The organism is Pigmentiphaga litoralis, assembly GCF_014651835.1.
Lineage (GTDB): Bacteria > Pseudomonadota > Gammaproteobacteria > Burkholderiales > Burkholderiaceae_B > Pigmentiphaga > Pigmentiphaga litoralis.
In genome coordinates this window covers 1,768,733-1,826,403 of sequence record NZ_BMXQ01000001.1, presented here as the reverse complement: position 1 = coordinate 1,826,403, position 57,671 = coordinate 1,768,733, and the positions used below count along the sequence as shown (strand labels likewise).

Below are 57,671 nucleotides of genomic sequence, written 5' to 3'. Positions count from 1 at the left end.
AGGTTGCCCACGACAGGCAGCAGTCCCGCCACGAAGGTCACCAACACCAATGTCTTGCTCAGTGGCAGCTTGACACCGAACAGCGGCAGCGCGACCAGCAGGAACAAGGCCGTGAAGGCCGTATTGAGCAGCGAGATGCGCACCTGCGCGAACACCACGCGCTGGAAGGCGTTGCTCAGAAGTTCGGCGCGGCCGCCCAGTTCCAGCGCCAGGGGCTTGCGCACGTGGCCCGGCTGCGTCTGCTGCAAGGCGATCATCGCGCCCAGCACCATGCCGATCAACAGATGGACGAAGGCGGTGATGGCGCCCTTGCCGGCCACCTGGAGTTGCTGGGTGTGCTCGGTGACCCAGTCCGTTACGGTGGCGCGGATTTCGGCCGGATTGTCGGGCAGGTAGTCGACAAGAAAGCCGGGCAACTGCAACCGGGCCTGCGCAATGATCGCGGTCAGCCGGTCGTACAGCATGGGCAGCCGCGCGGCTTCGCTGCGCATGAAGGCCACGCCCGCCAGCACCGCGGCGGTCAGCAGGCCGATGATGACGGCAGCCAGGAAGGCCACCGCAATCAGCCGCGCCCGTTCATCCGAAAACCGGCGCTGCATCAGCGGCGCCAGCGTGTGCACCAATTGATAGACCAGCAGCCCCGCCAGCAGCGCCAGCAGCAGGTGCAAGTGCAGAATGCCGATCAGGCCGATGGCCATGATCGCCCAACTGGCGAACAGACACAGCTGTGGGGTGTCGAAACGGCGCGCCTGCGGGCTGGGGATCATGACATGGGTGATGCGTGGATCAGTGCTTGGTGCCGAAGAGGCGGTCGCCGGCATCGCCCAGGCCCGGCACGATGTAGGCGTTTTCGTCCAGGTGGTCGTCCAGCGCGGCGATGTAGATCGGCACGTCGGGGTGCAGGTCGCAAAAGACCTTCATGCCCTCGGGCGACGCCACCAGCGCCAGGAACAGGATGTCGGCGGCAGGCACGCCGCGCGTTTTCAGCACGTCGACGGCATGGGCTGCCGAGTAGCCGGTGCCTATCATCGGGTCGCACAGGATGAAGGTGCGGCCTTCCAGTTCGGGCAGGCGCACCAGGTATTCGACCGGGCGCAGGTCGGCGTCGCGATACAGCCCGATGTGGCCGATGCGGGCCGACGGCACCAGGTCCAGCAGGCCGTCCGCCATGCCGATGCCTGCGCGCAGCACCGGCACCACGGCCAGTTTCTTGCCGGCAATGACGGGTGCGTCCATGGTCGTCATGGGCGTTTCGACCTGGCGGGTGGTGAGCGGCAGATTGCGCGTCACGTCATAGCCCATCAACAGGGTCAGCTCGCGCAGCAACTGGCGAAACGTGCGGGTGGACGTCTCTTTGTCACGCATCAAGGTGAGTTTGTGCTGGATCAACGGGTGATCGAGGATGAACATGTTCGGGAAGCGGGGATCTGTCTTCATAACGTACCTTGCAATACACGCTGGGCGGCCCGGTTCTGGTCGATGCCGGGCCGGCATTCACGGCGATTGTATGCGTGCGATTAGAATCGCAGGTATCCAATTCAAGGAGTGACTCATGCCCAAGGCAATTCGTATCGACGCATACGGTGGCCCCGAAGTACTGAAGCTGGTCGAGGTCGATGTTCCCAAGCCCGAGGCGGGCGAGGTCCGTATCCGTCAACATGCCGTGGGCCTGAACTTCATCGACATCTATTACCGTACGGGCTTGTACAAGGGCTCGCTGCCGTCCGGCCTGGGGTTCGAGGGCGCCGGCGTGGTGGATGCGGTGGGTCCACGCGTCAAGCACTTGAAGGTGGGCGATCGGGTCGCCTACGGCCAGAGCCCGCTGGGCGCCTATGCCGAAGTGCGCAATGTGCCGGCGGCGCAGGTCGTCAGGCTGCCGGATGGCATCAGCTTCGAAGAAGGCGCGGCCATCATGCTCAAGGGCCTGACCGCGCAGTACCTGTTCCGCCAGACGTATCGCCTGCAGGGCAACGAGACGATCCTGTTCCATGCGGCGGCGGGCGGCGTGGGCCTGATCGCGTGCCAGTGGGCCAAGGCACTGGGCGTCAAGCTGATCGGCACCGCATCCACGCCAGAAAAAGCCGCGCTGGCCAAGGCCAACGGCGCATGGGCCGTGATCGACTACAGCAAGGAAAACGTGGTGGAACGCGTGATCGAATTGACCAAGGGCAAGAAAGTGCCAGTGGTCTATGACGGCGTGGGCAAGGACACATGGGAAACCTCGCTCGACTGCCTGCAGCAGCGAGGTTTGATGGTCAGCTTCGGCAACGCCTCGGGCCCGGTCACCGGCGTGAATCTGGGCATCCTGGCGCAGAAGGGCTCGCTGTTCGTGACCCGGCCCATGGTGGGTCATCACGTCAACACCCTGGAAAAGATGCAGGCAGCGGCCGACGACCTGTTCGCGCTGGTGCTGGCCAAGAAGATCAAGGTCCGCATCGAGCAGCGGTTCCGCCTGGAAAACATCGGCGAGGCGCACGAAGCGCTCGCCACGAGAAAAACGACGGGTTCGACGGTGCTGACGCTGGACTGAGCGCCTTCAGTCCGCCGCCCCCTCGCCCGCAAAGGACGTCACCATGAAATGGGTCATCATTGCGCTCTATCTCGGCTGCATTGCCTACGTGCATTTGCGCGGCCGGGTGCGACTGCCTTTCTTTCGCCAGCTGTTCGACCATTCGTCGATCGTCGCGCCGATCAACGTGTTCATGTATATGTTCTCGCGCGTGCCGGCCATTCCCTACATTCCGGCCGACCGGCTGCCGGCGCTCAAGGCGCTGGATGACAACTGGGAAATCATTCGCGACGAAGCGGTCAACCTGCGCGAGGCGCAGCGCATTCGCGCTGCCGCCAGGAACAATGACGCGGGCTTCAATTCCTTCTTCAAGTCGGGCTGGAAACGGTTTTATCTGAAGTGGTATGAAGCCGAGCACCCGTCGGCGGGCGAGTTCTGCCCCCGTACCGTGGAAATCCTGCGCGGGATCCCCGAGGTCAAGGCGGCGATGTTTGCGGAACTGCCCCCTGGCGCGACCTTGAACAGGCATCGCGATCCGTTCGCGGGGTCCTTGCGGTATCACCTGGGGCTGGAGACGCCCAATGACGACCGCTGCTTTATCGAGGTCGATGGCCAGCGTTACAGCTGGCGCGATGGCGAAAGCGTGGTGTTCGACGAGACCTTCATCCACTGGGCGCAGAACGGGTCCGACAAGGACCGCATCATTCTGTTTTGCGACGTGGAGCGTCCGCTCAAGACGCGCTGGGCGCAGGCCTTCAACCACTGGTTCGGCCGCAAGGTCATGACCGCGGCAAGCTCGCCCAATGAAGACGGCGACAAGACCGGTTTGATCAACAAGCTGTTCTACATCGTGTGGGTGGGCGGCCAGTATCGGCGCAAATTGAAGAACTGGAACCGCACCGTGTATCGCCTGACGAAGGCAGCGTTGATCATTGGCGTGGTGGCGTTGATCATCGCCATCTGATCGCCGTCTTCCGATTCCGTCGGAAAGACAAAAAGAGGCCGCCATGCGCGGCCTTTTTTTGCGCCCGGGCATGCACCATCGCGGCTCGCGGATCCTGCACTGCGATGGGGCAGGGCGCGGCAAACGATTTGGCGCGGGGTGGACCCGGTGCGATGCAATGGCGTGTCGCGGCCTGATACTGGATCCAATGCAGACAGCGGCGCGCGATGTTGCAAAATTTAGTTCAGCAAAGATGCGGTGTGTGAATCCGCGAAAACGCTTTGCAGGACAAGCATTTGCGCGGCTTTGAGGTCGCTCCGTTTGCCGCTGTCGCCCTATTGACACCCTACGCATTCTGCCGAATAGTGGATCACAAACACGCTGACTGAATTCAGTTTCTTCAGTTCTGGATCCACTTTGGTGCGACCGTGCCGCCAGGCATGCACGGACTCGCACAAGCACCGGGAATGCCATGCACGTTGTTGTCATCGGGACCGGAATCGTCGGCGTCTGCACAGCCGCATGGCTGCAGCGCGACGGCCATCAGGTCACCTTCCTGGATCCCCGCGACGCAGGCGAGGCCTGTTCGTTCGGCAATGCGGGTTCCCTGTCGCCCAGCGCCTGCCTGCCCGTCGGCATGCCGGGCATGTGGAAGAAGGTGCCGGGCTGGCTGCTCGATCCATTGGGCCCGTTGACCGTTCGCGGCACGTATCTGCCGGCGGCCATGCCGTGGTTGCTGCGCTTTTTGCGTCATTCCCGTCCGGCCGAGGTCGTCCGGATCGCCACCGCCATGCGCAACCTGCTGGCGCCCATCTTCGACAACTATGGTCCCTTGCTGGCCCATGCGAATGCGCAGGCACTGGTGCGCCGGACCGGCTGTCTGTATGTCTATTCCGGACGCGAGATCGCGCGGCAATGGCAGTGGGGCATGGACCTGCGGCGCCGACTGGGCGTCGAGATGCGCGACGTGGCGCAGGACGAACTGGAAACGCTGGAGCCCGATCTGCGCGGCAAGTTTCGCTTCGGCATCCTGGCGCCGGAAAACGGGTCCACGCTGGATCCGTCAGAACTGGTCAAGGCCTTGTATGCGCAGTGCATGCGCGATGGCGCGAGCAAGGTGACCGATCAGGCGACCGGCTTCGTGCGCCGCGGCGACACCGTGACTGGCGTGCGGCTGGCGCAGGGTGAAGTGCTGGCGTGCGATGGCGTGGTCGTGGCGGCCGGGGCATGGTCGGGGTCGCTGACCCGGGCGCTGGGCACGCGGATTCCGCTGGAGACGCAGCGCGGCTATCACGTGACCGTCAACAGTTCGAACCTCCAACTGAAGCACACCGTCATGGCGGTCGAACACAACATGATGGTCAATCCGATGGCCAAGGGCCTGCGGCTGGCTGGGTCGGTCGAATTTGCGGGATTGAAGGCGCCGCCGGACTACCGCCGGTCCGCCGTGCTGCTGTCGCGCGGCAAGGACATGTTCCCGCACCTGGACGCCAGCCGCAGCACCGAGTGGATGGGACATCGGCCCTGCCTGCCCGACAGCATGCCGGTCATCGATCGCGCGCCGGGCGTTGCCAACGTGTGGCTGGGGTTCGGTCATGGTCACGTCGGCATGTGCGGCGGGGCGACGACGGGACGCGAGATTGCCAATCTGGTGGCAGGGCGGCCGACCGGCGTCGATCTGGCACCCTTTTCGGCCGAGCGGTTCTAGATGGCCGACGTGCGTTCAAAGGATGGTGACGCAGGTGGGGCAGATGCGGCTAGGCCTGATGGTGCGGGCGCCCCACGTGCCAACGCATTTGGCTGGGAAGTCGCGGTCGATGTGGGCGGCACCTTTGTCGACGTGATCGCGGTATCTCCCGATGGTGTCGTACACGCGTCCAAACACGCGCGGCGCGGGGCGGCACCGGCCGACGCCGTGCTGGCTGCCGTGGACACGGTCGCCTGCGTGCAAGGCTTTCGTGGCGCCGACGTGACCCGGTGGTTGCACGGCACAACCATCGCCACCAACATGCTGCTTGAACACGACGCCGCGCCGGTCGGCGTGCTGGTGCCGCGCGGCTATGCCGATGTACTGACCCTGGGCCGTCAGAGCCGGCGCGACCTGTATGCAAGCCATGTGGCCGTGCAGACACCGGTCGACCTGATACCTGAAGACCTGCGTGCCGAGATCGATGGCCGGCTCGATGCCGACGGCAATGAGGTCGAGCCATTGACGCGGTCGTCGGTAGCCGATGCCCTGTCCGCGCTGCACGCCGCCGGCGTGCGCAGCGTGGCCATCTGCCTGCTGTTCTCGTACCGCAATCCCGCGCACGAACGCCAGGTCGCGGCATGGTGCGCCGAGGTGTCTCCGGCTTTGCAGGTGTCCTTGTCCAGCACGGTCGATCCGCGTCCGCGCGAGTTCGAACGCTGGCTGACGACCGCCATGGACGCCTACGTCAAGCCGGGGGTGTCGGCCTATCTGCAGGCGTTGAAAGCCGGCCTGGCGGAACGCGGTTACCCGGCACCCTGGGTCATGCGATCGTTGGGCGGCATTGCGCCGGTCGATGACTGCGCAGCCTTGCCGATCGCGCTGGCCATGTCCGGGCCGGCTGCAGCCGTCAATGGCGTGGCCCGCATGCTCGATCCCGCTACCGCTGCGTCGGCCGCGATCAGTATCGACATTGGCGGCACCAGCTCGGACCTGAGCCTGCTCGAACAGGGCGCCGCCCGGTATACGCAGGGCTTGGCCGTCGGCCACCTGGACCTGCGCGTGCGGTCGCTGGACATCGTCTCCATCCCGCTGGGCGGGGGAAGCATCGTGCGGGTCAATGCCGCCGGAGCGCTGCGCATCGGTCCGGATTCGGCGGGTGCGCGGCCCGGCCCGGCGGCGTATGCCCAGGGCGGCATGCTGGCCACCCTCACCGATTGCCTGGTCGTGCTGGGGCTGTTGCCCGAGCGGCTGGCCAGCGGCTTGATGCTCGATCATGGCAAGGCCGAAGCGGCCGTCAACGACGGCGTTGCCATGCCCTTGGGACTGTCGGTCGCGGCGGCCGCGGCGGCGGCGTTGGCAGTGGCCAATGCGTCCCTGGCCGAAGCCATCAAACGCACGGCCTTTGCGGCCGGTGTGAACCCGCGCGATGTGACCCTGATCGCCGCCGGAGGAGGAGGGGGCCTGCACGTGGCCGAGGCCGCTGCCCTGGTGGGCGCGCGGCGCGTGGTCGTGCCACCGTTGCCGGGGGTCGCTGCCGCCTATGGCTTGCTGCGCAGCCCGCGCATCGCAATGAAAGAAGCGGCCATGTCGGGCGTGCTCGATGACGAAGACGTGCTGCCCACGATCGAAGCGCTGCTGCGGGAGCTGACCGTTGCCTTGCCCGAGGGCACACCCACAGGCCACACCGAACGCGTCGTCGACAGCTTTGTGGACCTGGGGTATCTCGGCCAGGAGTTTGCATTGGAAGTCGCGTACACGCCGGGTGTGGACACGGCGGCAACGCTCGCGGCGCGGTTTGATGACGTGCACAAGCGGGTGCGCGGCCAGGCGTTTACCGGCGGGCATCGCGTGCATGCGGTACGTGCGGTGGCACGGTGGGCGCCGTTGGGCAGGTCGTTGACATTGACAACAAAAGCCGAAAGCGATGCGGGGCCAACGCCTCTCCATCACGCTGCCTTGGCGTTGCGATGGCCAGGTGTTCCGTCCTGCACAATGCTTGCGCGCGCAGACCTTGCCGCGCACGACACCGGCACAGGTCCCGCGCGGGTCACCGCACTCGACACAACGATCTGGATTCCGCCACGATGGCACTGGACGGTCGGTGACGATGGCGTGCTGATTCTGGAGGCGCCATGACGACGAGCGACGCCCTGCCGTCCGACCGCGCCGCGGACTTGCGCGCCATGACAGCCTCCATCGACCCGGCCTTCCTCGAAATCCTGCGCATGCAGCTCGAGGGCATCGCCGACCGCATGCAGGATGCGCTCGTGCGATCGGCGATCTCGTCAATCGCGCGCGAAGGCATGGATTGCGCCGCCGCCATCTTCCTGCCTGACGGCCGCGTGATCGCGCAGGCGCGTTCGCTGCCGCTGTTGCTGGGCAGCATGATCCCTGCCGTCGTTGGCATCCTGAAAGCATTCCCCATAGACGACATGCGCGACGGCGATGCCTTGCTGATGAACGACCCGTGGTCGGGCGGCACGCACCTGCCCGACATGGTCATGGTCAGGCCCGTGATGCTCGACGGCGCGCTCGTGGCGCTGACCGCAGCCACCCTGCATCACCAGGACATCGGCGGCAGCACGCCGGGTTCCTTGCCGCCGGATGCCACCGATGTATTCGTGGAAGGCCTGCGCCTGCCGCCGGTGCGGTGGCGCCGGAACGGCCACATCGACCCCGGCCTGCGCACGGTCCTGTCTGCCAACAGCCGCACCCCCGACAACCTGCTGGGCGACCTGGAAGCGCAATGGGCCGCGATCTCATTGGGCGAGCGCCAGGTGCAGGAACTGGCACGCGCGCAGGGCGCTGCGTTTGCACCGGGCTGCGATGCACTGATCCTGCAGGCCGAGCGCATGACGCGAGATGCGCTGGCCGCGCTGCTGGACGGTGTTTTCGCCCACGCCGACCGGCTGGACGCACGCGGGAACACGCCGGGCACCCTGCCTGCCCATGCCGCCGGCAGCGCGCCTGGCGACGCATCCAGCAATGCGCTTGGCCACCCCCTTGGCGTCACGGTCCACGTCACCCTGACCAAGACTGGCGATCGCCTGCACATCGACTTTACCGGGTCGTCCGCGCAGGCCGCCGCGCCCATCAACGCGCCGCCTGCGGCCGTGCTGGCCGCGGTGTTCTTCTTCATGCGCACGCTGGCGCCCGATGCCCCCAGCAACCAGGGTTGCCTGCTGGCGGCCGACTGGTTATTGCCCGACGGGTCGATCGTCAATCCGCGCTTTCCGGCGGCGGTCAATGCGCGCACGGCCACGGTCAAGCTCGCCTGCAATACGCTGCTGGCCGCCTGGGCCAAGGCCGATCCCGTCCATGCATCGGCGCCCCATTCCGGCGTGGCGGTGGTGATGGCGGTGGGCGGCAAGGATGCCGCGGGCCGGCCGTATTTCTTTACCGAGATCATTGCGGGCGGCGCGGGTGCAGGGCCGGCGGGCCCCGGCGCCAGCGGCATATCCACCGACGTGGGCAACGGCAAGAATCTGCCGGTGGAAATGCTGGAAAGCCAGGCGCCGCTGCGGCTTGAAACGTATCGCCGCCGCCGTGGATCGGGTGGCGCGGGTCGCCATGCCGGCGGGGATGGCGTGGTGCGCAGCTACCTGCTGCTGGAAGGCGAAGCGACCGTGTCGTATCGCGGCGAGCGGCACGATGCCGGCGCGCCCGGTGCGCAGGGCGGCGCCGCCGGCGCGCCGTCACGGGCCCAGGTGGTCCGCCGCGACGGAAGCATCGAGCCGCTGGCATCGAAGACCCGATTCATATGGCGCGCCGGCGATCGGCTCACGATCGAAACGGCGGGCGGTGGCGGCTGGGGTGCGCCATGACGGATTTCCGACGAATGCATGTCCTGGGAGGTGGTATGAAAGCCGTGTTGTCCTTGCTCTGTGGTTCGCTTCTGATTGCCGCGTCTGGCACTGCGCACGCGCAGACCCCGGCTGCGGCCGGTACGAGCGCCTTTCCGAACAAGCTGGTGCGCATCGTCGTACCGTTTCCGCCAGGCGGCAGCACCGACGTGCTGGCCCGCAAGCTGGCCGATGCCATGACCCAGGACTTTGGCCAGTCCGTGATCGTGGAAAACCGGCCGGGCGCGGGCGGCACCGTGGGTTCGGCATTTGTCGCCCGCGCGCCGGCCGACGGCTACACCCTGTTGATGGGGGTGACCGGGTCACACGCGGTTAGCTACAGTCTGTACGCCAAGCCCAGCTATGACCCGGTCAAGGACTTTGCGCCCATCTCGATGATCGTCAATTCGCCGTTGATGCTCGTCAAGAACGCCAACGTGCCCGCGCGCACGGTGCCCGAGTACGTAGCGCATGCCAAGAGCCGGCCCGCCCAGGTTACCTACGGGTCGCCGGGCAACGGCACATCCATGCATCTGACCGGCGAGATGTTCGCGCTCGCCACCGGTGTGCAGTTGCTGCACGTGCCTTACAAGGGCAGCGCTCCGGCCCTGAACGACTTGCTGGGCGGACAGCTCGATTCGATGTTTGGCGACCTGCTGGTGGTGCAGCAGTTCGTGAAGTCGGGAAAGATCCAGGCGATCGCCGTGACCTCGCAGCAGCGCCACCCCATGTTCCCGGATGTGCCCACGGTGGCCGAGTCGGGTGTGCCGGGCTTTGAAGCCCTGTCGTGGCAGGGCCTGTTCGCGCCGGCCGGCACGCCCCCCGACGTCGTGGCCGCGTTGAACGCCGAGGTCAACAAGGTGCTGGACCGGCCGGACATGAAGACCTTCTTTTCATCGCAGGGCTTTATCGTGACGCCAAGTTCGCCCGATGCCTTCAAGACCTTCGTGGCCGCCGAGGTCAAGAAGTGGGCCGCGATCGTCAAGGCGGCGGGTGTGCCGGTCGAGTAGGGCAGGGAGGGTGGGCGAAAGCCGCACACCGCGGCGCAAACCGCTGCGCACACCGCGGCGCAAACCGCTGCGCACACCGCCGCGCAGAGACCGCACAGGCCGTCAGTGGTGGCCGAACATCAGCCGCATGGCCGGCAGGAACTGCGCGGCGGTTTCGGGCTGTTCCAGCGCGTGGTCCAGGTTCATCTGCGCCACGCTCACGTGTTCCTGCATCAGCGCCTGCGCCCGCGCGCCTTCGCCTTTTTCCATCACATGCACCAGCGTGTGGTGTTGAAGATGCGCATACACCATCCACTGCTGGCGTTCGTTGTCGGCGTTCTGCATCGGCAGCATGGTGCTGGGCGCCGCAAACGGCAGGCGGTTGTTCATGTCGATGGCGCGGGCCAGCGCCGAATTGCCGGCGGCGTCCACGATCAACTGATGGAAGCGGTCGTTCATCGCGCCATACAAGGCATAGTCGTCGTAGTTCATGCCGGACTTGCTGAGCGCCCGGTCGCCGTCACGCAGGCAGCTGCGCAGGTCCAGCGACAGTTGCCGCGACACGCCATGCTCGGCCACCAGCCGCGCCGCCATGCCTTCCAGATGGCCCCGCACCGCAATCGAATCGGCGATCTCGCGCGGCGTGAAGCGCCGCATCATGTAGCCGTTGGTGGGAGACGGTTCGATCAAGCCTTCCTGCTCCAGCCCGGCCAGCGCCAGGCGCACCGGGGTGCGGGATACGCCAAGCTTCTCCGCCAGCGGCACTTCGGCCAGACGTTCGCCCGGCGCAAATTCGCCCTTCAGGATCAGGTCGCGAAGCTGCACGAGAACGCGGGTCTGTTGTGATTCCACGGAAGTCTCCAGAGGGGCGGGGCGGTGGGTGCAGGCATTGTAGCGCCGTGCACAAAACTGGATCCAGTTTGGTGCGAGGTGCACGAAAATGGGTGATCAGCAGGTTTCGAAGAACGCCGACTTAGCGACCCAAGAATGGCAGCTATAGGCCGATATATCAAGCGTATCGGGCGACCAGAGGGGCTTTGCACATGCATGCATCAGAGCGCGTTCGAAAAACCTGTTTACTTCTCTGGATCCAGCATTTAGGATGCTGCATGCATTCACGGACCGGCGCCGTCTTTCGTGCGCCTTCTCCAGGCAAGGAGCTTTCAACGATGATGACCGCAGCCCAGAACGAACGTCTTACCCGGGTCGGCCCGGGCACTCCCGGTGGCGCCTTGCTGCGTCAATACTGGCAACCCGTCGCCCTGCTTGACGAACTGGAAGGCGACCGCCCCATCAAGCCGGTCAAGCTGCTGGGTCAGGACTTCATCGTGTTCCGCGACGACACCGGCCGCTACGGCATGCTGGACCGGGACTGTCCGCATCGCGGCGCCGACCTGGCGTTTGGCCGTCTGGAAGATGGCGGCGTGCGCTGCCTGTTCCACGGCTGGCTGTTCGATGTAAACGGCAACTGTATCGAAACGCCCGCCGAACCCGACGGCAGCAAGCTCTGTACACGCGTCAAGCAGGCGGCCTACCCGGTGGTGGAAAAGGGCGGCGTGCTGTTCGCGTACATTGGCGGCGGCGAACCACCAGCCTTCCCGGCCTTCGATTGCTTTATTGCTCCCGACGCCTACACCTTTGCATTCAAGGGCTTCCTCGACTGCAACTGGCTGCAGGCGCTGGAAGTCGGCATCGACCCCGCCCACGCGTCCTACCTGCACCGTTTCTTTGAAGACGGCGATACCGACGCCAGCTACGGCAAGCAGTTTCGCGGCGCGTCGGCCGACTCGGCCATGCCCATCACCAAGGTGCTGCGCGAATACGATCGCCCGGAAATCAAGATCGACGCGGTCGACTACGGCCTGCGCCTGACGGCCCTGCGCAAGCTGCCCGACGACCAGACCCACGTACGCGTGACCAACCTGGTGTTCCCGCAGGCCTTCATCATTCCGATGAGTTCCGAGATGACCATCGCGCAGTGGCACGTGCCGCTCGATGACGGCAGCTGCTATTGGTACGCCATCTTCACCAGCTTTGGCGCGCCGGTGAACAAGCAGCAGATGCGCGACCAGCGCCTGGCGCTGTACACCCTGCCCGACTACCTGCCGCGCGTGGGCCGCTTCAACAACTACGGGTACGACAGCGCCGAACAACGCGCGCACACCTATACCGGTATGGGGCACGATATCAACGTGCATGATCAGTGGGCGGTGGAATCGCAAGGCAAGATCCAGGACCGCACGCGTGAACACCTGGGATCCACCGACAAGGGCATCGTCGCGTATCGCCGCCTGCTGGCCGACGCGATCGATGCGGCCGAAGCGGGCCAGACGCCCCTGATGGTGGTCAACGCCGAACAGGCGTCGGCCATGACCGGCCCGCCGTCCATCGATGGCGTGGGCCCCGGCGACACGTGGGGCAATTACTGGAAAGACGCCGACCGCAAGCGCCGCGATGCGTCCGAATGGGCATCGAAAGTCAGGTCGGAGTGAGCCATGGCCTTCGTTGAACAGTTCGGACTCTGGTCGGCGGTGCAGTCGGCCGCGGCCCGCGACGTCGTCAGTGCACTCGAAAGCGGCAGCATCGACACCGTGCGCTTTTCCTTTCCCGACCAGCACGGCATCCTGCGCGGCAAGACCCTGGTCACGCAGGAAGCCATCAAGGCCTTGCGCAGTGGCGTGACCATCACGACCACCATGTTTGCCAAGGACACGTCGCACCGCACCGTGTTCCCGGTCTTCTCGACCGGAGGCGGCTTCAGCCGGCCCGAAATGCAGGGCGCGGCCGACGTGCTGATGGTGGCCGACCCCACCACCTTCAAGGTCCTGCCGTGGGCGCCGGGCACCGGATGGCTGCTGTGCGACACCTACTTCCAGACCGGCGAGCCGGTACCTTTCGATACGCGCCAGCTGTTTCGCCGCACTCTCAAAGGCGTGACCGATGCCGGTTATCGACTGATCACCGGGCTGGAAGTCGAATGCCATGTATTCAAGGTTACGCAGCATCACATGCAGCCGCAAGACGCCGGCCAGCCGGGCCAGCCCGGCGTGCCGCCCGATGTCGAGCTGCTGTCCCACGGCTATCAATACCTGACCGAACTGCGCTATGACAGCATGGACGACGTCATGCAGTTGGTGCGCACCACCGCCCAGCAACTGGGCCTGCCCCTGCGTTCGCTGGAAGTCGAGTTCGGTCCAAGCCAGTTCGAATTCACGTTTGCCCCCGATGACGCGCTGGCCACAGCCGACGCCATGATCCTGTTTCGCAGCGCGGTCAAGCAGGTGTGCCGCCGCCATGGCTACCACGCCACCTTCATGTGCCGCCCCAAGATCCCCAATGTCGTGTCGAGCGGCTGGCATCTGCATCAGTCGCTGGTACGCACGTCGGACGGCGTCAACGCCTTCATGCCAAGCACCGAAGGCGAGCAGCTGTCGGACATCGGCAAGCAGTACCTGGCCGGTCTCCTCGCGCATGCCTGTGGCGCCACCGCATTGTCGACACCGACCTTGAACGGCTACAAACGCTATCGCCCGTATTCGCTCGCGCCCGATCGCGCGATCTGGGGCCGCGACAACCGCGGCGCCATGCTGCGTGTGCTGGGTGGTGTGGGCGACAAGGCCAGTCGCATCGAAAACCGCATCGGTGAACCCGCTGCGAACCCGTATCTGTACTTTGCGTCGCAGGCCATTTCGGGCCTGGACGGACTGCACCGCAAGCTGGACCCGGGCCCGTCGGCCGACATGCCGTATGAAACCGATGCGCCGATCCTGCCGCGGTCGCTGGGCGAGGCGCTCGATTGCCTGCGCGCCGATCAAGGCCTGGTCGACGGCCTGGGTGCGGGATTCGTCGACTACTTCTGCCACATCAAGGAAGCCGAGATCGCGCGCTTCCAGCTGGAAGTCAGTGACTGGGAACAACGCGAGTACTTCGACACCTTCTGAACGATCTATCCCCGATACTCGACACCTTCGCCGGTAGGCGGAACATTTGCAATGGAGCTGATATGGTGATCAAGAGCAAGCTGGCAGCGTGGCTGGCATGTGCATCCGCAGTGGGATTGGCCGCGGCCGGCGTCACGGCGCATGCCGCCGATGACACACTGCGGATTGGCGTCATTGCCTCGTACTCCGGCCCGTATGCGGACTACGGCAAGCAGTTCGACAACGGCATCGCCATCTGGCTGAAGGAACACGGCGGCAAGCTTGCCGGCCGCAAGGTCGAGATCATCAAGAAGGACACGGCGGGCGCCGCGCCCGACCTGGCCAAACGCTTCGCGCAAGAACTGGTGGTGCGCAACAAGGTCAACTTCCTGGCCGGTATCGACTTCAGTCCCAACGCGTACGCCGTGGGCGCCGTGGCTGCAGAAGCCAAGATCCCGACCATCGTCATGAACGCCGCGTCGTCGGCCATCACGACACGGTCACCCTATGCGGCGCGCACGTCGTTCACGGTGCAACAGGTGTCCGCGCCCATGGCGCAGTGGGCCCTCAAGAACGGCATCAAAGAGGTGTACACCGTCGTGGCCGATTACGCGTCGGGGGTCGATGCCGAAAGCGCCTTCAAGAAAGCGTTCACGGCGGGCGGCGGCAAGATCGTGAACTCGGTCCGCACGCCCATGAACAACCCGGACTTTTCGGCCTACGTCCAGCGCATCAAGGACGACAAGCCGCAAGCCGTCTTCATCTTCTTTCCGTCGGGCGTGCAGCCGCCTGCCTTCCTGAAAGCCTTCAAGGAACGCGGCCTGGAAGAAGCCGGCATCAAGCTCATCGCCACCGGCGAAGCAACCGATGACAGCTACCTGGAAGCAACCGGCGACGTGGCCCTGGGCCTGGTCACCAGCCACCACTATTCGTACGCCCATGCGTCCCCCAAGAACCAGAAGTTCGTAAAGGACTTCAGCACGCAATTCGGCGACAAGCTGCGGCCCAGCTACTTTGCCGTGGCCGCCTATGACGGCATGGCCGCGCTCGACGCCGCCCTGGCCAAGACCAAGGGTGACGTGAATGGCGACAAGGTGATGGAAGCGCTCAAGGGCGTGGCGTTTGAAAGCCCGCGCGGCCCGATCGCCATCGACCCGGCCACGCGCGACATCGTGCAGACCGTCTACATCCGCCGTGTCGAGAAGGTCAACGGCAAGCTGGTGAACGTCGAGTTCGATCAGTTCGACAAGGTCAAAGACCCCGAGAAAGAAGCCCCTTGAACCGGTGGATGGCGGAGCGCACACGATGATGTCGGTCGGTTTGGGCATCCTGTTTGACGGACTGGCCTATGGGATGCTGCTGTTTCTGATCAGCATCGGGCTGTCCGTCACCATGGGGTTGATGGGGTTCGTGAATCTGGCCCATGGCGCCTTCGCAATGTTCGGAGGCTACCTGGCCACGGTGCTGATGCAGCAGGCGGGGTGGCCGTTCCTGGCGACGCTGCCGGCGGCCTTTGTGGTCGTCGCGCTGGCCAGCGTGGTGGTCGAACGCGTGCTGTATCGCCGCCTGTACCGGCGCGGGCCGCTGGACCAGGTGCTGTTCACCATCGGCCTGACCTTCATGGCGGTGGCCGGGATCACGTGGATGTTCGGGCCCAGCCAGCAGCCGGTGGTGCTGCCCGACTTCCTGCAAGGGCAGACGCGGCTGATGGGGCTGGACTTCGGCATCTATCGCCTGTTCCTGATCGCCGTGGGCGTGGCGGTGACGGCGGCCGTGGTCCTGGGTATCGAACGCACGCGTTTCGGCGCCATGGTGCGCGCCGCGGTCGACAACCCCGTCATGGCCACCGGCCTGGGCATCAACGTGGGCGGCGTGTTCGCAGTCGCCTTTGCGCTGGGCAGCGGCCTGGCCGGGCTGGGTGGCGCGCTCGGCATCCAGATCCTGGGACTCGATCCGTCCTTTCCGCTCAAGTACCTGGTGTTCTTCCTGATCGTGGTGTCGGTGGGCGGCCTCGGGTCCGTCAGCGGCACTTTGCTGGCCGCCTGTCTGGTTGGTGTCTTCGACGTTTTCGGCAAGTACTACCTGCCGCAGGTCGGAGCCTTCATCATCTACGCCGTGATGGTCGGACTGCTGATGTGGCGGCCGAACGGCTTGCTGGGGAAACGTGCATGACGACGGTGTCCACACCCGGCGCAACACCTGCGGCATCCGCCAAGCCACAGGCCGCGACATTCAGCCCGCTGCCCGGCAGGCCCCACGGATGGCTGCGTCGGCGCGGCTGGGAAATCGTGCTCTGGCTCGCGCTGCCTGCGCTGGTGTTCCTGCTGTTTCCTGACTATCTGGTGCTGGCCAGCCAGGTGTCGGCGGCGGCGCTGTTTGCGCTGTCGCTGGACCTGCTGATCGGTTATGCGGGCCTGCTGTCCCTGGGGCACGCTGCGTTCTTCGGCCTGGGCGCCTATACGGCCGGCTTGCTGTCGACGCATGGCTGGACCGAGCCCTTCAGCGGCCTGGCGGCTGCGGGCCTGGCCGCGGGCTTGCTCGGCTTTCTGACCGGTTTCGTGGTGGTACGCGTGCGGCATCTGGCGCAGCTGATGGTCACCCTGGGGATAGGCCTGTTGATCTTTGAAGGCGCAAGCCGCCTGCGCGAGGTGACTGGCGGCGACGACGGCCTGCAAGGCATGGTCATCGCGCCGCTGTTCGGCCTGTTGCCCTTCGACTTGTATGGACACACCGCGTTCGCCTACGCCTTTGGCGTGCTGCTGGCCTGTTTCATCGTGCTGACGCGCATCATCGATTCGCCCTTTGGACTGGCGTTGCAGGGCCTGCGTGACAACCCGCAGCGCATGGCGGCCATCGGCACGCCCGGCAGCGCGCGGCTGCGCAAGGCCTACACGATCGCCGCGATCTTTGCGGGCATCGCAGGGGGACTGCTGGCCCAGACCACGCAGTTCGTCGCCCTGGAAACGCTCAGCTTCACCCTGTCGGCCGAAGTGCTCATCATGCTGGTGCTGGGCGGCGCCGGTCATCGTTACGGCGGACTGGTGGGCGCGGCCGTCTTCATGATCGCGCGCGACATGCTGTCCGACATCAATCCTGAATATTGGCAGCTGGGTATCGGCGCCGTCATGGTGTTGGTGGTGCTGTTTGCGCCGGGTGGCGTGTTGGGAGGCTTGCGGGGATTGAAGGAGTGGGCCGCATCACGCACCTCGGCTGCCTCCCCGGAGGTCCGGCCATGACCCTCGCGCTTCAAACCACTGGCCTGACCAAGTCCTTTGGTTCTCTGAAGGTCACCCAGTCCGTCGACTTTGCGCTGCCCGCGGGCGCCCGGCACGCCTTGATCGGCCCCAACGGCGCCGGCAAGACGACCTTCATCAATCTGCTGACGGGCGCCTTGCCGCCGTCGGCAGGGCGCATCGAGCTGCTGGGCGAAGACATCACGTCCTTGCGCCCCGACCAGCGCGTCAAGCGGGGCCTGGTCCGGACCTTCCAGATCAACTCGCTGTTCCCGCAACTGACGCCGCACCAGTCGGTCACGCTGGCGATCTGCGAGCGCGACGGCGTGACCGGGCAATGGTGGCGGCGCACGGGCGCCTACACCGCCGCGCTGGATGAGGCGTCGGCCATCCTGGCGCAGCTGCGGCTGGCCGCGGTCGCACATACCCCGACGCGCATGCTGCCGTATGGCCAGCAACGCATTCTGGAAGTTGCCGTGTCGCTGGCCTTGCGGCCGCGCGTGCTGCTGCTGGACGAGCCCGCTGCCGGCATTCCGTCATCCGAAAGCGCCGAGCTGTTCGAGGTCATCGGCAACCTGCCGGCCGACATGGCGCTGCTTTTCATCGAACATGACATGCACCTGGTTTTTCGTTTCGCCACCCGCATCACCGTGCTGGTCGCGGGCGCGGTCATGGCGGAAGGCACCCCCGAAGACATTGCCGCGAACCCCGACGTCAAGACGGTGTACCTGGGCAAAGGAGGGCGGCGATGAGCGCAGCGTTATTGGAGTTGGAACGGGTCAGCGCCGGCTACGACCGCGCCACCGTCCTGGAAGACCTGAGCCTGACCGTGCACGAAGGCGAAAGCCTGGCGCTGCTGGGCCGCAATGGCGTTGGCAAGACCACGCTCATCTCCACCATCATGGGCGCCACGGTCATGCGGGGCGGCACGGTGCGCTGGCGTGGCGCGGACCTGGCCCGTGTCGCACCGCATCGCCGCGCAGGCCTGGGCATTGGCTGGGTCGCGCAGGAACGCTGGATCTTTCCGTCATTGACCGTGAAGGAAAACCTGCTGACTACCGCGCGCGGCGGAGCGTGGACGCTGGACAGGATCCATCGGTTGTTCCCCCGCATCCAGGAGCGTCAGCACAATCTTGGCAACCAGCTGTCGGGCGGCGAACAGCAGATGCTTGCGATTGCCCGCGCGCTCATGCTCGACCCAAGGCTGCTGTTGCTGGACGAGCCCCTGGAAGGCCTGGCGCCCGTGATTGTTGATGAACTGGTGTCCGCCATTACGGCCATGTGCGCCACCGGCGACATGACGGTGGTCCTGGTCGAGCAGCACGCCCACGTTGCGCTAGGGCTGACAAGAAAAGCGGTGGTCATGGACCGCGGCCGCATCGTGTTCGAGGGCGACAACGCAAGCCTGCTGGACGATGACGCGCGGCTGGAACGGTTGATCGGGCTGGGGTGATAAAAAATTATTAAAGTTCTGTCGAGAGCGCTTAACTGGTCTAAACGTTCCAGTTGGAGCTTTTAAAGCGTGGGGTGTGGTTTTCAGGTAGAATCGTGTGCATAGCAAGTGCCGGTTCGCGTGCAAGTTCGCTGCACGCTATTCACCGGCGATCCGTACCCAGGATTCCGCACAATGGAACTACCCCTTCCCACACCCGTTGAACGCGCCCTGCGCAAACTTGGTGGGGATATCTCGCTGGCCCGCCGCCGTCGCCATATTTCGCAAGCCTCCCTGGCCGAACGTATGGGAGCATCGGTCTCTACCGTGCGCCGAATGGAGCAGGGCGATCCCCGCGTGCCAATTCACTTTTTTGCGCGGGCACTTCACGTTTTCGGTGAAATCCGTGCGCTGGAGGATGTGCTGGACACGCCCAACGACGACATTGGTCTGACGCTGATGGACGAGCAGGTACCCAAGCGCGTGCGACGCACGGCAGGTCATCGATCAGGCGCTTTGTGATGAGCACCGCCACGGCTGCCCTCCGTCGCCAAGTGCAGGTCTGCCTCGGCAAGGCCGACGCATCGCTGGGGACCTTGACCTACGTCAGGCAAGGCCGGCGGGAACACTGCGCCTTCGCGTACGACGCTGCCTGGTTGGCGAATACTGCCGGATTCAGCATATCGGCCGATCTTGCGTGGGTAGCGGGTCACCAGGCGCACAAGGCGGCATCGGCCCATGATTCCACCTTCCACGGCGCCTTTGCGGACACCGCGCCCGATGCCTGGGGGCGCCGTGTCATCGCTCGTGATCATGCCAAGCGTCGTCAACACGACGCCAGTCTGCCGGCGTTGACCGAACTCGATTACCTGCTTGCTGTTGACGATTTCAGTCGCGTCGGCGCACTGCGTCTGCATGATGGCGACCACGCTTGGCACCGCTCGGTACCCCAGGGTCGCCGCAACACACCCCCGCTGGTTGATCTTGGATGCATCTTCGAAGCCAGTCGCGCCGTCGAGCGTGGCCAGGAGACCGCTGAAGACCTTCGCTACCTTCAGGGCAAAGGGACGTCGCTGGGCGGGATGCGGCCCAAATGCACCGTCGTGGACGAAGACGGCTTTCTGGCCATCGGCAAATTCCCGAGCGTCAACGACACGCGCAGCGTCACTCGCGGTGAAGTGCTTGCCCTCAAGCTCGCGCATCAGGCCGGTATCGACGCAGCGGCCGCACGCGTCGTGACCTTGGCCGACGTACCGGTGGCCGTCATTCGCCGCTTTGACCGGGACGCCGACGACGCGCGCATTCCTTACCAGTCGGCAGCCTCGATGTTGCAGGCCTCGCGTGAGGACGAACGCAGCTACACCGAGATTGCCGATGCGATTCGCTCGGTGGGTTACGCGCCTGCAGAGGATGTCCGGCAGCTTTGGCGCCGGATGCTGTTCAACCTGTTGATTACCAATGTCGATGACCACCTGCAGAATCATGGCTTCCTGCATCGGGATCGTGGCCTTTGGCGACTGGCACCCGCATTCGATGTGAACCCGTTCCCCGACAAGGAGCGAGAGTCCAAGACCTGGCTGTCCGAACAAGACGGCCCCGTGACCGAAGTTGCCGTCTTGTTGGCCCGCGCGCCTTACTTCGGCCTGGACGACACCCAGGCGTTGAAGGTCATCGCCGACGTGGTCTTGGCGGTGAAGGGCTGGCGACAGATTGCCTGCAGTCGCGACGTAGGCTTGCGTGCGAGCGAACTCGAGGATTTCGCCCCGGCCTTTGAACACCCGCAGAGGGAAGCCGCCGAGGCGCTGCTTCGGCGCTGACCAGTCGGCCATTCCGGACAAAAAGCAAAAAACCCGGCGAAAGCCGGGTTTTTCATTGCACATCAGCGCAGACGACTGGCGATCAGCCCTTCGCTTCCACGTGGTACTTCGTCGCCAGGTCCACTTCAGTCTTGGATCCAAGGATCACGCTGACACGTTCGTGCAGTGCGCTGGGCTGGATGTCCAGGATGCGCTGCGTGCCGTTGGTGGCGGCGCCGCCGGCCTGCTCGACGAGCATGCTCATCGGGTTGGCTTCATACATCAGGCGCAGCTTGCCCGGCTTGCCGGGTTCGCGGGCATCCCACGGGTACAGGAACACGCCACCGCGGCTCAGGATCCGATGCACGTCGGCCACCATCGAGGCCACCCAGCGCATGTTGAAATCCTTGCCGCGCGGCCCGGTCTTGCCGGCCAGGCACTCGTCCACATACTGCTTCACGGGCGGGGCCCAGTGGCGCATGTTGGACATGTTGATCGCGAATTCCTTGGTGTCGGCCGGAATCTGGATGTCCGACTGCGTCAGCACCCATGAACCCAGTTCGCGGTCCAGCGTGAAGCTGTGCACGCCCGAACCCACCGTCAGCACCAGCATGGTCTGCGGACCATAGACGGCATAGCCGGCGGCGACCTGGCGGCTGCCCGCCTGCAGGAAGTCCTGTTCCGTGACCTCGCGGCCGGCGGCTTCGTCTGGCGCGCGCAGCACCGAGAAGATGGTGCCGATCGACACGTTCACGTCGATGTTGCTCGAGCCATCCAGGGGATCGAACAGCAGCAGGTATTCGCCCTTGGGGTAGCGATTCGGAATCAGGTGGATGGTCTCCATCTCTTCCGAGGCCATGGCCGCGAGGTGGCCGCCCCATTCGTTGGCTTCGAGCAGGATTTCGTTCGACAGCACGTCGAGCTTCTTCTGCACTTCGCCTTGCACGTTCTCGCTTTCCAGGCTGCCCAGGACGCCGCCAAGCGCGCCCTTGCCAACGGCATGACCGATCGCCTTGCAGGCGCGGGCGACGATTTCGATAAGGAGGCGGACTTCTGATGGCAGCGCGGCTTTCTCGCGTTGCTGCTCGATCAGGAACTGGGTGAGCGTCTTGCGCTTCATGCGGAAATCTCCAGGGCTTTTGAAACGATTTCAGTGACGTTGCGCGACAGCCCGGGATGATTGCGGACATCCTCGAGCGCCTGCTTCATCTGGGCGCTCAGCGCCGGCACGTAGCGGATCCAGCGATCCATGGCACGGGCCAGCCGCGCGGAAACTTCGGGGTTCAGGCGATCCAGGGCCAGCACCTGTTCGGCCCAGTAGCGGTAGCCGCTGCCGTCCGGACGGTGAAAGCCATAGGGATTGTTCAGGCAGAACTGGAACACCAGCGACCGCGCGCGGTTCGGATTGCGCAGCGTGAAGGCCGGATGCACCATCAGGCCATTGACGGTGTCGACATCGCTGTGGCGGCTCGTGGCCTGCAGCGTGAACCATTTGTCGACCGACAGGGGATCGCTCTGATAGCGCTCAAAGAAGTCCGCCAGGGCCGTATTGGCCGCCTCGCGGGGACCGAAGTTGACGAGCGCCGATAAGGCAGCCATGCGGTCGGTCATGTTCCGTGACGACGCGTATTGCTCGCGCACCTGCGCTTCGGCGTTCGGCGCGGCGCCGGCCAGCAGGAAAGCCAGCGCCAGGTTCTTCATGGCGCGTTTCCCGGCCGAAATTGGATCGGGGGAATATTCACCCGGCGTCTGGTTGGCATCAACGGCAGCCTGCCAGTCGGTGGCCAGGCGGCGGCCCAGTTCGGCGCGCAGATGGTCGCGCGCGGTCGCCAGGGCGATCGGGTCGACCTCGGTCATGCGTTCGGCCAGCGTCTTTTCGGCGGGCAGCGCCAGGGCGCGCGCACGGTAGGCGGCATCCAGGTCGGTTGCGGTCAGCACCGAGCGCCAGGCTTCGACAAAGCTGTCCGACAGGCTGGCAGGCTGGCCGCCGCGGACGGCGTCGGTCGCCGCCAGGATCTGGCGCGTGGCCAGTTGCTGGCCGGCTTCCCAACGGGCGAATGCGTTCGTGTCATGCGCCATCAGCAGGGCCAGTTCGGCATCGCTGAAGTCGTATTCCACGATCACCGGCGCTGAAAAGTCGCGCAGCAAGGACGGCACCGGACGGCTGGGAATGTCTTCGAACACCCACTCGGCGGTCTCGGTCGTCAGTTCCAGCAGGCAGCTGTCGGACGCGGCGGCGTCACTGCCCGCCAGCTTGAGCGGCAGCGCCTTGCCCTCGGCATCCAGCAGGCCCATGGCGAACGGAATGTGCAGCGGCGGCTTGACGGCGATGCCGGCCAGGCGCTCGACACCCACTGGTGCGCACGATTGCGTCAGGCGCAAGGTACACCGGCGCGTGGCGTCGTCGTAGCTCATGTCGACCTTGACGCGTGGCGTGCCGGCCTGGCTGTACCAGCGGCGGAAGACGCCCAGGTCGCGGCCCGGATGGGTCTTCTGGTAGACCGATTCCATGGCGGCCACGAAGTCATCGCAGGTGACGGCCTGGCCGTCATGGCGGCGGAAATATTCAGCCAGGCCTTCATTGAAGCCTTCGAGGCCAAGCAGCGTCTGCTGCATGCGGATGACTTCGGATCCTTTCTCGTACACGGTGGCCGTGTAGAAGTTGCCGATTTCCTGATAGCTTTCCGGGCGGATGGGGTGGGCCATCGGGCCTGCGTCTTCCGGAAACTGCGCGGCGCGCAGGGTCACCACGTCGTCGATCCGCTTGACGGTGCGCGCGCTGGCGGCGGCCGTGTCATCCAGTCCGGTCGCCATCATGTCGGCCGTGAATTCCTGGTCGCGGAACACCGTCAGCCCTTCTTTCAGGCTGAGCTGGAACCAGTCGCGGCAGGTCACGCGATTGCCGGTCCAGTTGTGGAAGTATTCGTGGCCGATCACGGCCTCGATCGCGCCATAGTTGGCGTCGGTGGCGCTGTCCGGGTCCGCCAGCACATAGGCGGCGTTGAACACGTTCAGGCCCTTGTTCTCCATCGCGCCCATATTGAAGTCGCGCGCCGCCACGATCATGAAGCGGTCAAGGTCCAGCTCGAGCGAAAAGCGGGTTTCGTCCCAACGCAGCGCGCGTTCCAGCGATTCCAGCGCAAACTGGGTCTTGTTTTCGTTGCCCGGGTCGCTATAGACCTGCAACAGCACTTCGCGGCCCGATTGCGTCTTGACGCGCGATTCACGCCACGTCAGCTTGCCTGCCACCAGCGCGAACAGGTAGCACGGCTTCATGAAGGGGTCTTCCCACTGCGCTTCGTGGCGGCCATCGGGCAGATCGGTCTGGCCGATCAGGTTGCCGTTGGACAGCAACACCGGAAATTCCGCCTTGGCCGCACGCAGGGTCACGGTAAAGCGCGACATGACGTCCGGACGGTCCGGGAAATAGGTGATGCGGCGAAAGCCTTCCGCCTCGCATTGGGTAAAGAACACGCCGCTCGACACATACAGACCCATCAGCGTCGAATTCGCCTGGGGCGAGCAGCGGTTGGCGATTTCCAGTTCCACCGTCTCGCCCAGCCCGTGGATCGTCAGCCCATGCTCACCGACTTCATAGCGCGACGCGTCCAGCAGTGCGCCATCGACCTTGATCGACACCAGCTCGAGTTCTTCGCCGTCGAGCACCAGGGGTGCGTTGGCTTCCTTGCGATGCAAGGACAGGCGCGACGTGACGAGCGTGCTGGCCGGATCCAGGTCGAAATCCAGATGCACCGCCGTGACCTCGAAGGGGTAGGGGCGGTAACTCTGACGGCTGATCGTGACGGGGGTATCGGTGCGCATAGGAATTCTTGGCCGGAGAAAATGACGGAGTCGGAAGGACAGGAATGCGAGTTGCGACGGTCGGATTGTACGGGCGGTGGACACGTAAACCCAGCCGCCTACGGTATCTGGCCGAGGCAATGAACCCGGGAGGATAATCCGGGTCAGAAGCCTATAGTAGTAAAAAACACGTTCCCGACTTTTCTCCGGAAGCAAATATGTCGATGTTCAAATGTAATTATTCGTCAGACACGGGCGCCGCGTTGCGGTCGTTGCGCCGGGGCGCCGGGTGGGCGGTCAAGCTGGGCGCCGTGCTGGTATTGGCGGGTTGCGCGTCGACGTTGCCAGCGCGGGTCACCACGTTCCAGCAGTGGCCGGCCGACGCGCCCGGGGCCAGCTATAAACTGACCCCCACCACCGATCAGCAGGACAGCCTGGAATACCGTCAATATGCCGATATGCTGCGCACGGCCATCAGCCCGGTCGGCATCGTTGAAGCCAGGCCCGGTGCGCAGGCCCGGTTCCTGATCACCATGACCTACGGCGTTGAACCCGTGCAGGTGCGAGTCGAGCGTCAGTACGACCCCTTCTATTCGCCCTGGGGGCCGTATGGTTACGGCTATGGCGGTTTCGGCGGCCGGCGGGGCGGTGGCTTCGGTTTCGGGGTGCCGTTTGGTGGCGCACCGTATCCCCAGACCTGGTCGTCCACCACGATGGACGCCTCACGCGCGTCGCTCAAGGTGGAAATTCGTGATGCCGCGCAAAACAATGCGAAGGTCTACGAGTCGACGGCGGTAAATACCGGCGCAGGTGGATCCTTGCCTGAAATCATGCCTTACCTGGTGCGGGCGATATTCGATCGTTTCCCGGACACCAACGGGCAGGTGCGGCAGGTCAATTACGAGATGGAAAACCGGCGTTAATCCAGACCATCCCGGGCGATTAATCAAGTGATGACACCCGGGACCCTGGCGCCGCCGTTGGCAGCAGGTAAGTAAAAGGCCCGACAGGATATCCTGCCGGGCCTTGTCTCATTCTGGCCGCGTCGTTTTCAGCCCGGCAATAAAGGTATCGACCATATTGGTGCCGACCACCGTCAGGTCGAACTCTTCAGGCGCCAGCAGCCAGTCCATCAATATGCCGTACAGCATGGCGTGGAATCCAATGGCGGCATGTCGGGGGTCGACTGCCTGCGACAATTGATCACGTGCCATGGCATTGCGGAACGCCGCTTCGTAGTGCGCCAGCGAGTTATTGCGGTCTTCGTGATGGCGACGCTGCAAGTCGATGGTTTCGGCCACATACTCGCATTTGAAAATCAGGATCTCACAGACGCGCCGGGCACTCGGGTCTTCACGGACCAGATTCAGCGTTTCGGTCGCGCTTTGGCGCAGCTGCCCCAGCGGGTCAGAGGTGCTGACGTCGCTACTGCGGCGCAGGCCTTCTTCCATGGGCGTCTTGACCCGCTGCACCATCGCATCGAGCAGGTCGATCTTGTTCTTGAAGTGCCAATAGATCGCGCCGCGCGTGACGTTGGCGGCCACCGCGATGTCCTGCAGCGACGTATGGGCGACGCCCTGCTCGCTGAAGATCTGTTCAGCCGTGGCAAGAATGCGCGCTCGTGTCTCGAGCGCCTCTTCCTTGGTCTTGCGTACCATGCGTTAAGCCTTGCCGCCCGATGCGACGGGGCGGATTCATGTCGTTTCCTGCAAACGGGCGCAGGAAGATAGCGCTGCAGCGGTGCTCCGGATCGGCCCTTGCGGTGTCCCGAAGCTCAAATATACATACGTGTATGTATGTAAATATAGCATGGAAAGCCCTTGTCCGAGTACGGTCTTGTGGGCCCCCGGGGCATTGGCTCTGCACTAAGAAGGCTTCATCCGAAAGCAGTAATTGCTGGCGGCATCTGAAGCCATGGTGAGCCCGGCATTGAATGATCGTCGCGAGGGCCTGGCAGAGGTGCCTATATATACGACGGTGCTGCGAAGGCTTGATGGCATAATCCGCCAGCGCCGCGCCTTTGCTCCAAGCCCTCGCTTCAAGCCCTTGCGTTGGCGGCCTTGCATAACAAAAGGCGCACCAAGGGTGCGCCTTTCGAGATCTGGACGCGTCTGCCGTCGATGGTGCACAGCAGGCGGAACCGGATCAGTCCTTGATCAGGAAGCTGTCGCGTTCGGCGCCCGATGCTTCTGCGGCAACCAGCCAGCGCGGCGGTTTGCCACGGCCCGTCCAGGTTTCACCGGTATCGGGATGACGGTATTTGGGAGCGACCTGGCGCACAGGCTTGGTCGCGCCCTTGGCTGCGGCGGGACGACCCGGGCTTTTGCGGGTAGTAGGGACTCCCTTGGCAATCGCGTTTTTCAGTTCATCGAGCGTGATCGAATAATCGTGCATCGAGCGGACGATGGAAGCGATGACCGGCTGCCGTTGCTTGACGCGGACGGACTCTGCCTTGTCCTGGAGCCTTTTGATCTGGGCCTGCAAGGCGAGGTAGGTTTCTTTGGGCATTTTTATCCGATGTAGTGGACACGCGCGTAACATGCGCCGAATGATGCGCCCGGGCGCAGACAGCAATCATTCAGTGCGGAGCGTGATGGGTATATGACAACGCGCTGACAGGTTCATCGCACGGCTGAAGCTGCATGGACCCGCAGGATGAACAGCAGCACGGAATAGCAGCACAAAACAGCAGTACATGAAACCGGGGCGTAAATGTCTGCATGCCGGTTTCTGCAGAATAGATAGTATTTAAGCCGCAAAGTTCAAGCATTGCAATCGATAAGAAAATATTTTGTCCTGTCGATTACTGCGTGAGTATCGGAAAGTATGTCAACCCTAAGACTTTCGCATCGGCCGAAGGTCCTCTGTGTAATGGATTTATGGCACTAGGTTCGGTGGTATATAAGGCAGCCCTGCAAGTGGCGGACATGGACAGGCACTACTATGCCGATCATGCACTGGTGCTGGCCCAGCATCCTTCCGAAACCTCGGAAAGAATGATGGTGCGGTTGCTGGCGTTCGCCCTTCACGCAAATGAATATCTGATATTCGGACAGGGATTGAGTAATGACGAAGAGCCGGATCTCTGGATTAAAGACCTGACCGGCGCAATACAGCTTTGGATTGAGGTCGGACTGCCTGACGAAAAATGGGTGCGGAAAGCCTGTTCCCGTGCCGATGAAGTCGTGGTCTATGCGTATGGCCGCACGGCTGACGCCTGGTGGGCGAAACATCGGGCCAAACTCGAACGCCTGGATAATCTGACGGTGTATCGCCTGCCGGTGGAGCAGTCACGCGATATCGGCCTGCTCGCAAAACGGTCCATGCAAGTCCAGTGCACGGTGCAGGATCAGGAAGCGTGGCTGACGGATGGTGACGCAGCCGTACGGGTTTTACGCGAGACCTTGACGCCCAGGCGCAAGGCGGGTTGAGGCGTAAAGCGTGGCACGCGGGCCGATGAGCCTTTGCCGTTGAGTTGTGTTTGCCCCTAAGCGCGTCAAGGATTTATACGTATTTGCCAAGGTGTCAGGCTTAAGATAATCGGTAAGTTGTTAGTGAGATTGATCAACGACGCGGCACGAGGACCTCCGGTCCGCCTTTGATCAGGTCGAGTGCCTTCCCCCCTCGGCTCGCTGGAACCCGGCGGCCGAAGCTACTCGGAATCATTGAATGAACGCGCTTTTATCCCATGCCGAGCGCCAGCTCGCCGCATTGCCTGTTCCTGTTCAAATCACTCTTCCCGATGGTGGCCGGCTCGGCCCCGACAGCGCCAAAGTCCGTTTCACTACCAAGACCCTTCGTTCCCTGTCCCACCTGGTTCGCGGCCGTGTCGGCGAACTGGGCGCCGACTATGTGGAAGGACGCATCGACATCGAAGGGACGATGCGTGACGTCATGGCGGCGGCGGCAGGCATGCTGCATGAATCGCCCATCACCGGCGGCAATCGCAACTGGTTTTCCGCGGTCGGCAAGCGTGGGGTGTCGATCATCCGGCATACCCGCGAGCACGATGCCCGTCAGATCGAATTCCATTACGACCTGTCCGAAGCCTTTTACGCGCTATGGCAGGATCCGCGCCGCGTGTATTCCTGCGCCTATTACCGCGAATCCGGCATGACCTTGGCGCAGGCGCAGGAAGCCAAACTGGATCACATCTGCCGCAAGCTTGACCTCAAGCCGGGCGAGCGTTTTCTGGATATCGGTGCAGGTTGGGGCGGTCTGTTGCTGTGGGCGGCGGAGCATTATGGGGTGGATGCCACCGGGATTACGCTTTCCCGCAATCAGTATGCGCACGTGACCCGGCTGATCGAGGAAAAGGGGCTGTCGGGCCGCGTGCGGATGTTGCTGGTCGATTATCGCGACTTGGATGAATCCCGCAGCTTCGACAAAATCGCGTCGGTCGGCATGTTCGAACATGTCGGACAGGTTTATCTCAAGAGCTATTTCGCAAAGATCCGCCGCCTGCTCAGGCCGGGCGGTCTGGTGCTCAATCACGGGATTACTGCCGGTGGTACGACCAATAGCCAGCTGGGCAGCGGCATGGGCGATTTCATCGAGAAGTACATATTTCCAGGTGGCGAATTGGTGCACGCCAGCAGGGTGCTCGAATCGCTGAGCGATGGCGGACTGGAAGCCGTTGATCTGGAAAACCTGCGGCCGCATTATGCGCGGACCTTATGGGCCTGGAGCGACAACCTGGAAGCGCGGCTCGACGACGCCTACCGGATCCTTGAGGGGAGCCGGGGTGCAAAGGCGGTGCGTGCCTACCGGCTATACCTGGCAGGCTGCGCGATGGCGTTCGAGCGCGGGTGGATTTCGTTGCAGCAGGTGCTTTGCCAGGTGCAGGCCAGCGTCAAGGGCGATGAGCTGGACGGCCCGCCGGGGCAGGCCTATCCCTTCCGCCGCGACTACATGTATCGCTGATGCCAAGACTGCCGCGCCGCGTGGCCGGGCGCGGCAAGTCAGGTCAGAGCTGGCGGGCGGCGAAGGTGTCGCACGCCTGCGGTTCGCCGCTTTCGAGACCGCGCTTGAACCAGCGGACACGCTGGGCCGAGCTGCCATGGGTGAACGCATCGGGCACGACCTGACCCTGCGATTTCTTCTGCAGCATGTCGTCGCCGATCGCCGTGGCGGCGTTCAGCGCGGATTCGACGTCGCCGGCTTCCAGGATGTGGCGGGTGCGGTTGGCGTGGTTGGCCCAGATGCCGGCATAGCAGTCGGCCTGCAGCTCCACCCGGACCGACAGGCGGTTGCCTTCGACTTCGCTCAGGCGCTGGCGCTCGCGGCTGACCTTGGCGGACACCCCGGTCAGGTTCTGCACGTGATGGCCAACTTCGTGGGCAATCACGTAGGCACGGGCAAAGTCGCCCGGCGCATTCAATTTGGTCTGCATGTCCTGGAAAAAGCTCATGTCCAGATAGACCTTGCTGTCGGCCGGGCAGTAGAACGGACCCATGGCAGATTGCCCCGTCCCGCAGGCGGTTTGTGTTGCACCGCGAAACAGCACCAGCTTGGGATCGACATAACTGGCATTGGCCGTCTTGAATATCTCTTTCCAGGTGTCTTCGGTATCGGCAAGGACAATGGACACGAAGCGGGCCTGGGCGTCGTCGGCAGGGGGCGCCTGGGCCGGGCCTTGCGGCGACTGGACGGACGTCTGGCCGCCACCGGCCATGTCCAGCACGACCCGGGGGTCGACGCCAAAGTAGGCGGCCACGAGGGCCAGGACAATGGTGCCGATACCGATGGACCCGCGGCCGATGAAGCCGCCTCCGCCGCCGCTGCGGCGATCTTCGACGTTGTTGCTTTCGCGTCCATTATCCAGGCGCATGGTGGGTGTCCTCGGGGCAAAGTCGCGGGGGCGACGATCAAGGCCTGGACTATAGCCCTTACGCGCCACCCTCAGGGCAGCGCGACGGGATTGGTTACCGCCGTCGCAATCGTTACACGAATCGCCCACTGCAACACGAACTTGGTACAGTGCAAAAAGCTCCACGCAGCCCGGTCCGGCCCGCGCCGTGTGCACACATCCCCGGCTGGATTGCAATATTCGGATCGCACTTTGCGTGCAGAATATTTTGCTGCCCAGGCTTACAAACATTCATGTATGTTTGTATACTGCTTCACCTCCCATGCAGGTCGTACGCTGCAACGCCGCAATTATCTAGTGAGGATTACCCTCATGCGCAGCGCGACGATAGCCGCTAGCCCGCCGTGTTCATGGCGTCGGGCCAACCGCGCATGGTGCGCTGCAGCAGGCGCGCTCCACCCCATCAGAGTTCCCTCCGGTCGCCTTCAGGCCCCGGACAGTCAATGCCAGAGGAAGACTATGCAACGCAACGGACGCCCACCCTATCTGTTAGGCGCAGTGTCGCTCGCCGCTGTTTTGGCGCTTGCCGCCTGCGGTAAAGGTAAGGAGGCGCCCGCAGCGGCCGCGCCGCCGCCGATGGAAGTGCCGACGATTACGATCGCGCCATCGCGCGAAGTGCTGACCAGCGAACTGCCAGGCCGCATCGAAGCCACCCGCGTTGCCGAGGTGCGCGCCCGGGTCGCCGGCGTGATCCTGCAGCGTGCGTTTGTCGAAGGCAGCGACGTCAAGGCCGGCCAGCTGCTGTTCCGTATCGACCCGGCGCCCTTCCAGGCCGACTACAACAGCGCCAAGGCCAACGTCGAACGCGACGAGGCCAACCTGTTCCAGACCAAGGCCCAGGCCGAACGGTATGAAACCCTGGTCAAGGCCAACGCGGTCAGCAAGCAGGAATACGACACCGCCGTGGCGGCCTTCAAGCAGGGTCAGGCCGCCGTGTCCGCCAGCAAGGCAGCGCTGGAGCGCGCCCGCCTCAGCCTGGACTACGCCACCGTCAAGGCGCCGATTTCCGGCCGCATCGGCCGGGCGCTGGTGACCGAAGGCGCGCTGGTCGGCCAGAGCGAAGTGACCCCGCTGGCGACCATTCAGCGGCTGGACCCGGTTTACGCCAACATCACGCAGTCGGTGGCCCAGCTGACCGAAATGCGCGCGGCGTTCGCCAGCGGCAAGATCAAGCGCGTCGCCGAAAACCAGGCGCGCGTGAATCTGTCGCTGGACGACGGTTCCAAATATGCGCTGTCCGGCAAGCTGCTGTTTTCCGACGTGACCGTCGATCCGACCACCGGTCAGGTCACGCTGCGCGCCGAATTCCCGAATCCCCAGAACGTGCTGCTGCCTGGCATGTATGTGCGCGTGCGCGTCGAACAGGGCGTGGACGAAGCCGCGATCACGGTGCCGCAGCAGGCGATCCAGCGCGGCACGGCGGGCGAAGCCTCGGTGTTCGTGGTGAATCCGGAAGGCAAGATCGAGCCGCGTCCGGTCAAGACCGGCGCCGCCCTGGGCGATCGCTGGCTGATCAGCTCGGGCCTGCAGGCCAACGACGTGGTCGTGGTGGCGGGCTTCCAGAAGCTGCGCCCCGGCGCCCAGGTCAAGCCGGTGCCGTGGAAGCCTGAAGCCGGCGCTGCGGCGGCCCCAAGCAGCGTTGCGCCCGCCCGTCCGGCAGCAACCCCGGCTGCAAGCCCAGCCGCTGCCCCAGGCACCAAATCTTGATCGGCGCCTGGCGGTTTGCCGGTCCTGAGCTTCTCTAAGAGAGTCACCAGACATGTCGCAATTTTTTATCAACCGGCCGATCTTTGCCTGGGTGGTCGCGTTATTCATCATCCTGGGGGGCATTCTGGCCATCCCCAGCCTGCCGATTTCGCAGTACCCGGCGGTGGCCCCGCCAAGTATCACGGTGTCGGCCATCTATCCGGGCGCATCGGCTGACACGGTCGACAAGAGCATCGTCTCGCTCATCGAAGATGAGCTGAACGGCGCCACCGGCATGCTGTACTTCGAATCGACCAGCACGACCGGTCAGGCCGAAATCAACGTGACCTTCGCCCCGGGCACCAATCCCGACCTGGCGGCCGTGGACGTCCAGAACCGGATCAAGCGGGTTGAATCGCGCCTGCCGCAGTCTGCGCAGCAGCAGGGTATCCGTGTTGAAAAGGCGAGCACCAACTTCCTGATGGTGGTCACGTTGTCGTCCAAAGAAGGCGACGTCGATGTAATCGAGCTCGGCGACTACCTGACGCGTAACGTGCTGAGCGAAATCCGGCGCGTACCCGGCATCGGCCGCGCACAGCTGTTCGCCTCGCAACGCGCGATGCGGGTCTGGATCGACCCGGTCAAGCTGCGCGGGTACAACCTGAGCGCCAGTGACGTGAACGCGGCCATTGCGGCGCAGAACGTCCAGGTGACGGCAGGCGCGATCGGTGATCAGCCCAGCCTGCCCAACCAGCAGATCAGCAGCACCATCATCGTCAAGGGCCAGCTGGTCACCGCCGAGGAATTCAGCGAGATCGTCCTGCGTGCCAACCCGGACGGCTCGACCGTGCGGGTGCGCGATGTGGCCCGTGTCGAGATCGGCGCGGAGTCCTATCAGTTCTCGTCGCGCCTGAATGGCAAGCCGACGGCCGCCATTGCCGTGCAGCTGTCGCCCGGCGCCAACGCGCTGTCGGCGGCAGATGGCGTGCAGGCCAAGCTGAAGGAACTGTCGGCACGCTTCCCGCAGAACTACGTGTACGCCACGCCGTACGACACCTCGCCGTTCGTGCGGGTGTCGATCGAAAAGGTGATCCACACCCTGCTTGAAGCCATGGTGCTGGTGTTCCTGGTGATGTTCCTCTTCCTGCAGAACATCCGCTACACGCTGATCCCGTCGATCGTCGTGCCGATCGCCTTGATGGGCACCTTCGCGGTGATGCTGGTGGCCGGGTTCTCGATCAACGTATTGACGATGTTCGGGATGGTGCTCGCGATCGGTATTCTGGTGGACGATGCGATCGTGGTGGTCGAAAACGTCGAGCGGATCATGGCGTCCGAGGGCCTGTCGCCCAAGGAAGCCACCAAGAAAGCCATGACGCAGATCAGCGGCGCCATTGTCGGTATCACGCTGGTGTTGACGGCCGTGTTCTTGCCGCTGGCCTTCATGGGCGGTTCCGTGGGCGTGATCTATCAGCAATTTTCGCTGTCGATGGCCGCGTCCATCCTGTTCTCGGGTTTCCTGGCGCTGTCGCTCACGCCGGCCTTGTGCGCCACGCTGCTCAAGCCGGTCAAGAAGGGCCATCACGACGAAAAGAAGGGCTTTTTCGGCTGGTTCAACCGCAAGTTCGACCGCACCACCGATGGCTATCAGAACGTGATCGGCCGCATGCTGGGCCGCACGGGCCTGTTCATGATCGTCTATGCCGGGATCGTCGCGATCCTGGTCTGGACCTTCATCAGCCTGCCGTCGTCCTTCCTGCCTGCGGAAGACCAGGGCTATCTGATTACCGACATCCAGACCCCGCCGGGCGCGTCCTTCAACCGGACCCGCGATGCCGTCGAACAGGTCGAGCAGCACTACCTGTCGCGTCCGTCGGTTGCCTCGATCATCACGATTCTGGGCTTCAGCTTCTCGGGACGTGGTCAGAACGCGGCGATCTCGTTCGCCACCTTCAAGGACTGGTCGGAACGCGGACCGGAGGAATCGGCTGCTGCCGAAGCCGGTCGTGGCACGGGCACATTCATGGGCCGCATCAAGGACGCCATGGCCTTCTCGGTGGTGCCGCCCGCGATCACGGAACTGGGTAACGCGACCGGTTTCGCGCTGCGCCTGCAGGATCGCGGTGGCCTGGGCCACGACGGCCTGCTGGCTGCCCGTAACCAGCTGATGGCTGCCGTGCCCAAGAGCCCGGTCCTGGCCTATGCCCGGGTCGAAGGCCTGGAAGACGCACCGCAGCTGCAACTGGTGATCGACCGTGTCAAGGCCAACGCCCTGGGCGTGACCTTCGGCGCGATCACGTCGACGCTGTCGACCACGCTGGGGTCGTCGGTGGTCAACGACTTCACCAACAACGGCCGGGTGCAGCGGGTGGTGGTCCAGGGCGAGCCGTACTCGCGCACGTCCGCCGACGACATCCTGAAGCTGAACGCGCCCAATACATCGGGTGGCGTGGTGCCGCTGTCGGCCTTTGCCAAGGTGGAATGGCAGAGTGGCCCGGTGCAGCTGGTCCGTTACAACGGCTACGGCGCCTACAAGATTTCGGGTGACGCCAAGCCGGGCTATTCCAGCGGTGAAGCCATGGCCGAAATGGAACGGCTGATCGGTGAACTGCCGCCAGGCATCGGCTACGAATGGACCGGCCAGTCGCTGCAGGAACGTGTGTCGGGCTCGCAAGTGCCTATCCTGCTGGGTCTGTCCTTGCTGGTGGTGTTCCTGGTGCTGGCCGCGCTGTATGAAAGCTGGTCGATCCCGGTCTCGGTGATGCTGGTGGTGCCGCTCGGTGTGATCGGCGCGGTGCTGGCCGTGACCTTGCGGGGCATGCCCAACGACGTGTTCTTCAAGGTGGGCCTGATCACCATCATTGGTCTGTCGGCAAAGAACGCGATTCTGATCGTGGAGTTTGCGAAAGACCTGTACGCCGAAGGCAAGGGCTTGGTCGAGTCGACGCTGGAAGCCTCGCGTCTGCGCTTCCGCCCGATTCTGATGACGTCGCTGGCGTTCATCCTGGGCGTGCTGCCGCTGGCGATTGCCACCGGCGCCAGCTCGGGCGCCCAGCGCGCCATCGGTACCGGCGTGATCGGCGGCATGATCTCGGCGACCATCCTTGCGGTGTTCTTCGTGCCGGTGTTCTTCGTGGTGACGCTGCGTCTGTTCAAGACGAAGCAGGGCAGCCTGCACCACGACAACGGCAACATTGACGACACCCCGCCCGCCCACGGCGCCGTCGTCAAGCATGAAGGGAATTGATATGAGCAAGCACGTATTCGCGCTCGCGACCGCGGCGGCCCTGCTGGCAGGGTGCTCGTTCGCGCCCACCTATGAGCGCCCCGCGGCGCCCGTCGAGGCGAGCTTCGCGTCGCACGGCGCTCCGGCGCCGGCGGCCGGGCAGACGTCCGCCGCCGACATCGGGTGGCGCAATTTCTTTGGCGATCCGCGCCTGCAGCGGCTGGTCGAGCTGTCCTTGCAGAACAACCGCGACCTGCGCGTGGCCATCCTCAATATCGAGGCGGCCCGGGCGCAGTACGGCATCACCAATGCCGACCGGTTGCCGACGCTGAACGCGCAGGCTACCGGCACCCGTGCCCGCACGCCGGCCGACCTGTCTATCCTGCGGCAGGCGACCACGGGCGGCCAGTTCACGGTCGGCCTGGGCGTTACCGCCTTCGAACTGGATCTGTTCGGCCGGGTGCGCAACCTGAGCGAAGCGGCCCTGACGCAGTACCTGTCGACCGCCGAAGCGGCCGCGTCCACCCAGATCAGCCTGGTGGCCCAGGTGGCCAATGCCTACCTGAACGAACGCGCCGCCGATGAACAGCTGGTGATCGTCGGGCGCACGCTGGAAGCCCGCCAGCGCTCGCTCGAACTGATCAAGTTGCGTTTCGACAATGGCGCGGCGTCGGAACTGGAGTTTGCACAGTCCAACGCGCTGGTGCAGACGGCGCGCGCCGACCTGGCCATCGCGCTGCGCAATCGCGCGCAGTCGACCAACGCGCTGGTGCTGCTGATCGGACAGCCGTTGCCGGCCGACCTGCCGCCGCCCCAGCCGCTGTATCAGCAGAACATCCTGGCGGACGTGCCCGTCGGGCTGACGTCGGACCTGATCGAACGCCGTCCGGACATCCGGTCGGCCGAGCAGACGCTGCGGGGCAACAACTACAGCATCGGCGCCGCGCGGGCCAACTTCTTCCCGCGCATTTCGTTGACCGGGTCGGCAGGCACGTCCAGCAGCCAGCTGTCCGGGCTGTTCGGCAGCGGGTCGCAGGCATGGAGCTTCGCGCCGCAGATCGTATTGCCGATCTTCGACAACGGCCGTAATCGCGCGAACCTGACGCTGGCCGAAGTGCGCCGCGATATCTCGGTGGCGAACTACGAAAAGACGATCCAGACGGCGTTTCGCGAAGTGGCGGACACGCTGGACGCGAAAGCGACCTACGACGACCAGATCCGGGCCACCGAAGATCTGGTGCGCGCGTCGCAGCGCAACCTGGAACTGTCCGACCTGCGCTACCAGAACGGCATCGAAAGCCTGCTGCAACTGGTGGATGCACAGCGCACGCTGTTCACGGCGGAACAGTCCTTGTTGCAGGCCCGTCTGCAGCGGCTGAACAACCTGGTGCAGCTGTACAAGTCGCTGGGTGGCGGTTGGTCGGAAACGACCGCGGCCCCCGCGCCCGCGCCGGTGTCGCAACTGCGCTGAGCAGCAAGGGCGGGGAAGGTCCCCGCCGGCTCGGGGGAGTGGGCCCCGTCAACGCCCCAAGTCAAGGAGGTCATCCTGGACTTGGGGCGTTGTTGCGTCTGGGGCCCCTGGCTGTGTGGCCTCGGGTCGGTGGCTGCCGGGGGCGGGGCGGTGCCGCGGGCAGGGCTCGGCGTGCGTGGCGGTGCGCGGTGTTGCGCGAGCCCGCGCGGCTTACGGGCTGGACCGCCTGGGATCGTTCCAGAACGCATACGACGCCGTCAGTTCGCGCCGGGCGCCTTCCAGGTCGGTGGGCGCCAGATGCATGGGCATGTCGGCGATCCTGGCCTTGACGGCGTCGTCGGCCAGCACCTTGCGCAGGGCCGCGTTGAAGCGTTCCGCCATGGGCGGAGGCAGTCCCTTGGGTGCAAAGAAGGCGGTGAAGCTGTTGACGTTCACGCCGGAAAAGCCCAGTTCTTCGAAGGTGGGCACGTCGGGCAACAGCGCCGACCGGGACGTGCCCGAGACGGCCAGGATGCGCAGCTTGCCGCCCCGCGCCATGGCGACGCCTTCGGCTTCGCCGGTCACCCCCGCCGCGATCTGGCCGCCGATCAGTTGCGGCATGACGGCGGCCGATCCGCTGAAGGGCACGGGCTGAAGCTGGATGCCCGCCTTGCGGTCGATCGCCATACCGATGATGGCTGGCACGCCGCCCTGCAGCGGCACGCCGTAATTGGCGTCTTGCGGATGCGCGCGCGCGTAGTCCACGAACTCGGTCAACGTTTTGGCCGGGCTGGTGACCGGCACCGCGAACGTCCACTGGAAGCGGGCAACCTGGCCGACCGGGGTGAAGTCCTTCATGGCGTCGTAGCCCGCAGTGGGCGTGATCAGCGGCACGACCACCACGGCGTGGTCGATCGACAGCAAGAAGGTGTTGCCATCCGGCGCCGCCGCCTTGACCGCGGCGGTGCCGATCTGCCCGCTGGCCCCGGCACGGTTTTCCACCACCACGTTCTGCGCCAGTTCCCTGGAAAGCCGGGGGGCCAGCAGGCGCGCCAGCGCGTCGGTGGCGCCGCCTGCGGCATAAGGCACGACGATCCTCAGGGTGGGTTTGCCTTCTTGTGCGTGCGCCCCGCCGGCGAACAGGGCGGCCAGGCTGCTTGCCGTCAACGTAGTCAGCCGGTGTCGTCTCGAAAACATGGTCTTCCTTGCAGTGAAGTGAGCAAAAGGACGTCAACAGTGCGATTCGCCCTCTGATTCTTCAATGCGCGGAAGTCGCAACGGGGCGACTACGTACCCGGCCAGCCCTCATTTTTTTGCTTTGGTGGCTTTTTCCCAGAAGGCCTGTGACGCGGCCAGTTCACGCCGGGCGCCTTCCAGATCGGTCGGGTCCAGCAGCAAGGGCATGTCCTTGATCTTGCGCTTGACCTCGTCGTCTTTCAGGACGTTGCGCAGGGCTGCATTGAATGCCTGGGCCATCGGCTGCGGCAGCCCCTTGGGCGCGTAGAAGGCGTGGAAACTGTTGACATTCACGCCCGGAAAGCCCGCCTCTTCAAAAGTGGGCACGTCGGGAAGGACAGGCGACCGGGCGCCGCCTGACACGGCGATGATGCGCACCTTGCCTTCCCGCGACAGGGTCAGCGCTTCCGGCTCGCCGGTAACCCCCGCGCTGATCTCGCCGGCCACCAGCGGCGGCAACACCGCTGACGAACCGCTGTAGGGCGTGGCCTGAAGGGGAACGCCGGCCTTGCGTTCGATGACCGTGCCTATGATTTCGGGCACGCCGCCTTTCAATGGAATGCCGTAATTGGCGTCCTGCGGCCTGGCGCGCAGCAAGTCGACATAGCCGGCCAGATTCCGGGCGGGGCTGCTTGCCGGGACGCTGAGCGCCCACTGGTAGCGGGCCACCTGGCCGAGCGGGACGAAGTCCTTGATCGCGTCGTAGCCCGCCGTTGGCGAGATGAGCGGGACCACGACCACGGCGTGGTCGGGTGCCAGCAGCAGGGTCGCCCCGTCGGCCGCCGCGGACTTGACCGCGGCGGTGCCGACCTGGCCGCTTGCGCCTGCCCGGTTTTCTACCTGGATGGGGGTGCCCAGCTGTTTGGCGAGGCGGGGTGCAAGGAGGCGGGCCAGCTGGTCGGTTGCCCCGCCGGCCGCGAATGGCACGACGATCTTGACGGGCTGCTTGAAGTCCTGTGCCGACGCACTGGTGGCAATACCTGCGAAGGCGGCGGCGATGACCACGTGGCGCAATGGTGTCATGGAGTTCCCTTTGGACGAATGACGATGGCAATCCGATGGCGAAACAGCCATGCGGGGTGGGTTGCCACAATGCAATTCCTGGTGGCCGCGCTCAATTCGCGGTCGCGCCAAAGGGGGTTCTACGTAGCGCAAGCCGCTAAAGTATGATGGGCTTTGCTTGACACCAGGAAGAGTGAATCACCATGAAGAAACACCTTATTGCCGGTATCGCATTGATGGGCGCCCTTGCGGCGCCTGGTATGGCTTCGGCCGCGGCGTCCTGCTCGGTCGAGGTACAGGGCAATGACGCCATGCAGTTCAATACCAAGACCATTGCAGTCGACAAGAGCTGCAAGCAGTTCACGGTCAACCTGACGCACCCGGGCAAGCTGCCCAAGGCGTCGATGGGCCACAACTGGGTGCTGACCACCCAGGCAGATATGCAGAAGGTTGCGACCGATGGCATGTCGGCCGGGCTGGACAAGGATTACGTCAAGCCGGGCGACGCGCGCGTGATTGCCTTTACCAAGGTGATCGGTGGCGGCGAGAAGACCTCCGTCACGTTCGACACCAGCAAGCTCAAGGCGGGCGAAAAATACGCCTACTTCTGCTCGTTCCCGGGACACTGGGCGATCATGAAGGGCGAGCTGACGCTGAACTGAGCGGCCGTCAGGTGACTGGCCGCTGGCTGGGCGCCGGGTGCCAAAGCCAGCCGCCAGGCATGGGCACCCGGCAAGGCGCCTTGACGCCAGCGCACCGGGGCTCACGAACCGAGCGGGCAAAACAAAGGGCGACACCTTTACAGGTTCGCCCTCTCTTTTTTACAGCTAGCGAAACAGCTTAGCCGTTGGCGTACTGCACGTCTTGCTTGCGCGCGATCGACTTCAAATCAGCCATCGTGGAGATGAATGCCATCGCGACCTTCTTAACCAATGCGAAAGGTTGCGGGGCGGCATATCCGTTGGCCAGTTCGTTGCGGACCAGTTCGCGTTCGAGAGTGTCAGTCAACTTGCTTTCTTGAACGTAGTTCATGGTATTGCTCCGTCTGGGGTTTTCGCCTAGGAGTAATCACCTAGGGAATAACCCTATATTAGGGCAAACCCTAGACGAGAGCAAGCCTTGGTTCAGGCGCCTGTCAAGAATGCGGGGGTTTGTGTCGCTTGCACCACAAACATGCGGCGATTGCGCCACATCGGTGCCGAAGCGGGCTAGCGCGAGCTCGCCAATGCGGGTGCGTGGGCGTACAGCCAGGCCCCGAGGCCTTCGTGAACGATGAGCACACTGTTGGAAAAGGAGTTGGCGTCGGGCAGCAGCCCATGGAATGGCCGGCCGTTGGGCGCGCTGAGGTAGCCCATGGGCGCCGGGATCACCGTAAAGCCCTGCTGGAGGAACAGCCTGCGGGCGCGGGGCATGTGCCACGCCTGGGTGACCAGCACGATGCGGGTCTTGCCTTGCGGTTCGAGCATGGCCCAGCTGCGTTCGGCGTTTTCTTGCGTCGTGCGGCTGTCGCCTTCGCGCCATTGCACCGGCTGCTGATGATCCTGCTCGAACACCTCGGCCATCAAGTCGGCCTCGCTGGGGTGACTGTCGTCTTCCCAGACTTTGCCGCCCGACACCAGCACCGGAAGCTGGCTGGCTTTGGCGATGCGCGCCCCATAACGCACGCGTTCGGTGCTATAGATGCCCGCCACGTCCTTGCCCCAGCCAGGGTCGGACTCGCGCCGGCCGGCGCCCAGCACGACGATGGCATCGGCGCGGCCCGCCAGGACAGGCCACGCCGCCGCCGGCAGGGGCGCATCGGTTTCCAGGCGGCGGCCGCCCCATTCGACAAACCAGGGCGTCGACAGCATCCACAAGGCGGCCACGCTGCCCAGGAACAGAAGCGACGCCAGCCTGGGCAGGCGGCGGCGGAACAGCCAGGCCACCAGCAGCACGAGCAGCAGGCAGCCTGGCGGCAGCGCCAGCATCTTCAACAGATAACGCAGGTCCATGGACTGTCGGGCAACCTAGCGGCGAAAGCCGCCCGCGACCAGCTCGAAGCCGAACAGGCGGCATTCAAGCGCGCCGTTGTACAGCGGCGTGCGGCGCGACGGATTCAGACGCAGCTTTTTCGGCAGGTCCAGGTCGTTCGTGATCATGTGCATCTGCCATCCGCCGAACTCGCGCTTGAGCGTCGACGCCCATTCGGTCCAGAGCTGGGTGTCCGTGTCGATATCCAGCCGCTCGCCGTAGGGCGGATTGGTGATGATCCAGCCCACCTGCTCATCCAGCGGGCAGGTGTCGCGCGCATCGGCGACTTCGAAGTAGACGGCGTCTTCGGTCAGGCCGGCACGTTCAGCGTTGTCGCGCGCGGCGGCAATGGCGCGTTCGTCGATGTCGGCGCCGGCCAGCTGCATGGGCAGCTTGGGCAGGATGTGGGCGCGAGCATCTTCTTTCAGGTCGCGCCACCGCCATTCCTGGTGGCCCCGCAGGCGTTCGAACGCGAAGGGGCGGCTGATGCCCGGCGGCACGTTCAGCGCCTTGAGGGCGGCTTCGATCACGATGGTGCCGCTGCCGCAAAAGGGGTCGAGCAAAGGGCTGTCGATACGCCAGCCCGACAGCGCGAGCAGGCCCGCCGCCAGGTTTTCACGCAGCGGCGCTTCGCCCTTGTCCAGGCGCCAGCCGCGCTTGAACAGGCTTTCACCCGACGTGTCGAGGTACAGCGTGGCGGTGGTTTCGGACAGGAACACGTGAACGCGCGCGTCGGGGCGCACCGTGTCGATGCTGGGGCGCTCGCCCTCGCGATCGCGCAGCCGGTCGCAAATGCCGTCCTTGGCTCGCAGGTTGCAGAACTGCAGGCTTTTCATGGGGCTGCGGACGGCCGACGTATCCACCCGCAAGGTCTGCTCGGCGCCGAACCAGCGTTCCCATGGCGTGGCGCGCGCCAGTTCCAGCAGGTCGTCTTCGGTATGGACCGTGCCGTAGTTCACCTGCACCAGGATGCGGGTCGCCAGACGCGATTGCAGGTTGACCCGCATGACTTCGGTCCAGTCGGCCGTGAAGTGCGCACCGGCGCGGCCGGCCCAGGCGTCGGCAAAGCCGAGGCCTTTCAGTTCGTCCACCAGCACGCCCTCCAGGCCCTGCGGGCAGGGGGCGAACACCGGGAAAATCTCGACACCGGGTTTGGCGCGGGCTGCGACGGCTTCCGCCTGAGCAGTGACTGGCGCGGCAGGCGTGCGCGACGGTGAATTGCGCGGACGAAAGCCGCCGCGCTGCGTGCCGGGCGCGCCCCGGCCGGCGTCCATGGTGGGACGGGACGCGCGCGAGGTCGTGTCGCCGACCGACTGGTCGCCTTCATGCGCCGCCACGCTCAGGTCCTGCTCGGATTCCGTCGAACGGAAGGTCGGACGGCGCTCGCGCGCGTTCGGGTTGGCGGAGCCGGAACGGCCTGCTGCGGAACGGCCCTCGCCGGGGCGGCCGCCTGACGCGCGATCGCCACGGTCGCCACGATCACCGGAGGGACGATCGCTGCCGGGTCGGCCACCTGCGGCCGCCGGACGTGCCGACGGGGATCTTGCGCCGGCACTTGCGGGATCTGAGCGGTCCGACGACCGCTCTGGAAAGCGATCAGGGCGGCCAGCATCGCGGCCGGCAGCGCCTTCACCGCGCTCGCCGCGATCAGGCTCGGCCGCGCGCTCCAGTCGGCGGGCCTTGCCGCTTTCCAGCGCCGCCTGGACCACGCGCCGCGCGCGGGGACCGGAGCGGCTGCGGCCGTCGTCCGGACGCGGCGAGGCGTCGGCCGGTGCGCGGTCGGCCGGGTTCAGGGAAATCTTCTTGCGCGGAGGGGTATCGGACAAAATAAGGCCAATTAGAAAGGTTTGACGACCACGAAGATCACGGCGGCCAGCAGCAACAGCACAGGCACTTCGTTGAACCAGCGGTAGAACACATGCGACCGCGCATTGCGGCCGGCTTCGAATTTGCGGAGCAGGCTGCCACAGGCATGGTGATAGCCGATCGTGAGCACGACCACCGCCAGCTTGGCGTGCATCCAGCCATTGCCGGGACCCTTCCCGATACCATAGCCCAGGTAGAGCCACAGCCCAAGCAGCACGGCAGGCACCGACAGGATCGACGTGAAACGATACAGCTTGCGCGCCATGAGCAGCAGGCGCGACACCACGGCCGGCTGGGTTTCCTGCGCCAGGTTCACAAAGATGCGGGGCAGGTAGAACAGCCCGGCAAACCAGGAAGCGACGAACAGGATGTGAAAGGCTTTGACCCACAACATGACGATTTCCTGATGGGACCTAATGGGACTGATGAGACTAATGAGACGACGTGCCGCGCGTTTGCGCGTCGCCGGACAGCACCCACTTGAGCGTGGTCAGGCCTTCCAGCCCGACCGGTCCCCGTGCGTGCAGCTTGTTGGTCGAAATGCCGATTTCCGCGCCCAGACCATACTCGAATCCGTCGGCAAAGCAGGTCGGCAGGTTGACATAGACCGAACTGGAATCGACTTCGCGCTGGAAGCGGCGCGCCGCGCCGATCTGCTCGGTGACGATGGCGTCGGTGTGGCCCGAGCCGTGGGTGGCAATGTGCTCGATGGCATCGTCCAGCGACGCCACCACGCGCACGGCCAGGATCGGCGCCAGGTACTCCGTATCCCAATCTTCGGCCGTCGCGGCCGCGATGCCGGGCAGGACCGCAAGGGTGCGCTCGCAGCCGCGCAATTGCACGCCGTGGGTGGCAAAGGCCGCCGCCACTTCGGGCAGGAACGCGGGCGCCACGGCTTCGTGCACCAGCAGGGTTTCCATGGCGCCGCAAATGCCGTAGCGGTAGGTCTTGGCATTGATGGCGATGGTGTGCGCCTTGCGCAAGTCGGCATCCCGGTCCACGTACACATGGCAGATGCCGTCCAGGTGCTTGATCATCGGCACCCGGGCTTCTTGCGACAGCCGCTGGATCAGGCCTTTGCCACCGCGCGGAACGATCACGTCCACGTGTTCCGTCATGGTGACCAGGATGCCCACCGCGGCGCGATCGGTCGTCGGCACCATCTGCACGCCGTCCAGGGGCAGGCCGGCGGCGGCCAGGCCGTCCTGCACGATCTTGCCCAGGGCAGTGTTGGAATGGAAGGCTTCCGAGCCGCCCCGCAGAATGGCCGCATTGCCCGACTTGATGCACAGGGCCGCGGCGTCGATCGTCACGTTTGGACGCGATTCGTAGATGATGCCAATCACGCCGATGGGCACGCGCATGCGGGCGATTTGCATGCCGTTGGGGCGGATGCGGGTGTCGGTCAGTTCGCCGACCGGATCCGGCATGGCGGCGATCTGCTCGAGCCCGGTGGCCATCAGGTCCAGCGCGCGGTCCGACAAGGTCAGCCGGTCCAGCAGCGCCGGTTCCAGCTGGTTGGCGCGCGCGGCGTCCAGGTCCTTGCGGTTTTCTTCCTGCAGCCAGGCAGCGTTCGTGCGCAGGCCCTGGGCCATGGCGCGCAGCGCAGCGGCCTTGGCGGCGCCGTCGGCACGCGCCAGGGCGCGGGCGGCACGGCGAGCCTGCTCGCCGACGCGCTGAAGGGTGTCGTTCAAATCGTTCGATTGCATGGTGAAAAACGCCGGGTGTTGGTTTACACGGTTGACGCGGGTGACGCGGTTGAGGCAGCCACCCGCAGGGCCAGCCGTGTGACTTCGTGCCAGGGGTCGGACAGCCGTCCGGGTACCCGCAGGCCCTTGATGATCTTGTCCACGTCGTGCGCATGGCGCACCGCCGCGGGCCAGGCGTGCGCCGGGACCCGGCGCAGCGCCTGATTGGCCAGCTGTTCGTGGCTGCCGTAGAAGCGCAGCGTGCGCATCAGTGCCGGAACGCTCTGGCCTTGCTGGCCGGCCTGGGAAAGGCGCGCCAGCAAGCGGATTTCTTCGCCCACCGCCCACAGCACCAGGGGCAAGGCTTCGCCTTCGGCGCGCAGGCCTTCCAGCATGCGCACCACGCGGCGGGCATCGCCAGCCAGCATGGCGTCGCGCAGCTTGAAGACGTCGTAGCGGGCCACGTTCATCACCGCTTCCTGCACGTTGTCCAGCGTCAGGTCGCCCTCGGGATACAGCAGGGCCAGCTTCAGGATTTCCTGGTGCGCCGCAAGCAGGTTGCCTTCCACGCGGTCGGCCAGCCACTGCAGCACGTCAGGCCGGGCCCGCTGCTTCTGCCGGCCGAGCCGCTCGCCGATCCAGCCGGGCAGGGCGGGGCGCTCGATGGTTGGCACATCGATCACCACGCCGTGCGTGGTCAGCGCTGTGAACCACGCCGAGGCCTTGGTGGTGCGATCGAGCTTGGGCAGCATGACCACGGTGACGCAGTCGCCTTTCTGCGACGGCGCCTGCTTGGCCAGCCGCGCGATCACGTCGCCACCTGTCTTGCCTGGCTTGCCGGTCGGGATCTTCAGTTCCAGCAGCCGGCGGTCGCCGAACAGCGAAATCGACTGGCTGGCGCTGAGCAGGGTATTCCAGTCGCTGCGGGCGTCGGCCACGACCGTGTCGCGCTCGGTATAGCCGGCCGTGCGGGACGCCTGGCGCAGCAGGTCGCCCGCCTCGATCACCAGCAGGGGTTCATCGCCCGTGACGGTGTACAGGGCTTCGAGCGACTGGCCGGCCCGTTCCAGGTGCGCCGGCAGCTGCTCCGGACGCAAGGTCATGCCCATCGCAGCGCCTCCGCAGGCACGGACATCGGCACGACAGGCCCCTGGCGCACGCGCACGCTCAAATGGGCTCGGCCGCAGCCATGCGGCGCAGCAGCTGCTGGATGACTTCCATCTGCATGTCGCGGTAGAGCAGGTTGGCTTCCGACTCTTTGGCGAGCGTGGCCGCATCGTTGAAGGTCAGGTCGCGCTTGAGCATGATGGTGGTGGGCTGGATGAATTCATAGCCCTTGCCATTGTGCAGACGAAAGGTGAACAGATAGCGCAGTTCAAATTCGCGGACACGGCCCGACGCATCGAGCGACAGCACGCTGCGCTCGCGGGTATCGGACAGCACCTGCAACTGCGCTTCGGCCGCCTTGGGGTCTTCGACGATGTCCGTGCTGGTGGTGGTGCGCACGTAGCGGCGCAACTGCGCGCCGAGTTCGGACGTGTTTTCCAGGTTGACGTACAACGTCTTGAACGGCAGGTCGGCCGTGCCACGCAGGGCAAAGCCACAGCCGCCCAAAAAGGCCAGGACGCCGGCGGCGCCCAGGGCCTGCAGCGCACGCCGGCGGCCGGGCGCAGGCACGCCGGGCCTGCCGCCCGAGGCGCTGTTGGCCATGCCTGCGGTCGAAATGCCGGAGTCCTGCAAGGTCGAGCGACTGTCCATCATCCCACCACGTTCACGAGTTTGCCCGGCACGACGATAACCCGCTTTGGCGCGCGGCCTTCCAGGAATCGGGTCACGGCGTCATGCGTCACGGCCAGCGCTTCGATCGCGGCCTTGTCGGCGGCGCTCGGCACGCTCAAAGCGCCGCGCAGCTTGCCATTGACCTGCAGCATCAGTTCGACCTCATCGGTCACCAGCGCCGCGTCGTCCACCTGGGGCCAGGCCGCGTCGAGCAGGTCGCCGCGGGTGTCGGCAAAGCCCAGGTCGCGCCACGCGTGCCAGGTCAGGTGCGGCACGATGGGATACAGCACCGACAGCAGGATCTGCAGGCCTTCGGCCAGCGCGGCGTCGCCGAACTTGCCGTCGACCTTGGCGTCGTCCAGGGTGTTCAGCAGCTTCATGCCGGCCGACACCACGGTGTTGTACTGGATGCGCTGGTAGTCGTAGTCGGCCTGCTTGAGCAGCGCGTGCACGTCGCGGCGCAGCGATTTGACGGCGTTGTCGGCAGGGGTCCAGTCGGTGATGGCGCCGGCGGCCTGCGCTGCGGCCACCCGGCCCGCGTTGGCATGGCAGAACGACCACAGCCGCTTCAGGAAGCGGTGCGAGCCTTCCACGCCCGCGCCCGACCATTCCAGGGTCTGCTCGGGCGGGCTGGCGAACATCACGAACAGGCGCGCGGTGTCGGCGCCCTGGGTGTCGATCAGGGATTGCGGATCGACGCCATTGTTCTTGGATTTGGACATCGTGCCCACGCCGCCGTAGTCGACGGGCGACCCGTCTTTCTTGAGCGTCGCGCCAATGATCGCGCCCTTGGCGTCGTACACGTTCTCGACCTCGTCGGGCCAGAAGTATTCGATGCCGCCCGTGGCGCCCTTGCGCGAGTAGATATGGTTCAGCACCATGCCTTGCGTCAGCAGCTTGACGAAGGGCTCGTCAAACTTGACCAGGCCCAGGTCGCGCATCACCTTGGTCCAGAAGCGCGCATACAGCAGGTGCAGCACGGCATGTTCGATGCCGCCGATGTACTGGTCCATCGGCATCCAGTAATCGTTGCGTGCGTCCACCATCGCGTCGTCGTTGCCCGGCGATGTGTAGCGCATGAAGTACCAGGACGAGTCCACGAAGGTGTCCATCGTGTCGGTCTCGCGGCGCGCCGGCTTGCCGCAGGTGGGACAGTCGACGTTCAGGAATTCTTCGCACTTGGCCAGCGGGTTGCCGCTGCCGTCGGGGATCAGGTGCTCGGGCAAAATGACCGGCAGGTCTTTTTCGGGCACCGGCACGGTGCCGCAGGTCTCGCAGTGGATCATCGGGATCGGCGTGCCCCAATAACGCTGCCGCGACACGCCCCAGTCACGCAGGCGGAAGGTAGTGCGCTTTTCGCCCAGGCCCTTGGCCGCCAGGTCGGCCGCCACGGCGTCGACCGCGTGCACGTAGTCCAGGCCGTTGTACTTGCCCGAGTTGATGGTGCGGATGACGTTCTTGTCGCCATACCATTCCTGCCAGGCGTCGGTCGAATAGTCCTTGCCTTCGGCCGCCACCACCTGCGCGATCGGCAGGTCGTACTTCTTGGCAAACAGGAAATCGCGTTCGTCGTGCGCGGGCACGCCCATCACGGCGCCGTCGCCGTAGCTCATGAGCACGTAGTTGCCGACCCACACGTCGATCGGCTGGCCGGTCAGGGGATGCGTGACGGTCAGCCCGGTGGGCAGGCCTTCCTTTTCGCGCGTGGCCATTTCGGCTTCGGTCACGCCGCCCTGGCGGCAGGCTTCGATGAAAGCCTGCAGCTCGGGGTTGTTGCGCGCGGCGTGGGTCGCAAGCGGATGCTCGGGCGCGACGGCGCAGAAGGTCACGCCCATGATCGTGTCGGCGCGTGTCGTGAAGACGTACAGGCGCCCGTCCTGGATCAGCTGACCGGACGCGTCGCGGATGTCGTGGGTGAAGGCAAAGCGCGTGCCTTCGCTCTTGCCGATCCAGTGTTCCTGCATCAGGCGGACACGTTCGGGCCAGCCGGTCAGGTTGTCACGCACCTGGGACAGCAGTTCTTCGGCGTAGTCGGTAATGCGCAGGTAGTAGCCGGGGATCTCGCGCTTTTCGACCAGCGCGCCCGACCGCCAGCCGCGGCCGTCGATCACCTGTTCGTTGGCCAGCACGGTCTGGTCGACCGGGTCCCAATTCACCGTTTGCGTCTTGCGATAGGCGATGCCCTTTTCCAGCATCTTCAGGAACAGCCACTGGTTCCACTTGTAGTACTTGGGATCGCAGGCCGCCAGTTCGCGCGACCAGTCGATGCCCAGGCCCATCGCCTTCATCTGCTTCTTCATGTAGGCAATGTTGTCGTAAGTCCACTTGGCTGGCGGCACGCGCGACTTCATGGCGGCGTTTTCAGCCGGCATGCCGAAGGCGTCCCAGCCCATGGGCATCAGGACGTTGTAGCCCTTCATGCGCAGCTGGCGGTACATCGCATCGTTGATGGTGTAGTTGCGCACATGGCCCATGTGCAGCTTGCCGCTGGGATAGGGCAGCATCGAGCAGGCGTAGAACTTGGGCTTTTCCGTCCCGTCGGGCAACGTCGCGTGTTCGGTGGCCAGGTAGGCGTCGGTGGACTCCCAGTGGCGTTGAGCGGCGGTTTCGACTTCGGTAGGGGCGTAGCGTTCCTGCATGGTGTCCGGGGGCCTGAAAAGAGGGGCGCTGAAATAGCGGCGACCGACGCGGCGATGATCGCTGGCGTCTGGCTCAACCCGGCATTATAGAAGGTAGGACGCCGTCGCGGACAAATTGACGCCCCGGCGCCCCCCGGCCGTCAACAGGACTTGCGCAGCGTCTCGGAAGGCGGCTCGCCAAAGCGCTGCTGATAGGCCTGCGCAAAGCGGCCCAGGTGCAGAAATCCGCAGTCCAGGGCGACCGCCGACACGCTGCTGCCCGGGGTGGCGCGGCGCAGGCGGTCCCGCGCCTGGCCCAGGCGGACGTCGCGCAGGTATTGCATCGGCGTGATGTCGCGAAACCGGCGAAAGCCCGCCAGCAGGGTGCGCACCGGCACGTCCGCCGCCGCGGCGATGTCTTCCAGGCGGATGGCGTCGCCGGCGCGTTCTTCAATGAAGGATTCGGCCCTGCGCACGCAGCGCGGGGCAATGGTGGGGGTGACGATGTCGGCTTCGTCGGACCAGCGCTGGCCGGTCGTCAGCAGGCAGATCAACAGGCGTTCCAGTTCCACGGCGATCTTGGGGTGCTGCAGGGCGCACTGAATCAGTTCGGGCGAGGTCGCCATGGCGCGCAACTGCGCAAGCCAGGGCTGCAGGGCGGCGCTGTCCAGGTCCAGTTCGCGGTCGAACACCAGGCGGGACGCGCCGGTGTGCGCGGCGACGGTGGCGCGGTCGATGCGCAGCATGAACTGCTCGCAATCGGCCGACAGCATGGCCGCGAACGGCCGCCGGGGCGAACAGATCATGCCGCGGGCCTGATTGACCGCCACCGCCTGGCCATCGACCTTTGCATCGGCATGGCCGCTCAGGCAGAACATCAGCAGGTAGTAGTCGTCGAGATGCCCGGTGTCCACCTGCATGGCGGCCCCGAAATCCAGGGCGCCCATGCCGATCCCGCCCACCCGCACAAAGTCCATGTGAGACCGGACGCTGCCGCTGGCGCCGGGCACCAGGCGATGCGGCTGCATGACGCGCGATACCTGGTCGCGGGTCCGATCCAGGTCGTCGGACTCGAACAGTCGGGCCTGACGCAGGGCAATTGGTTCGAAGCGCTTGGCGGAAATCATACGGTGTCCATCGGCAGCAGGCGTTGACGCGGGAACGCGGACCCACCTATCCGGCGGGATCCTGCATGGCAAGCCAAAGCAAGAACTGCGCCATTTCGCGCGACGATCGCACGCGGAAAGCTGCGAGAAATGGCTAGGGGCGGGGCCATGCTGCCAGAAACGGCTAGAGCCGCACCCGGTAGCTGCCCACAATGAGCTCGACACGGTTTTTCGATATTCCCGGAGGTTCATATGGACGCAGTACAGGAAGCAGGCCTATCGGCCGCCAGCGAACACCCCATGCTGCGCTTTCCGCACGCTGATGGTGCGGGCGTGCCCTATAAGGTGTTCAGTTCTCAGGAAGTCTTTGAGCGGGAACAGGAAAAGATCTTCCGCGGTCCGACCTGGAGCTTTCTGGCGCTCGAAGCCGAAATTCCGAATCCCAACGATTTCAAGAGCACGTTCATCGGCGATACGCCAGTGGTGGTGACACGCACCGCCGAAGGCGAGCTGGCTGCCTGGGTCAACCGCTGCGCGCACCGCGGCGCGATCGTCTGCCGCAAGGCGCGGGGCAATGCGTCCAGCCATTCCTGTGTCTACCACCAGTGGAGCTACGACACCAAAGGCAATCTGGAAGGCGTGCCATTCCGCCGTGGGCAGAAGGGCGGCAGCCCCGGCATGCCGGCCGACTTCAACCCCAAGGACCATGCGATGCGCCAGTTGCGCGTCGAAAGCTACAAGGGCCTGGTGTTCGCCACCTTCAGCCCGATCGTCGAGCCCCTGGCCGACTACATCGGCCCGGAAATGCGGCCGTTTGTTGACCGCGTCTTCCACAAGCCGATCGAATACCTGGGCTGCACGCGCCAGTACTCCAAGTCCAACTGGAAGCTATACCTGGAAAACGTGAAGGATCCCTATCACGCCAGCCTGCTGCACCTGTTCCACACCACCTTCAACATCTTCCGCGTGGGCATGAAGGCCCGCACGATCCCCGATGCCAGGACGGGGCTGCACAGCATCATCACGGCCACCAAGACCGAAGACGACACGTCGTCGGCCTACAAGACGCAGGCCATCCGGTCATTCGATGAAGGCTTCGCGCTGGAAGACGATTCGGTGCTGGGCATGATCTCGGAATTTGACGAGGACATGACCAACCACATCCAGCCGATCTTTCCGCAACTGGTGATCCAGCAGATCCACAACACCCTGGTCGCTCGCCAGCTGCTGCCCAAGGGGCCGGACAACTTCGAGCTGATCTTCCACTTCTTTGGCTACACCGACGACACGCCGGAAATGCGCGCGCTGCGCATCAAGCAGGCCAACCTGGTGGGCCCGGCCGGCTACATCTCGATGGAAGATACCGAGGCGACCGAACTGGTCCAGCGCGGCACCGTGCGCGACGGCGACGCCCATTCGCTGATCGCGATGGCGCGCGACAAGCCGGACCTGCAGGACACCATGGTGACCGAGAGCCTGATCCGCCGTTTCTGGGTGGGTTACCAGAAGCTGATGGGCTATTAAAGAGAGATGAGCGAAATGATGGAAAAAATGCTGTTGTGGTTCGAGATGCACAGTCTTCAGGAACGGTATGTGAGCGTGCTCGATAACGACCAGTTGGAAGCGTGGCCGACGTTGTTCGTCGAGGACTGCTTCTACGAAATCATCCCGAAGGAAAACGCCGACATGGGCCTGAAGATCGGCGTGATCTATTGCGATAGCCAGCGCATGCTGCGCGACCGCGTCCTGTCGCTGCGCCACGCCAACATCTACGAGGAACACACCTACCGCCACATGACCTCGGGCATGCAGATCACGCAGATCGATGCCGACACGGTCGAGACGACGTCCAACTATGTCGTGGTGCAGACGCGCGGCAATGGCGAGTCGTTCGTGTACCAGGCGGGCGTCTACAAGGACGTCGTGGTGCGCACCGGCGAAGGCTGGAAATACAAGCGCAAGAGCGCCGTGTTCGACACGTCCCGTGTGCAGACCCTGCTCGCCACGCCTATCTGATCGATGACGGAGTCCACCATGTCTGCTGAGTTTTCCAGGACGCCGCCACCGAATGGTTCGATGTGGGCGCCCCCGCCGATTTCGATGATGGCGAGGTTGCGCCGGTCGTTGCCGATGGCATTGAAATCGCCGTGTTCCGTATCGGTGATGACCTGTTCGCCCTGCGCGACAAGTGCACCCACGGCCGCACCAAATTGTCGGACGGCTTCATTGAAGACGACTGTATCGAGTGCCCCTTGCACCAGGGCAAGTTCGCGATCCGCACGGGCGAGCCGATGAGCGAGCCGGTCACCAAGGCCGTCAAGGTGTTTCCGGTCCGGGTGGTCGACGGCCGGGTTCAGGTCGGCACGGCTGCCTGACGTTGCCTGCTGCAACCTGCCCGTCTTCGTTGTTCCTTTTTTGCAGTTTCCACCCTTACGGAGCACCCGCAATGTTCGAACACGCACTCGTCATGAAGCGTCTGGCCCTGGCTTGCGCGACCCTGGGCCTGGCCACGGCCGCCGTTGCCGCCACCGCCGCGCCGGTCAAGGTCGGCCTTGCGCTCGATATTTCCGGCCCCTTTGCCGCCACCGGCGCGGAACAGCGCGACGGCTTCAACCTGGCCATCGAAATGCTGGGCAACAAGCTGGGTGGCCAGCCGGCCGAGTTCCTGCAGACCGACATGGCCGGCAACCCCGACCAGGCGCGCCAGCTGGTGGAACGCTGGATTCAGCGCGACAAGATCGACCTGTTCTCCGGCCCGACCGGATCGAACGTGGCGCTGGCCGTCGGCCCCGCATTGTTTGCCGCCAAGGTGCCCTACATTTCGAGCAACCCCGGCCCGAGCCAGTACGCCGGCGCGCAGTGCAACGCCTACTTCTTCGGCACCTATCAGAACGACACCGCGCATGAATCGGCCGGCAAGTTCGCGTCGGACAAGAACTTCAAGAAGACGGTGCTGATCGCGCCGAACTATCCGGCCGGCAAGGATGGCCTGACCGGCTTCAAGCGCCGCTACACGGGCACCGTGGCCGACGAGATCTACACCAAGCTCGGTCAGCTCGATTATTCGGCTGAACTTGCGCAGTTGCGGTCCACCAAGCCCGATTCGCTCTACTTCTTCCTGCCGGGCGCGATGGGGATCAACTTCATCAAGCAATTCGTGGCGGCCGGCCTGTCGAAAGACATCACGCTGATCGCGCCGGCGTTTTCGGGTGACGAAGACATCATCCAGGCCGTGGGCGAACCGATGCTGGGCCTGTTTAACACCGCGCTGTGGGCGCACGACCTGGACGTGCCGGCCAACAAGACCTTCGTGGCCGAGTTCCGCAAGAAGTACAAGCGTTATCCATCGATCTACGCCGCGCAGGCCTTTGACGTGATCATGGGCATGGACGGCGCGGTGCGTGACGTGGGCGGCAAGGTGGCCGATCGTCCCGCCCTGGTCAAGGCGATCAAGGCGGCGAACTATTCGTCGATCCGGGGCAAGTACACCTACGGCAACAACCACTATCCGATCCAGGACTATTACGTCCGCCTGATCGGCAAGGATGCGCAGGGCGTCATCACCAACAAGACGCTGGGCAAGGTGCTCGAGAAGTACCAGGACTCGTATCACGACGCTTGCAAGATGATGTAAAGGGCGTCCCGAAGAAGGGCTCTGCAACGGGCGCTGCGGCGTTCGCGGCGGCGTCCTTCTTCGGTCGTGGCACTGCTTCAATCCGGGATACAGAACACTATGGATTCGATATTTGTCATCGAGCAACTGCTCAACGGCCTGGGGTACGGCTTCATGCTGTTCCTGCTTGCGGCCGGCCTGACGCTGGTGTTCGGCATCATGGACACCATGAACCTGGCGCACGGCTCGCTGTTCATGGCTGGTGGCTACGTGGCCGCGACGGTCCACACCCAGACCAACAGTTTCATTGCCGCGGTGCTGGCCGCGGTGGCGGTCACGATGCTGGTCGCGCTGCTGCTTGAATTGCTGCTGGTACGCCGCCTGTATGGCCGCGACCACCTGGCGCAGGTGATGGCGACCTTTGGCGTGATCCTGATCGCCGATGACGTGGTCAAGGCCATCTGGGGTCCGTCGCCCCTGATGGCGCCCACGCCGGCCGGCTTGACCAATCCGGTGCAGATCCTGCCCGACCTGCCGTATCCGTCCTATCGCCTGGTGATCCTCGGCGCGGGCCTGGCGATCGCGCTGGGCCTGTATCTGCTGGTGAACCATACGCGCGTCGGCATGCTGGTGCGCGCGGGCGCGTCCAACCGCAAGATGGCCGAATTGATGGGCGTGCGCGTGCGCGGCATCTTTACCTGGGTATTCCTGCTGGGCGCGGCGCTGGCCGCCGTGGCCGGTGCGCTGATGGGACCGATTTCAGCGGTCGAGATCGGCATGGGTGAAGCCATCCTGATTCCTGCGCTGGTGGTGATCGTGATCGGCGGAATCGGGTCGATCCGCGGCGTGTTCATCGCCAGCATGCTGGTGGGCCTGGTCGACATTGCCGGACGGGCCTTTTTGCCGCCCATGCTGCGCGCGACCTTGCCGCCAAGCATTGCCGCCGACCTGGCGCCCGCGCTGACCGGCATCGCGATCTACGCGCTGATGGCGGGCGTGCTGGCGTTCAAGCCGGCCGGCCTCTTTCCTGCCCGAGCCTGAGGAGCATCATGTCTACTGTCATTCCTCCCGTGGCCACCCCGGCTTCGGCAGCGGCTGTCACGCCGCGCGCCGCCCATGCCGCTCCCCGCGACACCCGTCCGGTCATGTCGCGCCTGCTCAAGATCGGCCCCTGGCTGCTGCTTGCCGTGCTGATCGCCTTGCCCTGGATCGCGCCCGCGCTGGGCCAGGACTATTACGTCGGCTTCGTGCGCCGCGCCCTGATCTTCATGCTTGCCGTGGCGGGCCTGAATTTCATCCTGGGCTACGGCGGCATGGTTGCGCTGGGCCAGGCCGGGTTCATCGGCGTCGGCGCCTACACCCTCGTTGCCATGTCCGATGCCGGCTTCACGTCGGCCTGGGCGATGTGGGGCGCGGCCGCGGTCGTGGCCGGGCTGGTGTCGGCGGTCGTGGGCCTGGTATCGCTGCGCACCCGCGGCGCCTACTTCATCATGATCACGCTGGCCTTTGCGCAGATGATCTATTACGTGTCGGTCTCGGTAAACGCCTATGGCGGTGACGACGGCTACAACCTGCCGCAACGTCCGGCCCTGGGCTTCGGCCTGGACAGCGCCCATGATGCGACGCTGTACTGGGTCGTGCTGGCCATCGTCACCATCCTGTTCGTGGGGCTGAACCGGATGACACGCTCGCGCTTTGGCCACGCCCTGGTCGGCACGCGCGACAACGAAACCCGCATGCTGGCGCTGGGCTACCCGGTGTTTGCGATCCAGCTGGTGGCCTTCGTGATTGCCGGCGCACTGGCCGGCCTGGCGGGCGCCTTGCTGGTCACGCACAACAGCTTTGTCAGCCCGTCGGTAATCAACTGGACGCAGTCGGCCACCATGATCGTGATGGTATTGCTGGGCGGCGTGGGCCGCCGCTGGGGCGGCCCGATCGGCGCGGGCGTGTGGATCGCGCTTGAAGAGCTGTTCCGTGGCTATACCGAATACTGGCACTGGCCGCTGGGCGCCTTGCTGATCTTCCTGGTGTTCTTTGCACCGCGCGGCATTGCGGCCCTGGCCGACGTCCGGACCAAACGTTCTTTCAAGGTGACGCCATGAGCCTCTTTCAAGCCCAGGGCCTGGTCAAGCGTTTCGGCGGCCTGACCGCCACCGACCATGTGGACCTGGATGTCGGCCCGAATGAAGTGCACGCCCTGATCGGGCCGAACGGCGCCGGCAAGTCCACGCTGGTCAACCTGATCTCTGGCCTGCTGCCGGTCGATGCGGGCCGCCTGGAACTGGACGGCGTCGACCTCACCCGCCTGCGTTCCAACCAGCGCGTGCGCGCCGGCCTGTCGCGCTGCTTTCAGGTCACCAGCATCTTTCGCGACGCGTCGGTGCGCGACAACCTGCTGCTGGCCGCGCAGGCGCACAGCGGGTCCAGCTTCCGTTTCATGGGCAACCGTGAACACGACCGCCAACTGCTCGACACCGCCATGGGCCTGGCCGAACGGGTCGGCCTGCAGCACGAGTTCGACCACATCGCCGGCGCCTTGCCGCACGGTGGGCAGCGCAAGCTGGACGTGGCGCTGGCGCTGGCGGCGCGGCCCAAATTGCTGTTGCTGGACGAGCCCATGGCAGGCATGGGGCAGGATGAATCCGCCCGCATGATCGATCTGATCCGCAGCCTGCGTACCGACATGGCCATTCTGCTGATCGAACACGATATGGACGCGGTGTTCCAGCTGGCCGACCGCGTGACGGTGCTGGTCTACGGCAAGGTGCTCACGTCGGGCACCCCCGCCGCCATCAAATCCAACCCCGAAGTCCAACGGGTCTACCTGGGCACGGAGGCGCACGCATGACCGCCAACGCATTGTTGTCCTGCCGCGGCCTGGAAGCCGGCTACGGCGCCAGCCAGGTGCTGTTCGGCATCGATTTCGACATCCGCGAAGGCGAGGTCGTCACCCTGCTTGGTCGCAACGGCATGGGCAAGAGCACGACGATCAAGACCCTGGTGGGCTCGCTCGCCCCGCAGGGCGGCGACATCCACTTTACCGGCAAGTCGACACGGGGCATGCGGCCCGACGCCATTGCGCGGCTGGGCATGGCCATCGTGCCCGAAGGCCGCCAGTGCTTCCCTAACCTGAGCGTGCGGGAACACCTGGTGGCTTTTGCCGACAACCGCAACGGCCGCAAGGACGAATGGACGCTGGACCGCATCTACGGCCTGTTTCCCCGCTTGAAGGAACGCGCCCAGAACCTGGGCAACCAGCTGTCGGGCGGCGAACAGCAGATGCTGGCGATCGGCCGGGCGCTGTCCACCAATCCGCGCCTGCTGATCCTGGACGAGGCGACCGAAGGCCTGGCCCCGGTCATCCGCGACGAGATCTGGCGCTGCCTGACGCAACTGAAGGCCGCCGGCCAGACCACGCTGATCGTCGACAAGTACGTGGAACGGCTGGTGGAATTTGCTGACCGGCATGTGATCCTGGAGCGGGGCAACGTTGTGTGGACGGGGTCATCGCCCGACCTGGCCGCCGATCGCAGCCTGTGGACGCGCTACATGGGGGTGTAGCGCCGAGGCAGGGGTGGGGTAAGTGCTAGACTGCCTGCCGCTATTCCGTTTTGTGAAAGACTGCCAATGTCCTTGCTCGACAATCTCAATCCCCCCCAGCTTGCCGCCGTCACCCTCGAGCCTCGCCATGCCCTGGTGCTGGCCGGCGCGGGCAGCGGCAAGACGCGTGTATTGACGACGCGCATGGCCTGGCTCATCCAGACAGGGCAGGTCAGCCCGCACGGCCTGATGGCGGTCACCTTCACGAACAAGGCGGCCCGCGAGATGCTGACGCGGATGACGTCCATGCTGCCCATCAATACCCGCGGCATGTGGATCGGCACCTTCCACGGGCTCTGCAACCGCATGCTCCGGGCGCATCACCGCGACGCCGGCCTGCCGCAGACCTTCCAGATCCTGGACACCGCCGACCAGCTGTCGTCGATCAAGCGGATGCTCAAGGGCGCCGGCATCGACGACGAAAAATTCCCGCCGCGCCAGGTGCAGCAGTTCATCAACGGGTCCAAGGAAGAGGGCCTGCGCCACACCGACGTCGAAGCCAACGACAACTTCAACCGCCAGCTGGTCGAGCTGTACGGCATGTACGACGCGCAGTGCCAGCGCGAAGGCGTGGTCGACTTTTCGGAACTGCTGCTGCGCAGCTACGAGCTGCTGTCGCGCAACGCCCCGATCCGCGAGCACTACCAGCACCGTTTCCGCCACATCCTGGTCGACGAATTCCAGGATACGAACCGCCTGCAGTACCGCTGGCTGAAATTGCTGGCGGGCGGCGGTGGCGCCGTCTTTGCCGTAGGCGACGATGACCA

Annotated in this window: 50 protein-coding genes (2 of these 50 running past the window's edge); 31 read left to right on the top strand and 19 right to left on the bottom strand. The window is 64.8% G+C overall.

Annotated features, from left to right (window positions below):
* On the bottom strand, window positions 1-767 hold the 5' portion of the coding sequence (locus tag IE116_RS08050; protein WP_189611370.1) for an AI-2E family transporter. It extends 265 nt beyond the left edge of the window; 767 of the gene's 1,032 nt are visible here — the first part of the coding sequence; its start codon is at window positions 765-767; the stop codon falls past the left edge of the window.
* A gap of 19 nt (window positions 768-786) precedes the next feature.
* Complete coding sequence (gene upp / locus IE116_RS08045) at window positions 787-1,437, bottom strand: uracil phosphoribosyltransferase (protein WP_189611368.1); 651 nt, start codon at window positions 1,435-1,437, stop codon at window positions 787-789.
* A gap of 115 nt (window positions 1,438-1,552) precedes the next feature.
* Here upp and IE116_RS08040 point away from each other — a divergent pair, with 115 nt between their 5' ends.
* The 6 genes from IE116_RS08040 to IE116_RS08015 all read left to right on the top strand — a co-directional run bounded on the left by IE116_RS08040 (window position 1,553) and on the right by IE116_RS08015 (window position 9,994).
* Window positions 1,553-2,530: a quinone oxidoreductase family protein gene (locus IE116_RS08040; RefSeq protein WP_189611366.1), complete on the top strand. Its 978-nt coding sequence runs from the start codon at window positions 1,553-1,555 to the stop codon at window positions 2,528-2,530.
* 43 nt (window positions 2,531-2,573) lie between these two features.
* Window positions 2,574-3,473 (top strand): lipid A hydroxylase LpxO, encoded by a 900-nt coding sequence (gene lpxO / locus IE116_RS08035; RefSeq protein ID WP_189611364.1) that lies wholly within the window; start codon window positions 2,574-2,576, stop codon window positions 3,471-3,473.
* A gap of 451 nt (window positions 3,474-3,924) precedes the next feature.
* On the top strand, window positions 3,925-5,160 hold the full coding sequence (locus IE116_RS08030; protein WP_189611363.1) for an NAD(P)/FAD-dependent oxidoreductase: 1,236 nt from the start codon (window positions 3,925-3,927) through the stop codon (window positions 5,158-5,160).
* A 9-nt stretch (window positions 5,161-5,169) separates the two neighbouring features.
* Window positions 5,170-7,278, top strand: coding sequence for a hydantoinase/oxoprolinase family protein (locus IE116_RS08025; protein WP_189611361.1), 2,109 nt, complete (start codon window positions 5,170-5,172; stop codon window positions 7,276-7,278).
* Complete coding sequence (locus tag IE116_RS08020; RefSeq protein ID WP_229828054.1) at window positions 7,275-8,966, top strand: hydantoinase B/oxoprolinase family protein; 1,692 nt, start codon at window positions 7,275-7,277, stop codon at window positions 8,964-8,966. Before IE116_RS08025 ends, IE116_RS08020 begins: the two co-directional genes overlap by 4 nt.
* A 35-nt stretch (window positions 8,967-9,001) precedes the next feature.
* On the top strand, window positions 9,002-9,994 hold the full coding sequence (locus IE116_RS08015; RefSeq protein WP_189611359.1) for a Bug family tripartite tricarboxylate transporter substrate binding protein: 993 nt from the start codon (window positions 9,002-9,004) through the stop codon (window positions 9,992-9,994).
* Between the two features lie 102 nt (window positions 9,995-10,096).
* Here the strand turns inward: IE116_RS08015 and IE116_RS08010 are convergent, their stop codons facing one another.
* Complete coding sequence (locus IE116_RS08010; protein ID WP_189611357.1) at window positions 10,097-10,825, bottom strand: GntR family transcriptional regulator; 729 nt, start codon at window positions 10,823-10,825, stop codon at window positions 10,097-10,099.
* Window positions 10,826-11,142: 317 nt separating this feature from the next.
* Between IE116_RS08010 and IE116_RS08005 the strand changes: the two genes are divergently transcribed.
* The 9 genes from IE116_RS08005 (at window position 11,143) to IE116_RS07965 (ending at window position 20,375) form a co-directional block, all read left to right on the top strand.
* On the top strand, window positions 11,143-12,465 hold the full coding sequence (locus IE116_RS08005) for an aromatic ring-hydroxylating dioxygenase subunit alpha (RefSeq protein ID WP_189611356.1): 1,323 nt from the start codon (window positions 11,143-11,145) through the stop codon (window positions 12,463-12,465).
* Between the two features lie 3 nt (window positions 12,466-12,468).
* A complete protein-coding gene (locus IE116_RS08000) occupies window positions 12,469-13,914 on the top strand; it encodes a glutamine synthetase family protein (protein ID WP_189611354.1) in 1,446 nt (481 codons plus the stop codon).
* A gap of 62 nt (window positions 13,915-13,976) precedes the next feature.
* Window positions 13,977-15,173 (top strand): ABC transporter substrate-binding protein, encoded by a 1,197-nt coding sequence (locus IE116_RS07995; protein WP_189611351.1) that lies wholly within the window; start codon window positions 13,977-13,979, stop codon window positions 15,171-15,173.
* Window positions 15,174-15,201: 28 nt separating this feature from the next.
* Window positions 15,202-16,065, top strand: coding sequence for a branched-chain amino acid ABC transporter permease (locus IE116_RS07990; protein WP_189614514.1), 864 nt, complete (start codon window positions 15,202-15,204; stop codon window positions 16,063-16,065).
* Window positions 16,062-17,129, top strand: a complete 1,068-nt coding sequence (locus tag IE116_RS07985; RefSeq protein ID WP_189611349.1) for a branched-chain amino acid ABC transporter permease — start codon at window positions 16,062-16,064, stop codon at window positions 17,127-17,129. Before IE116_RS07990 ends, IE116_RS07985 begins: the two co-directional genes overlap by 4 nt.
* On the top strand, window positions 17,126-17,878 hold the full coding sequence (locus IE116_RS07980) for an ABC transporter ATP-binding protein (RefSeq protein ID WP_189611347.1): 753 nt from the start codon (window positions 17,126-17,128) through the stop codon (window positions 17,876-17,878). The genes IE116_RS07985 and IE116_RS07980 overlap by 4 nt, the downstream gene beginning before the upstream one ends.
* Window positions 17,875-18,579 (top strand): ABC transporter ATP-binding protein, encoded by a 705-nt coding sequence (locus IE116_RS07975; RefSeq protein ID WP_189611345.1) that lies wholly within the window; start codon window positions 17,875-17,877, stop codon window positions 18,577-18,579. Before IE116_RS07980 ends, IE116_RS07975 begins: the two co-directional genes overlap by 4 nt.
* 174 nt (window positions 18,580-18,753) lie before the next feature.
* Window positions 18,754-19,080, top strand: coding sequence for a helix-turn-helix domain-containing protein (locus IE116_RS07970; RefSeq protein ID WP_189611343.1), 327 nt, complete (start codon window positions 18,754-18,756; stop codon window positions 19,078-19,080).
* Entirely contained in the window at window positions 19,080-20,375 is a 1,296-nt protein-coding gene (locus IE116_RS07965; RefSeq protein ID WP_189611340.1) for a type II toxin-antitoxin system HipA family toxin, read from the top strand. The genes IE116_RS07970 and IE116_RS07965 overlap by 1 nt, the downstream gene beginning before the upstream one ends.
* 82 nt (window positions 20,376-20,457) lie before the next feature.
* Here the strand turns inward: IE116_RS07965 and IE116_RS07960 are convergent, their stop codons facing one another.
* Both IE116_RS07960 and pepN read right to left on the bottom strand, forming a co-directional pair.
* Window positions 20,458-21,474 carry a class 1 fructose-bisphosphatase gene (locus IE116_RS07960; protein WP_189611338.1) on the bottom strand — a complete coding sequence of 339 codons (1,017 nt, stop codon included), beginning with the start codon at window positions 21,472-21,474 and terminating at the stop codon, window positions 20,458-20,460.
* Window positions 21,471-24,176, bottom strand: coding sequence for an aminopeptidase N (gene pepN / locus IE116_RS07955; RefSeq protein ID WP_189611336.1), 2,706 nt, complete (start codon window positions 24,174-24,176; stop codon window positions 21,471-21,473). The genes IE116_RS07960 and pepN overlap by 4 nt, the downstream gene beginning before the upstream one ends.
* Window positions 24,177-24,373: 197 nt before the next feature.
* Here pepN and IE116_RS07950 point away from each other — a divergent pair, with 197 nt between their 5' ends.
* Complete coding sequence (locus IE116_RS07950) at window positions 24,374-25,078, top strand: DUF4136 domain-containing protein (RefSeq protein ID WP_229828053.1); 705 nt, start codon at window positions 24,374-24,376, stop codon at window positions 25,076-25,078.
* A 108-nt stretch (window positions 25,079-25,186) separates the two neighbouring features.
* Here IE116_RS07950 and IE116_RS07945 read toward each other — a convergent pair whose 3' ends face one another.
* Both IE116_RS07945 and IE116_RS07940 read right to left on the bottom strand, forming a co-directional pair.
* Entirely contained in the window at window positions 25,187-25,813 is a 627-nt protein-coding gene (locus IE116_RS07945; protein ID WP_189611335.1) for a TetR family transcriptional regulator, read from the bottom strand.
* Between the two features lie 487 nt (window positions 25,814-26,300).
* On the bottom strand, window positions 26,301-26,663 hold the full coding sequence (locus IE116_RS07940; RefSeq protein ID WP_189611332.1) for an H-NS histone family protein: 363 nt from the start codon (window positions 26,661-26,663) through the stop codon (window positions 26,301-26,303).
* 371 nt (window positions 26,664-27,034) lie between these two features.
* Here IE116_RS07940 and IE116_RS07935 point away from each other — a divergent pair, with 371 nt between their 5' ends.
* On the top strand, window positions 27,035-27,586 hold the full coding sequence (locus tag IE116_RS07935) for a YaeQ family protein (protein ID WP_189614512.1): 552 nt from the start codon (window positions 27,035-27,037) through the stop codon (window positions 27,584-27,586).
* A 238-nt stretch (window positions 27,587-27,824) separates the two neighbouring features.
* Window positions 27,825-29,078, top strand: coding sequence for a class I SAM-dependent methyltransferase (locus tag IE116_RS07930; RefSeq protein WP_189611330.1), 1,254 nt, complete (start codon window positions 27,825-27,827; stop codon window positions 29,076-29,078).
* Between the two features lie 43 nt (window positions 29,079-29,121).
* Here the strand turns inward: IE116_RS07930 and ypfJ are convergent, their stop codons facing one another.
* Window positions 29,122-29,985, bottom strand: coding sequence for a KPN_02809 family neutral zinc metallopeptidase (gene ypfJ / locus IE116_RS07925; RefSeq protein ID WP_189611328.1), 864 nt, complete (start codon window positions 29,983-29,985; stop codon window positions 29,122-29,124).
* A 498-nt stretch (window positions 29,986-30,483) separates the two neighbouring features.
* On the opposite strand from ypfJ, the gene IE116_RS07920 reads away from it, so the two are divergent.
* The 3 genes from IE116_RS07920 to IE116_RS07910 are packed head-to-tail and all read left to right on the top strand — an operon-like array spanning window position 30,484 to window position 36,407.
* Window positions 30,484-31,731 (top strand): efflux RND transporter periplasmic adaptor subunit, encoded by a 1,248-nt coding sequence (locus tag IE116_RS07920; RefSeq protein ID WP_189611326.1) that lies wholly within the window; start codon window positions 30,484-30,486, stop codon window positions 31,729-31,731.
* A 52-nt stretch (window positions 31,732-31,783) separates the two neighbouring features.
* Entirely contained in the window at window positions 31,784-34,957 is a 3,174-nt protein-coding gene (locus IE116_RS07915) for an efflux RND transporter permease subunit (protein ID WP_189611324.1), read from the top strand.
* Window position 34,958: 1 nt separating this feature from the next.
* Entirely contained in the window at window positions 34,959-36,407 is a 1,449-nt protein-coding gene (locus IE116_RS07910; protein ID WP_189611322.1) for an efflux transporter outer membrane subunit, read from the top strand.
* 210 nt (window positions 36,408-36,617) lie between these two features.
* Here IE116_RS07910 and IE116_RS07905 read toward each other — a convergent pair whose 3' ends face one another.
* Window positions 36,618-37,583, bottom strand: a complete 966-nt coding sequence (locus IE116_RS07905) for a Bug family tripartite tricarboxylate transporter substrate binding protein (RefSeq protein ID WP_229828052.1) — start codon at window positions 37,581-37,583, stop codon at window positions 36,618-36,620.
* A 108-nt stretch (window positions 37,584-37,691) separates the two neighbouring features.
* A complete protein-coding gene (locus IE116_RS07900; protein WP_189611320.1) occupies window positions 37,692-38,645 on the bottom strand; it encodes a Bug family tripartite tricarboxylate transporter substrate binding protein in 954 nt (317 codons plus the stop codon).
* A gap of 215 nt (window positions 38,646-38,860) precedes the next feature.
* On the opposite strand from IE116_RS07900, the gene azu reads away from it, so the two are divergent.
* On the top strand, window positions 38,861-39,286 hold the full coding sequence (gene azu, locus IE116_RS07895) for an azurin (protein ID WP_373303039.1): 426 nt from the start codon (window positions 38,861-38,863) through the stop codon (window positions 39,284-39,286).
* 178 nt (window positions 39,287-39,464) lie between these two features.
* Here the strand turns inward: azu and IE116_RS07890 are convergent, their stop codons facing one another.
* The 9 genes from IE116_RS07890 to andR form a co-directional block, all read right to left on the bottom strand.
* Complete coding sequence (locus tag IE116_RS07890) at window positions 39,465-39,656, bottom strand: hypothetical protein (RefSeq protein WP_189611316.1); 192 nt, start codon at window positions 39,654-39,656, stop codon at window positions 39,465-39,467.
* A 176-nt stretch (window positions 39,657-39,832) separates the two neighbouring features.
* Complete coding sequence (locus tag IE116_RS07885; RefSeq protein WP_189611314.1) at window positions 39,833-40,615, bottom strand: YdcF family protein; 783 nt, start codon at window positions 40,613-40,615, stop codon at window positions 39,833-39,835.
* A 15-nt stretch (window positions 40,616-40,630) separates the two neighbouring features.
* Window positions 40,631-42,460 carry a THUMP domain-containing protein gene (locus tag IE116_RS07880; protein WP_229828051.1) on the bottom strand — a complete coding sequence of 610 codons (1,830 nt, stop codon included), beginning with the start codon at window positions 42,458-42,460 and terminating at the stop codon, window positions 40,631-40,633.
* A gap of 11 nt (window positions 42,461-42,471) precedes the next feature.
* Window positions 42,472-42,894: a CopD family protein gene (locus IE116_RS07875; RefSeq protein ID WP_189611312.1), complete on the bottom strand. Its 423-nt coding sequence runs from the start codon at window positions 42,892-42,894 to the stop codon at window positions 42,472-42,474.
* Window positions 42,895-42,931: 37 nt separating this feature from the next.
* Window positions 42,932-44,209, bottom strand: a complete 1,278-nt coding sequence (locus IE116_RS07870) for a glutamate-5-semialdehyde dehydrogenase (RefSeq protein WP_189611310.1) — start codon at window positions 44,207-44,209, stop codon at window positions 42,932-42,934.
* Between the two features lie 23 nt (window positions 44,210-44,232).
* Window positions 44,233-45,297 carry a DNA polymerase III subunit delta gene (gene holA, locus IE116_RS07865; RefSeq protein ID WP_373302969.1) on the bottom strand — a complete coding sequence of 355 codons (1,065 nt, stop codon included), beginning with the start codon at window positions 45,295-45,297 and terminating at the stop codon, window positions 44,233-44,235.
* 58 nt (window positions 45,298-45,355) lie between these two features.
* Window positions 45,356-45,949, bottom strand: coding sequence for an LPS-assembly lipoprotein LptE (locus tag IE116_RS07860; RefSeq protein WP_229828050.1), 594 nt, complete (start codon window positions 45,947-45,949; stop codon window positions 45,356-45,358).
* On the bottom strand, window positions 45,946-48,606 hold the full coding sequence (gene leuS, locus IE116_RS07855; RefSeq protein ID WP_189611306.1) for a leucine--tRNA ligase: 2,661 nt from the start codon (window positions 48,604-48,606) through the stop codon (window positions 45,946-45,948). Before leuS ends, IE116_RS07860 begins: the two co-directional genes overlap by 4 nt.
* A 140-nt stretch (window positions 48,607-48,746) precedes the next feature.
* Window positions 48,747-49,712, bottom strand: coding sequence for an anthranilate 1,2-dioxygenase regulatory protein AndR (gene andR, locus IE116_RS07850; RefSeq protein WP_189611304.1), 966 nt, complete (start codon window positions 49,710-49,712; stop codon window positions 48,747-48,749).
* Between the two features lie 231 nt (window positions 49,713-49,943).
* Here andR and andAc point away from each other — a divergent pair, with 231 nt between their 5' ends.
* From andAc to IE116_RS07805, 9 genes are all read left to right on the top strand, one after another.
* Window positions 49,944-51,215, top strand: a complete 1,272-nt coding sequence (gene andAc / locus IE116_RS07845; RefSeq protein ID WP_189611302.1) for an anthranilate 1,2-dioxygenase large subunit AndAc — start codon at window positions 49,944-49,946, stop codon at window positions 51,213-51,215.
* Between the two features lie 6 nt (window positions 51,216-51,221).
* Complete coding sequence (andAd, locus tag IE116_RS07840; RefSeq protein WP_189611300.1) at window positions 51,222-51,707, top strand: anthranilate 1,2-dioxygenase small subunit AndAd; 486 nt, start codon at window positions 51,222-51,224, stop codon at window positions 51,705-51,707.
* Between the two features lie 62 nt (window positions 51,708-51,769).
* Window positions 51,770-52,066 carry a non-heme iron oxygenase ferredoxin subunit gene (locus IE116_RS07835; RefSeq protein WP_189611298.1) on the top strand — a complete coding sequence of 99 codons (297 nt, stop codon included), beginning with the start codon at window positions 51,770-51,772 and terminating at the stop codon, window positions 52,064-52,066.
* Between the two features lie 92 nt (window positions 52,067-52,158).
* A complete protein-coding gene (locus IE116_RS07830) occupies window positions 52,159-53,325 on the top strand; it encodes an ABC transporter substrate-binding protein (RefSeq protein WP_189614508.1) in 1,167 nt (388 codons plus the stop codon).
* A gap of 99 nt (window positions 53,326-53,424) precedes the next feature.
* Window positions 53,425-54,345, top strand: coding sequence for a branched-chain amino acid ABC transporter permease (locus tag IE116_RS07825; RefSeq protein ID WP_189611296.1), 921 nt, complete (start codon window positions 53,425-53,427; stop codon window positions 54,343-54,345).
* Between the two features lie 104 nt (window positions 54,346-54,449).
* Window positions 54,450-55,406, top strand: coding sequence for a branched-chain amino acid ABC transporter permease (locus tag IE116_RS07820; protein ID WP_189614507.1), 957 nt, complete (start codon window positions 54,450-54,452; stop codon window positions 55,404-55,406).
* Entirely contained in the window at window positions 55,403-56,152 is a 750-nt protein-coding gene (locus IE116_RS07815) for an ABC transporter ATP-binding protein (RefSeq protein ID WP_189611294.1), read from the top strand. The genes IE116_RS07820 and IE116_RS07815 overlap by 4 nt, the downstream gene beginning before the upstream one ends.
* Entirely contained in the window at window positions 56,149-56,865 is a 717-nt protein-coding gene (locus IE116_RS07810; protein WP_189611293.1) for an ABC transporter ATP-binding protein, read from the top strand. Before IE116_RS07815 ends, IE116_RS07810 begins: the two co-directional genes overlap by 4 nt.
* 66 nt (window positions 56,866-56,931) lie before the next feature.
* Window positions 56,932-57,671 carry the start of a UvrD-helicase domain-containing protein gene (locus tag IE116_RS07805; protein ID WP_189611290.1) on the top strand. Its footprint extends 1,564 nt past the window's final position, so only the first 740 of its 2,304 coding nucleotides appear in the window; it begins with the start codon at window positions 56,932-56,934; its stop codon lies beyond the right edge, outside the window.

Coding starts and splice junctions, on each gene's coding strand:
- upp (WP_189611368.1), bottom strand. CDS start 1,437: ATGAAGACAGATCCCCGCTTCCCGAACATGTTCATCCTCGATCACCCG.
- IE116_RS08040 (WP_189611366.1), top strand. CDS start 1,553: ATGCCCAAGGCAATTCGTATCGACGCATACGGTGGCCCCGAAGTACTG.
- lpxO (WP_189611364.1), top strand. CDS start 2,574: ATGAAATGGGTCATCATTGCGCTCTATCTCGGCTGCATTGCCTACGTG.
- IE116_RS08030 (WP_189611363.1), top strand. CDS start 3,925: ATGCACGTTGTTGTCATCGGGACCGGAATCGTCGGCGTCTGCACAGCC.
- IE116_RS08020 (WP_229828054.1), top strand. CDS start 7,275: ATGACGACGAGCGACGCCCTGCCGTCCGACCGCGCCGCGGACTTGCGC.
- IE116_RS08015 (WP_189611359.1), top strand. CDS start 9,002: ATGAAAGCCGTGTTGTCCTTGCTCTGTGGTTCGCTTCTGATTGCCGCG.
- IE116_RS08005 (WP_189611356.1), top strand. CDS start 11,143: ATGATGACCGCAGCCCAGAACGAACGTCTTACCCGGGTCGGCCCGGGC.
- IE116_RS08000 (WP_189611354.1), top strand. CDS start 12,469: ATGGCCTTCGTTGAACAGTTCGGACTCTGGTCGGCGGTGCAGTCGGCC.
- IE116_RS07995 (WP_189611351.1), top strand. CDS start 13,977: ATGGTGATCAAGAGCAAGCTGGCAGCGTGGCTGGCATGTGCATCCGCA.
- IE116_RS07990 (WP_189614514.1), top strand. CDS start 15,202: ATGTCGGTCGGTTTGGGCATCCTGTTTGACGGACTGGCCTATGGGATG.
- IE116_RS07985 (WP_189611349.1), top strand. CDS start 16,062: ATGACGACGGTGTCCACACCCGGCGCAACACCTGCGGCATCCGCCAAG.
- IE116_RS07980 (WP_189611347.1), top strand. CDS start 17,126: ATGACCCTCGCGCTTCAAACCACTGGCCTGACCAAGTCCTTTGGTTCT.
- IE116_RS07975 (WP_189611345.1), top strand. CDS start 17,875: ATGAGCGCAGCGTTATTGGAGTTGGAACGGGTCAGCGCCGGCTACGAC.
- IE116_RS07970 (WP_189611343.1), top strand. CDS start 18,754: ATGGAACTACCCCTTCCCACACCCGTTGAACGCGCCCTGCGCAAACTT.
- IE116_RS07965 (WP_189611340.1), top strand. CDS start 19,080: ATGAGCACCGCCACGGCTGCCCTCCGTCGCCAAGTGCAGGTCTGCCTC.
- IE116_RS07960 (WP_189611338.1), bottom strand. CDS start 21,474: ATGAAGCGCAAGACGCTCACCCAGTTCCTGATCGAGCAGCAACGCGAG.
- pepN (WP_189611336.1), bottom strand. CDS start 24,176: ATGCGCACCGATACCCCCGTCACGATCAGCCGTCAGAGTTACCGCCCC.
- IE116_RS07950 (WP_229828053.1), top strand. CDS start 24,374: ATGTCGATGTTCAAATGTAATTATTCGTCAGACACGGGCGCCGCGTTG.
- IE116_RS07945 (WP_189611335.1), bottom strand. CDS start 25,813: ATGGTACGCAAGACCAAGGAAGAGGCGCTCGAGACACGAGCGCGCATT.
- IE116_RS07940 (WP_189611332.1), bottom strand. CDS start 26,663: ATGCCCAAAGAAACCTACCTCGCCTTGCAGGCCCAGATCAAAAGGCTC.
- IE116_RS07935 (WP_189614512.1), top strand. CDS start 27,035: ATGGCACTAGGTTCGGTGGTATATAAGGCAGCCCTGCAAGTGGCGGAC.
- IE116_RS07930 (WP_189611330.1), top strand. CDS start 27,825: ATGAACGCGCTTTTATCCCATGCCGAGCGCCAGCTCGCCGCATTGCCT.
- ypfJ (WP_189611328.1), bottom strand. CDS start 29,985: ATGCGCCTGGATAATGGACGCGAAAGCAACAACGTCGAAGATCGCCGC.
- IE116_RS07920 (WP_189611326.1), top strand. CDS start 30,484: ATGCAACGCAACGGACGCCCACCCTATCTGTTAGGCGCAGTGTCGCTC.
- IE116_RS07915 (WP_189611324.1), top strand. CDS start 31,784: ATGTCGCAATTTTTTATCAACCGGCCGATCTTTGCCTGGGTGGTCGCG.
- IE116_RS07910 (WP_189611322.1), top strand. CDS start 34,959: ATGAGCAAGCACGTATTCGCGCTCGCGACCGCGGCGGCCCTGCTGGCA.
- IE116_RS07905 (WP_229828052.1), bottom strand. CDS start 37,583: ATGTTTTCGAGACGACACCGGCTGACTACGTTGACGGCAAGCAGCCTG.
- IE116_RS07900 (WP_189611320.1), bottom strand. CDS start 38,645: ATGACACCATTGCGCCACGTGGTCATCGCCGCCGCCTTCGCAGGTATT.
- azu (WP_373303039.1), top strand. CDS start 38,861: ATGGGCGCCCTTGCGGCGCCTGGTATGGCTTCGGCCGCGGCGTCCTGC.
- IE116_RS07890 (WP_189611316.1), bottom strand. CDS start 39,656: ATGAACTACGTTCAAGAAAGCAAGTTGACTGACACTCTCGAACGCGAA.
- IE116_RS07885 (WP_189611314.1), bottom strand. CDS start 40,615: ATGGACCTGCGTTATCTGTTGAAGATGCTGGCGCTGCCGCCAGGCTGC.
- IE116_RS07875 (WP_189611312.1), bottom strand. CDS start 42,894: ATGTTGTGGGTCAAAGCCTTTCACATCCTGTTCGTCGCTTCCTGGTTT.
- IE116_RS07870 (WP_189611310.1), bottom strand. CDS start 44,209: ATGCAATCGAACGATTTGAACGACACCCTTCAGCGCGTCGGCGAGCAG.
- holA (WP_373302969.1), bottom strand. CDS start 45,297: ATGGGCATGACCTTGCGTCCGGAGCAGCTGCCGGCGCACCTGGAACGG.
- IE116_RS07860 (WP_229828050.1), bottom strand. CDS start 45,949: ATGATGGACAGTCGCTCGACCTTGCAGGACTCCGGCATTTCGACCGCA.
- leuS (WP_189611306.1), bottom strand. CDS start 48,606: ATGCAGGAACGCTACGCCCCTACCGAAGTCGAAACCGCCGCTCAACGC.
- andR (WP_189611304.1), bottom strand. CDS start 49,712: ATGATTTCCGCCAAGCGCTTCGAACCAATTGCCCTGCGTCAGGCCCGA.
- andAc (WP_189611302.1), top strand. CDS start 49,944: ATGGACGCAGTACAGGAAGCAGGCCTATCGGCCGCCAGCGAACACCCC.
- andAd (WP_189611300.1), top strand. CDS start 51,222: ATGAGCGAAATGATGGAAAAAATGCTGTTGTGGTTCGAGATGCACAGT.
- IE116_RS07830 (WP_189614508.1), top strand. CDS start 52,159: ATGAAGCGTCTGGCCCTGGCTTGCGCGACCCTGGGCCTGGCCACGGCC.
- IE116_RS07825 (WP_189611296.1), top strand. CDS start 53,425: ATGGATTCGATATTTGTCATCGAGCAACTGCTCAACGGCCTGGGGTAC.
- IE116_RS07820 (WP_189614507.1), top strand. CDS start 54,450: ATGTCGCGCCTGCTCAAGATCGGCCCCTGGCTGCTGCTTGCCGTGCTG.
- IE116_RS07815 (WP_189611294.1), top strand. CDS start 55,403: ATGAGCCTCTTTCAAGCCCAGGGCCTGGTCAAGCGTTTCGGCGGCCTG.
- IE116_RS07810 (WP_189611293.1), top strand. CDS start 56,149: ATGACCGCCAACGCATTGTTGTCCTGCCGCGGCCTGGAAGCCGGCTAC.